44 protein-coding genes (1 of these 44 running past the window's edge) are annotated in these 57671 nt (G+C 46.3%); 35 read left to right on the top strand and 9 right to left on the bottom strand.

Annotated elements, in window-relative coordinates:
* The 5 genes from QLH52_RS19680 to QLH52_RS19660 form a co-directional block, all read left to right on the top strand.
* Nucleotides 1–1091, top strand: partial view of a circularly permuted type 2 ATP-grasp protein gene (locus tag QLH52_RS19680; protein ID WP_319962674.1) — the 3' portion only. It extends 343 nt beyond the left edge of the window; 1091 of the gene's 1434 nt are visible here — the last part of the coding sequence; its start codon lies off the left edge, out of view; the stop codon is at nucleotides 1089–1091.
* Nucleotides 1085–2029 carry an alpha-E domain-containing protein gene (locus QLH52_RS19675; RefSeq protein ID WP_033155700.1) on the top strand — a complete coding sequence of 315 codons (945 nt, stop codon included), beginning with the start codon at nucleotides 1085–1087 and terminating at the stop codon, nucleotides 2027–2029. The genes QLH52_RS19680 and QLH52_RS19675 overlap by 7 nt, the downstream gene beginning before the upstream one ends.
* A 100-nt stretch (nucleotides 2030–2129) precedes the next feature.
* Nucleotides 2130–3383: a hypothetical protein gene (locus QLH52_RS19670; RefSeq protein WP_319962673.1), complete on the top strand. Its 1254-nt coding sequence runs from the start codon at nucleotides 2130–2132 to the stop codon at nucleotides 3381–3383.
* Nucleotides 3380–6691: a transglutaminase family protein gene (locus QLH52_RS19665; RefSeq protein WP_319962672.1), complete on the top strand. Its 3312-nt coding sequence runs from the start codon at nucleotides 3380–3382 to the stop codon at nucleotides 6689–6691. The genes QLH52_RS19670 and QLH52_RS19665 overlap by 4 nt, the downstream gene beginning before the upstream one ends.
* A gap of 166 nt (nucleotides 6692–6857) precedes the next feature.
* Nucleotides 6858–7628 carry a PEP-CTERM/exosortase system-associated acyltransferase gene (locus QLH52_RS19660; protein ID WP_319962671.1) on the top strand — a complete coding sequence of 257 codons (771 nt, stop codon included), beginning with the start codon at nucleotides 6858–6860 and terminating at the stop codon, nucleotides 7626–7628.
* A gap of 74 nt (nucleotides 7629–7702) precedes the next feature.
* On the opposite strand, the gene prsR is transcribed toward QLH52_RS19660, so the two are convergent.
* Together prsR and prsK are read right to left on the bottom strand one after the other, a co-directional pair.
* On the bottom strand, nucleotides 7703–9079 hold the full coding sequence (prsR, locus tag QLH52_RS19655) for a PEP-CTERM-box response regulator transcription factor (RefSeq protein ID WP_171694500.1): 1377 nt from the start codon (nucleotides 9077–9079) through the stop codon (nucleotides 7703–7705).
* On the bottom strand, nucleotides 9066–11165 hold the full coding sequence (gene prsK / locus QLH52_RS19650) for an XrtA/PEP-CTERM system histidine kinase PrsK (RefSeq protein WP_319962670.1): 2100 nt from the start codon (nucleotides 11163–11165) through the stop codon (nucleotides 9066–9068). The genes prsR and prsK overlap by 14 nt, the downstream gene beginning before the upstream one ends.
* Before the next feature lie 96 nt (nucleotides 11166–11261).
* Here prsK and QLH52_RS19645 point away from each other — a divergent pair, with 96 nt between their 5' ends.
* From QLH52_RS19645 to QLH52_RS19530, 24 genes are all read left to right on the top strand, one after another.
* Nucleotides 11262–11735, top strand: coding sequence for a Crp/Fnr family transcriptional regulator (locus QLH52_RS19645; protein WP_033155694.1), 474 nt, complete (start codon nucleotides 11262–11264; stop codon nucleotides 11733–11735).
* A gap of 32 nt (nucleotides 11736–11767) precedes the next feature.
* The gene (locus QLH52_RS19640) at nucleotides 11768–12505 is read left to right on the top strand and encodes a PEP-CTERM/exosortase system-associated acyltransferase (protein WP_319962669.1); all 738 of its coding nucleotides are present in this window, start codon (nucleotides 11768–11770) and stop codon (nucleotides 12503–12505) included.
* An 80-nt stretch (nucleotides 12506–12585) separates the two neighbouring features.
* Nucleotides 12586–14985, top strand: a complete 2400-nt coding sequence (locus tag QLH52_RS19635) for a tetratricopeptide repeat protein (protein ID WP_319962668.1) — start codon at nucleotides 12586–12588, stop codon at nucleotides 14983–14985.
* 33 nt (nucleotides 14986–15018) lie between these two features.
* Nucleotides 15019–15684 (top strand): polysaccharide biosynthesis/export family protein, encoded by a 666-nt coding sequence (locus QLH52_RS19630; protein ID WP_319962667.1) that lies wholly within the window; start codon nucleotides 15019–15021, stop codon nucleotides 15682–15684.
* A 76-nt stretch (nucleotides 15685–15760) separates the two neighbouring features.
* Nucleotides 15761–17308, top strand: a complete 1548-nt coding sequence (locus QLH52_RS19625; protein WP_033155690.1) for an XrtA system polysaccharide chain length determinant — start codon at nucleotides 15761–15763, stop codon at nucleotides 17306–17308.
* A 23-nt stretch (nucleotides 17309–17331) separates the two neighbouring features.
* The gene (locus QLH52_RS19620; protein WP_205451157.1) at nucleotides 17332–18231 is read left to right on the top strand and encodes an XrtA-associated tyrosine autokinase; all 900 of its coding nucleotides are present in this window, start codon (nucleotides 17332–17334) and stop codon (nucleotides 18229–18231) included.
* Nucleotides 18218–19888, top strand: coding sequence for a TIGR03016 family PEP-CTERM system-associated outer membrane protein (locus tag QLH52_RS19615; RefSeq protein ID WP_319962666.1), 1671 nt, complete (start codon nucleotides 18218–18220; stop codon nucleotides 19886–19888). Before QLH52_RS19620 ends, QLH52_RS19615 begins: the two co-directional genes overlap by 14 nt.
* Before the next feature lie 11 nt (nucleotides 19889–19899).
* A complete protein-coding gene (locus tag QLH52_RS19610) occupies nucleotides 19900–20934 on the top strand; it encodes an XrtA/PEP-CTERM system-associated ATPase (protein WP_205451156.1) in 1035 nt (344 codons plus the stop codon).
* A 3-nt stretch (nucleotides 20935–20937) separates the two neighbouring features.
* Nucleotides 20938–22065, top strand: coding sequence for a non-hydrolyzing UDP-N-acetylglucosamine 2-epimerase (gene wecB / locus QLH52_RS19605; RefSeq protein ID WP_319962665.1), 1128 nt, complete (start codon nucleotides 20938–20940; stop codon nucleotides 22063–22065).
* A 6-nt stretch (nucleotides 22066–22071) separates the two neighbouring features.
* On the top strand, nucleotides 22072–22935 hold the full coding sequence (locus tag QLH52_RS19600; protein ID WP_319962664.1) for an XrtA system polysaccharide deacetylase: 864 nt from the start codon (nucleotides 22072–22074) through the stop codon (nucleotides 22933–22935).
* A gap of 6 nt (nucleotides 22936–22941) precedes the next feature.
* Nucleotides 22942–23961 carry a FemAB family XrtA/PEP-CTERM system-associated protein gene (locus QLH52_RS19595; protein ID WP_033155684.1) on the top strand — a complete coding sequence of 340 codons (1020 nt, stop codon included), beginning with the start codon at nucleotides 22942–22944 and terminating at the stop codon, nucleotides 23959–23961.
* Nucleotides 23961–25166 carry a TIGR03087 family PEP-CTERM/XrtA system glycosyltransferase gene (locus QLH52_RS19590; RefSeq protein ID WP_319962663.1) on the top strand — a complete coding sequence of 402 codons (1206 nt, stop codon included), beginning with the start codon at nucleotides 23961–23963 and terminating at the stop codon, nucleotides 25164–25166. The genes QLH52_RS19595 and QLH52_RS19590 overlap by 1 nt, the downstream gene beginning before the upstream one ends.
* Nucleotides 25167–26303, top strand: a complete 1137-nt coding sequence (locus QLH52_RS19585) for a TIGR03088 family PEP-CTERM/XrtA system glycosyltransferase (protein WP_319962662.1) — start codon at nucleotides 25167–25169, stop codon at nucleotides 26301–26303.
* A 20-nt stretch (nucleotides 26304–26323) separates the two neighbouring features.
* The gene (locus tag QLH52_RS19580) at nucleotides 26324–28207 is read left to right on the top strand and encodes an XrtA/PEP-CTERM system amidotransferase (RefSeq protein WP_319962661.1); all 1884 of its coding nucleotides are present in this window, start codon (nucleotides 26324–26326) and stop codon (nucleotides 28205–28207) included.
* A 106-nt stretch (nucleotides 28208–28313) separates the two neighbouring features.
* Nucleotides 28314–29078: a hypothetical protein gene (locus QLH52_RS19575; RefSeq protein WP_319962660.1), complete on the top strand. Its 765-nt coding sequence runs from the start codon at nucleotides 28314–28316 to the stop codon at nucleotides 29076–29078.
* Between the two features lie 283 nt (nucleotides 29079–29361).
* Nucleotides 29362–30267 (top strand): HprK-related kinase A, encoded by a 906-nt coding sequence (locus QLH52_RS19570; RefSeq protein WP_319962659.1) that lies wholly within the window; start codon nucleotides 29362–29364, stop codon nucleotides 30265–30267.
* A gap of 8 nt (nucleotides 30268–30275) precedes the next feature.
* Nucleotides 30276–31355 carry a nucleotidyltransferase domain-containing protein gene (locus tag QLH52_RS19565; protein ID WP_319962658.1) on the top strand — a complete coding sequence of 360 codons (1080 nt, stop codon included), beginning with the start codon at nucleotides 30276–30278 and terminating at the stop codon, nucleotides 31353–31355.
* A 64-nt stretch (nucleotides 31356–31419) separates the two neighbouring features.
* The gene (locus QLH52_RS19560; protein WP_319962657.1) at nucleotides 31420–32637 is read left to right on the top strand and encodes a TIGR04063 family PEP-CTERM/XrtA system glycosyltransferase; all 1218 of its coding nucleotides are present in this window, start codon (nucleotides 31420–31422) and stop codon (nucleotides 32635–32637) included.
* 79 nt (nucleotides 32638–32716) lie between these two features.
* Complete coding sequence (locus tag QLH52_RS19555) at nucleotides 32717–33832, top strand: glycosyltransferase (protein WP_319962656.1); 1116 nt, start codon at nucleotides 32717–32719, stop codon at nucleotides 33830–33832.
* Complete coding sequence (locus QLH52_RS19550; protein WP_319962655.1) at nucleotides 33829–35178, top strand: phenylacetate--CoA ligase family protein; 1350 nt, start codon at nucleotides 33829–33831, stop codon at nucleotides 35176–35178. Before QLH52_RS19555 ends, QLH52_RS19550 begins: the two co-directional genes overlap by 4 nt.
* A 155-nt stretch (nucleotides 35179–35333) precedes the next feature.
* Entirely contained in the window at nucleotides 35334–36977 is a 1644-nt protein-coding gene (locus tag QLH52_RS19545) for an asparagine synthetase B family protein (protein WP_225892891.1), read from the top strand.
* 259 nt (nucleotides 36978–37236) lie between these two features.
* On the top strand, nucleotides 37237–37710 hold the full coding sequence (locus QLH52_RS19540; RefSeq protein WP_051669704.1) for a pilin: 474 nt from the start codon (nucleotides 37237–37239) through the stop codon (nucleotides 37708–37710).
* Nucleotides 37711–37798: 88 nt separating this feature from the next.
* Nucleotides 37799–39847, top strand: coding sequence for a hypothetical protein (locus tag QLH52_RS19535; protein ID WP_051669742.1), 2049 nt, complete (start codon nucleotides 37799–37801; stop codon nucleotides 39845–39847).
* Nucleotides 39848–39958: 111 nt separating this feature from the next.
* Nucleotides 39959–43405 carry an AAA family ATPase gene (locus tag QLH52_RS19530; RefSeq protein ID WP_319962654.1) on the top strand — a complete coding sequence of 1149 codons (3447 nt, stop codon included), beginning with the start codon at nucleotides 39959–39961 and terminating at the stop codon, nucleotides 43403–43405.
* A gap of 44 nt (nucleotides 43406–43449) precedes the next feature.
* On the opposite strand, the gene QLH52_RS19525 is transcribed toward QLH52_RS19530, so the two are convergent.
* The 3 genes from QLH52_RS19525 to QLH52_RS19515 all read right to left on the bottom strand — a co-directional run bounded on the left by QLH52_RS19525 (nucleotide 43450) and on the right by QLH52_RS19515 (nucleotide 46560).
* Entirely contained in the window at nucleotides 43450–43830 is a 381-nt protein-coding gene (locus QLH52_RS19525; protein ID WP_033155672.1) for an exosortase system-associated protein, TIGR04073 family, read from the bottom strand.
* 103 nt (nucleotides 43831–43933) lie between these two features.
* Complete coding sequence (locus tag QLH52_RS19520; protein ID WP_319962653.1) at nucleotides 43934–46210, bottom strand: Tex family protein; 2277 nt, start codon at nucleotides 46208–46210, stop codon at nucleotides 43934–43936.
* 152 nt (nucleotides 46211–46362) lie between these two features.
* Nucleotides 46363–46560, bottom strand: coding sequence for a hypothetical protein (locus QLH52_RS19515; protein ID WP_033155670.1), 198 nt, complete (start codon nucleotides 46558–46560; stop codon nucleotides 46363–46365).
* 521 nt (nucleotides 46561–47081) lie between these two features.
* On the opposite strand from QLH52_RS19515, the gene QLH52_RS19510 reads away from it, so the two are divergent.
* Nucleotides 47082–47444: a SirB2 family protein gene (locus QLH52_RS19510; protein ID WP_033155669.1), complete on the top strand. Its 363-nt coding sequence runs from the start codon at nucleotides 47082–47084 to the stop codon at nucleotides 47442–47444.
* A 187-nt stretch (nucleotides 47445–47631) separates the two neighbouring features.
* Nucleotides 47632–48036, top strand: coding sequence for a septal ring lytic transglycosylase RlpA family protein (locus QLH52_RS19505; RefSeq protein ID WP_033155668.1), 405 nt, complete (start codon nucleotides 47632–47634; stop codon nucleotides 48034–48036).
* Between the two features lie 80 nt (nucleotides 48037–48116).
* On the opposite strand, the gene purD is transcribed toward QLH52_RS19505, so the two are convergent.
* The 4 genes from purD to dusB are packed head-to-tail and all read right to left on the bottom strand — an operon-like array spanning nucleotide 48117 to nucleotide 52279.
* Complete coding sequence (gene purD / locus QLH52_RS19500) at nucleotides 48117–49403, bottom strand: phosphoribosylamine--glycine ligase (protein WP_319962652.1); 1287 nt, start codon at nucleotides 49401–49403, stop codon at nucleotides 48117–48119.
* Between the two features lie 16 nt (nucleotides 49404–49419).
* Entirely contained in the window at nucleotides 49420–51000 is a 1581-nt protein-coding gene (gene purH, locus QLH52_RS19495; RefSeq protein ID WP_319962651.1) for a bifunctional phosphoribosylaminoimidazolecarboxamide formyltransferase/IMP cyclohydrolase, read from the bottom strand.
* A gap of 37 nt (nucleotides 51001–51037) precedes the next feature.
* A complete protein-coding gene (locus QLH52_RS19490) occupies nucleotides 51038–51301 on the bottom strand; it encodes a helix-turn-helix domain-containing protein (RefSeq protein WP_020485063.1) in 264 nt (87 codons plus the stop codon).
* Nucleotides 51302–52279: a tRNA dihydrouridine synthase DusB gene (dusB, locus tag QLH52_RS19485; RefSeq protein WP_319962650.1), complete on the bottom strand. Its 978-nt coding sequence runs from the start codon at nucleotides 52277–52279 to the stop codon at nucleotides 51302–51304.
* Nucleotides 52280–52561: 282 nt separating this feature from the next.
* On the opposite strand from dusB, the gene cysC reads away from it, so the two are divergent.
* From cysC to QLH52_RS19465, 4 genes are all read left to right on the top strand, one after another.
* Entirely contained in the window at nucleotides 52562–53185 is a 624-nt protein-coding gene (gene cysC / locus QLH52_RS19480) for an adenylyl-sulfate kinase (protein ID WP_319962649.1), read from the top strand.
* A gap of 1 nt (nucleotide 53186) precedes the next feature.
* Complete coding sequence (locus QLH52_RS19475) at nucleotides 53187–54140, top strand: DHHA1 domain-containing protein (RefSeq protein WP_171694528.1); 954 nt, start codon at nucleotides 53187–53189, stop codon at nucleotides 54138–54140.
* 12 nt (nucleotides 54141–54152) lie between these two features.
* Nucleotides 54153–56531: a VanZ family protein gene (locus QLH52_RS19470; protein ID WP_319962648.1), complete on the top strand. Its 2379-nt coding sequence runs from the start codon at nucleotides 54153–54155 to the stop codon at nucleotides 56529–56531.
* 97 nt (nucleotides 56532–56628) lie between these two features.
* Entirely contained in the window at nucleotides 56629–57507 is an 879-nt protein-coding gene (locus QLH52_RS19465) for a hypothetical protein (protein ID WP_319962647.1), read from the top strand.
* Nucleotides 57508–57671 lie beyond the last annotated feature (164 nt).

Below are 57671 nucleotides of genomic sequence, written 5' to 3'. Positions count from 1 at the left end.
TCGTCCCCGCCAGCATTCTGGAAAACGAGATGTATCGGCCGGAAATGCAGGGCGTGGACGTGCCCGGTGGGATTTATGCGCATATCGCCGGCGTCGACATAGTGCGTACCGCCGAGAACGAATTTTATGTGCTGGAAGACAATCTGCGCACACCGTCCGGGGTTTCCTATATGCTGGAAGACCGCAAGATGATGATGCGTCTGTTTCCGGAACTGTTCCGCCGTTATGCGGTAGCGCCGGTCGAGCATTATCCGCAGGTGCTATTGAACAATTTGCGGGCGGTGGCGCAGCCGGGTGTTTACGATCCGACTGTGGTGTTGTTGACTCCTGGCGCCTATAACAGTGCGTATTTCGAACATGCGTTTCTAGCGCAGCAAATGGGTATAGAACTGGTAGAGGGCCAGGACTTGTTTTGCAAGGACAACGGAGTGTTCATGCGCACCACGGAAGGCCCAAAGCGCATTGACGTGATTTATCGGCGCATAGACGACGATTTTCTCGATCCGCTGGCGTTTCGCGAAGATTCGATGCTCGGTGTGCCGGGCTTGGTCTCGGTGTATCGCAATGGGGGCGTCACGCTGGCTAACGCGATTGGCACGGGAGTGGCAGACGACAAAGCTACTTATACCTATGTGCCCGAGATGGTGCGTTTTTATCTGGGTGAGGAGCCTATTTTGTCCAATGTGCCCACGTATAAACTGGAAAATCCCGACGATTTGAAATATGTGTTAGAGCATCTGGAGGAACTGGTGGTCAAGGAAGTGCAGGGTTCCGGCGGTTATGGCATGCTGGTGGGGCCGACCTCATCCAAACAGCAGATCGAGGATTTTCGGGCGCGGATTTTGGCCGAACCTGACAATTACATCGCCCAACCGACTCTGGCTTTATCGACTTGTCCAACCTTGGTGGAACAAGGCGTGGCCCCAAGGCACGTCGATTTAAGGCCGTTTGTACTGTCCGGTAAAACCACCACGCTGGTGCCGGGAGGCTTATGCCGAGTAGCGATGCGGGAAGGTTCACTGGTGGTGAACTCCTCGCAGGGCGGCGGCACTAAGGACACTTGGGTATTGCACGGAGACTCAACATGCTAAGCCGCACCGCCGACCATCTTTACTGGATGGCCCGTTATATCGAGCGCGCCGAGAATATGGCGCGGGTGCTGGACGTCACTTATCGGATGTCACTGGTCGCCAATAGCGCCTACGACGAAGCCGCACGCTGGAAACCCCCGGTGCAGATTGCCGACGATATCGAGGCTTTCGAGAAAAACTACTCCGGCTACACTGCGGTCAATGTGATTCAGTTCATGGCTTTGGATGAGCGTAACCCGTCCAGCATCGTCAGTGCTCTTAACTCGGCGCGCGAAAATGCGCGTGCCGTGCGAGTGGCGATGTCTTCGGAAATGTGGGAGACCGTCAATGCCTTATGGTTGGAACTTAGGCAACGGATTCGACAAGGTTTACGAGAAGCAGAGATCAGCGAATTTTGCGATTGGGTGAAATCGCGTTCGCACCTGTTTCGCGGTGTTACCTTCGGCACCATGTTGCGCGATGACAGTTACAAGTTTGTGCGTTTGGGCAGCTTTGTCGAACGGGCTGACAATACCGCTCGACTCCTGGATGCCAAGTATCAATTGCTGTTGCCGGCCGTGGAAGCTCCCGAGGGCCAGGTCGATTATTACGAATGGAGTTCCTTGCTGCGTTCGGTGTCTGCATTCGAGGCCTATCAAAAAGTGTTTAGAGATACCATTGAGCCTTGGAAAGTGGCCGAGCTATTGGTGTTACGCGACGACATGCCGCGCTCCTTGCATGCCTGTTACGACGAACTAGCGCCTATCCTGGAGCAACTGTGTCGGCAGCGGGGCCGGGAGTGTCTGCGCTTGGCCGGCGAAAATCATGCGCGGCTGCATTACGGGCGGATGGCCGACATTTTTAAGACGGGCTTGCATCAGTTTTTGCAGGATTTCATTTTGCGCAACAACGCGCTCGGCGTTGAAATTCAGCGAGCCTTTCTTAATGGGCCGGAATAAGTCCTTGCGTAAACAGTGCTGTAAGTAATTGCTGCACCGACTGTTTAAGCAAAATTTTGGCGATTCAGCCTGGCGGACAAATAGAGTTAGAGGAAAACGGATGATAAATTCACTGATCCACCCCAAACAGGGCGACAAGGCCAATTCGCCCTGGTTTGACGAGTTTCTGGTCAAGTTGCTGGAAAACCGGGATCGAACCGGCCTGACCGAAATGATCCGCGAAATCGATGCGTTAATGTTGACGGTGGAGCCAGGCTGTTCGGCGGCCTATGTCAGCGAATTGGCCTTGATGACGCCTTACCACTATCTGGTTACCTTGGAGTCCGAAAGTCATTGGACCCATGTGTTACGGATCGATATGAATTCGCCGGACTTGTTGGTGCGGGAAGTGCGTGCACCCGGTCGGGCTGACATTTTCCGCAGTCTGAACGAGGTGTATCCGATTGGTGCCCACAAGCCTAACTCGCGCTATATGGGCGAAATTTTCCGGGTCAGCAATTTGCACGAAGTGGTCGAGCAGCAAAAAGCCAGGGAAATCCGCTTTTTTAACCAGGATCAAATTCGCAAACTGGAATTGCCGGGGAATATGGCCATCGTCAAACCCTCGCCGTATACTCACAACATCGTTGCTTACTGGGAAAGGCCGCCGGAGGACATCAGAGTATATGCCTTGGGAAACAGCATCATTCTCGACGAAGTGAATCGCGGCTATCTGCAAGCCAAGGAAATTCAGGAAGAATTAGGGCTGGATAAACTGATCCGCCCCATCGATCATTTAGCTACCCGGGTTTACAGCCAGAATCGGGAAGTGGCGATTTTGGAATATTTGACGCTCTCCAGTTATTACTATTGGGGGTCCTACGATATTGCCAATCAGAATTCTTCGACCAACGTGACCAAAAGCATTCATTATCCCGAGGAACGCATTAGTCCGGCCAAAGTATTTACTGCCGCAAACCACCCGTATTTTGTTAATCATTTGGTGGGCTTGCCTTCGCCGACCGAGAGTTTCGTGCGTAACTATGGCCCGCGCTTGCATCATGTGGCTTTGGAAGTCGCGGACGGCGAGATCAATGGTCTAGCCAATATCGATTATGTAGTGCAGGCTATCCGGGCCAGAGGTAAGGACTTTCTGCTGGATGTCATCGGATCGCGTGAGGAAGGTTTGAAACAGATTTTTTCCAGTGCTTCCGAGCATTCGTCGTTGATCGTGGAATACGTCCAGCGTTTCGGTAATTTCGACGGTTTTTTCACCAAGCAGAACGTTGCTGAATTAACGCATGCCGCTGGGGTAGAGGAAAATCTACGCTTGTTGCAGGCAGAGAGTGAAGCAGCCAGTCCGGTGTCAGCATGAGTATCAGAGTCGCGATTAACCACAAAACCAGTTACCACTACGATCATCCGGTCCAGTTGACGCCGCATGTGCTGCGGCTGAGGCCGGCTTCTCATTCGCGGACGGCGGTCAGTGCCTATTCACTGACCATCAAGCCGGATAAGCACTTCATCAACTGGCAGCAGGATCCGTTTGGCAATTATCTGGCGCGCTTGGTGTTTCCGGAAAAAACCACCGAATTTTCGATAGAAGTGGATTTGATCGCTGACATGACGGTAATCAATCCCTTTGATTTTTTTCTGGAGGAATACGCGGAATATTATCCGTTTGCTTATCCTGAGCAATTGGCCAAGGAGCTGGCGCCTTACCTGGAGGTTCGCGAGCAGGGGCCTTTGCTCAAAGGCTTTTTGGCCGGCTTGAAGCGGGATAAGCAAGGCATCGTCGATTTTCTTGTAGGCATCAATCAAGCCGTGAACCAGGTCGTCAACTATGCAATCCGCATGGAACCGGGCGTGCAAAGTTGCGAGGAAACCCTGGAAAAAAAGTTGGGTTCCTGTCGAGATTCCGGTTGGTTACTGGTGCAGGTATTGCGGCACATGGGTTTGGCCGCACGCTTTGTATCGGGGTATTTGGTGCAGCTGGTGGCGGATGTGAAATCGCTGGACGGGCCGTCGGGTACCGATCACGATTTCACCGATCTGCACGCCTGGGCCGAGGTATATATTCCCGGCGCCGGCTGGATAGGTATGGATCCGACGTCCGGACTGTTTGCCGGAGAGGGTCATATTCCCTTAGCCTGTACTGCCGATTATGTCAGTGCGGCGCCGGTCAGCGGCGGCTTTATCGGCAAGGCCGAGACTACCTTCGATTTTTCCAATCGTGTCAGCCGCATCCATGAAGATCCCAGGGTTACCAAACCTTATACCGATAGGCAATGGTCAGACATTGAACGTCTGGGCGAAAAGGTTGATGCCGAGCTGAAAGCGGGTGATGTGCGCTTAACCATGGGCGGCGAGCCGACTTTTGTGTCCATCGATAACATGGATGCGCCGGAATGGAATACCGATGCTGACGGCGAGGAAAAGCGTAAGTTGGCCGGAAAATTGGTCAGACGTTTGCGCGACAGCTTTGCGCCGGGCGGGCTATTGTATTTCGGCCAGGGCAAATGGTATCCCGGCGAGCCGTTGCCGCGCTGGCAGTTGGCGTGTTTCTGGCGCAAGGACGGCAAACCGATTTGGAAAAATCCGGCTTTATTGGCGGATGAGACCCGTGATTATGGATTCGATCTCAAGCATGCGGATGCATTTATCCGTGATTTGGTGAAACGGCTGGGCGTGGCCGGCGAGTTCATTCTGCCGGGTTTCGAAGATCCTCTTTACTACCTGTTACAGGAGGGATTGGTACCGAAAAACCTGGATCCTTTGCAAGTCGATTTGAAAGACGACTTAGAGCGTCAGCGCTTGGCCAAATTGCTCAGCGAGGATCTCGGCGCGCCGGTCGGCTATGTGTTGCCGCTGCATTGGAGCTATCAGGCCGGCTCTTGGAACAGCAGTGCTTGGGAATTCCGGCGTGGGGCGATGTTCCTGGTGCCTGGCGATTCGGCGATGGGTTTGCGTTTACCTCTGAACAGTTTGCCTTGGGTGCCGTTCGAAAAGCGCGATCACCCCCATGAACGTAGCTTGTACGAACCGGTGGAACCTCTGGGTGATATTGATTCGGAAGTTAGCCGTCGTTACAGTCAAATGGCCAAGCAGGGACTACATCCGACCGAAATGGACGCCGCCGACGATGAGAGGCCGCATGATCCGGAATGGGTGCCGCATACCGCTTTGTCGGTTCAGGCCCGTGAAGGTCGTTTATTTGTATTTGTGCCGCCCACGACCGAGTTGGAACACTACCTGGACATTATCGCGTCGGTGGAAGCTACGGCAGCGGCTTTGAAAATGCCGGTGGTAATAGAGGGGTATCAGCCGCCCCACGATTTGCGTCTGACCCGTTTGCCGGTGACGCCCGATCCTGGCGTGATAGAGGTGAATATTCATCCTGCCGCCAGTTGGAAAGAGCTGATGCACAACACCACTACTTTGTACGAGTTGGCCCGGTTGACCCGGCTCGGCACCGAGAAATTCATGCTGGATGGCCGGCATACCGGGACCGGTGGCGGTAATCATGTGACCTTGGGCGGCATTACACCCGCCGATAGTCCGATTTTGCGGCGACCGGATTTGTTGCGCAGCTTGGTCACGTATTGGCAGCATCACCCAGCCTTGTCCTATTTGTTTTCCGGCTTGTTTATTGGTCCAACCAGCCAGGCGCCGCGCGTCGATGAAGCGCGCAATGACAGCCTGTACGAGCTGGAAATTGCCTTTCAACAGATGCCGGAGGGCGAAGTGGCCGCGCCGTGGCTGGTCGATAGGCTGTTCCGCAATTTGTTGGTGGACATGACCGGCAATACACATCGCAGCGAGTTTTGTATCGACAAACTGTATGCGCCGGGTACCGATGCCGGACGGCTTGGGCTCCTGGAGTTGCGTGCGTTCGAAATGCCGCCGCACGCACGAATGAGTTTGATGCAAATGCTGTTGCTGCGAACCCTGGTAGCTTGGTTTTGGCGCGAGCCCTACAAGAAGCCTTTGGTGCGCTGGGGGACGCAATTGCATGACCGGTTTATGTTGCCGCATTTCATTGCCAGCGATATTTACGATGTGGCGCGCGATCTGCAAGCTGCGGGTTATGAATTCAAGACGGAATGGTTCGCGCCGTTTTTGGAATTCCGGTTTCCTAGAATCGGTAGTCTGCGGGTTAACGATCTGCAATTGGATCTGTATCAGGCTATTGAGCCTTGGCACGTGTTAGGCGAAGAAATCACCAGCAGCGGCACCGCCCGTTATGTCGATTCCTCGGTGGAACGCTTGCAGGTGTCGCTGAGTGGGGCGATGGGTGAACGCTATGCCTTAACCTGTAATGGTCGCAGGGTGCCGTTAAAGGCCACCGGCAAGCAAGGAGAGCTGGTGGCGGGTATCCGTTATCGGGCCTGGAACCCGCCGTCGGCCTTGCATCCCTCTATCGGCGTGCAGGCCCCACTGGTATTCGATTTGGTTGATACCTGGAACGGTCGGTCTATCGGTGGTTGCACATATCATGTCTCTCACCCCGGCGGCCGCAACTACGACACGCTGCCAGTCAACGCTTACGAGGCTGAAGGACGCAGGGTTAGTCGTTTTTGGCAGCACGGGCATACACCAACAGATACCGTGTTGGAATTACCGAGTGAGGAGTTCAATAAAGACTATCCGTTTACTCTGGATTTACGTTGGAATGCGAGCTAGATAGAACGAGGAAATTAAAAAACCTAATCAGCGAGTGTCGGTTTTTTTTACAATTTAGCTTGAAATTGACTCGATTTGCTATACCATCCTTACCTGCGGAACGAGACAAAGTGGCTATAGCTATTTGAACTTGTTATGAATATTTGTTTATAGGGTGGGGTGTATCTTGAATCGACAGAAGCAGTCTTTCGATCATTGTTTCGAGGTATTTTTAGCTGATACGCCGGAAAGTAAAAAAATTCATTATCAACTCAGATACCGGGTTTATTGCGATGAAATGGGCTTTGACGATACGGAGCAGTTTCCGGCGCAGCAAGAAATCGATGAATGGGATAAAAGCGCAGTTCATTTTTTAGTCAGGCATAAATATACTCAGCAGTGGTTGGGCGGGCTGAGGATGGTCATGCCCAAAGGTCACGTTTTTCCGTTTCAAGAAAGCAGTAGTTCACATCAACGGCTACCAAACGGCAGATACAAAAATTCCGTTGAAATTTCCAGGCTATGCGTTATTAAGGAAGCAAGGCGCTTTGCTTTTAGAAACTCGGCTGTAGAGGTAGCTGAAGAAAATCGCAAAATTAGTTTTCTGCACGATTACCGCAATATCAATAGAGACATAATGTGGGGGCTGTATCGAGCCGCGGCGGTTTATTCCGTCCAGCAGGGCATTAAACATTGGTATATGTTAGCCAATTCGGCACTGGCGTACAGTATTAAGAAACAAGGCTTAGATATACAGCAACTGGGCGATGCTAGTCGTCAAAGTGCACGTCTGCTGTATTATTTGAATACAAAGCAAGTGCTGGAAAACTCTTTATGGTTTGAGGGTTACCGACACGATTTTCGCTTATATTCGGATATTGCAACTGACGTTCCTGTCGATATGAGGGGGCGCCAGGTAAAGCAAATCGGCGTTATTTCTTATGTGTCGAGAATCTGATTTATCCGTTTAAATCCGCCGCGTAAAACCCTAGCCTGCAATTATCAACCGTTCTCGCTGGTAGGCCTTCTGTGTCAATCCTGGTGTTCATCAGTATGATTACGCAGCAAAGCTTGCAGTCCGTATTTTTCAAATAAACCGTACAAGGTTGGCCTGGTAACACCTAATAATTTAGCTGCTTCGGATATGTTATTGTCTGCGTAGGTCAGTGCGCGTTTGATGGCGATCGTTTCTGCCGCTTCTCGTACCGATTTGAGATTCAGCGGCATAGACTTGTCGCTATCGGTACCAATTTCCAGCTCTTCGGCGGTGACGAAATTGTTGTCGGATAAAATGACCGCACGTTTGATTTTGTTCTCCATCTCCCGAATGTTGCCAGGCCAGTTATAAGCTTCAAGAGCACGAGCGGCGTCGTGGGAAAAATGTTTTTCTTTGGAGTTGTTTTCGCGGCAATAGCGCTGTAGCAAAGCATTAGCTATCGTAATAATGTCGCCTTCGCGTTCGCGTAGTGGGGGAATGTCAACGACGATCTCACTGAGCCTGTAATATAAGTCGCCCCGGAAATTACCTTGCGCAATGAGGTCGGGTAAATGGCGATGTGTTGCACATATAATGCGCACATCCACGGCAATTTCCTTTCTACCCCCTAACCGTTCTATGACCCGTTCCTGGATAAATCGCAGCAATTTTGCTTGCAAGGCAAAAGGGAGGTCGCCGATTTCGTCTAAAAAGAATGTGCCGCCCTGCGCATATTCGATTTTGCCTTTGGTTTGCGCGACTGCGCCGGTGAATGCACCTTTCTCGTAGCCAAATAATTCACTCTCTAACAATGTTTCTGGTATGGCCGCGCAGTTTACCGCTACAAACGGTTGTGAGGCGCGTGTGCTCAGGCGATGTAAGGCTTTTGCCAATAGCTCTTTACCGGTGCCGCTTTCGCCGATTAGTAAAACGGTTGCTTGAGTCGGTGCAATTTTTTCAATCATCCGCATGACCGCCTGCATTTGCGGACTGGTGGCGATCACGCCGGTCAGGGGCTTTTGTTGCTGCAATATTTGGTAGTCGCGCTCCAATGCGTCGAGTTGAAACGCTCTTTCTATAATCAGGCCCAAGACGTCCGGGTCTACCGGCTTTTGATAAAAGTCATAAGCACCTAAGGCTACTGCATGAATCGCATTTGCGCGATCATCATTGCCGGTTACCACGATTATCTTGGTGGCCGGTGCTAATGCGAGAATTTCCTTGAGAGTGGCGAGTCCTTCAGTGGCGTTGGTGGGGTCGGGCGGTAAACCAAGATCCAAGGTAACGACGCTTGGCGTATATCGTCTAAGTGCAGCTATTGCTTCGTCTCTATTACTTGCTATTACTACTTCGTATTGCTCGAAGGCCCATTTCAGTTGTTTTTGTAAGCCTAGGTCGTCCTCGATAACTAACAGTACTTTAGAAGTGATCATTATTTCCTTGATTTGCGGAAACTCGCTGAGCTAGTGGTAATTGAATGGTGAAAGCAGTGCCTTGGCCTAGATTGCTATCGACCCGGATATTTCCAGACTGCTTTAGAATGTAATCGCGGGCTTCGTAGGCGCCGATGCCCATTCCGGCATTGCCTTTTGTCGTATCGAACGGCTTGAATAGGCGTTCCGCAATGAACTGTTGGTCCATACCTATACCGTTATCGATAATTCTGATGACAGCATAGTCTTGGTTTTTTGTTAATTCAAGCTTAACCCATCCATCGCTTGTCGCTATGGCGTCTTGGGCGTTTTGAACTAAATTCGTCAAGATATTGGTCAGTTTGATTTTGTCGGCCGTCACGAAGCACTCGCTGAGTGTTGTGTCCATCTGCAACGCCGGAGTGCCGAGATGTTGTTGCGCGATGTTTTTAACCAATTCCACCAAATTGATGAAGGTATTGGCTGTGGTTGTGTTGGTCTCGCCTTGTTTTAACTGTTCGACAATATGGTGCATTTTTTTGACCACATTATTTAGTGTGTCTATGGTATCGTCGAAGAAGTCCGGGTTATGTTTATGCTTTTCCGCATTTTTTACGATCAGGGAGATCTGGGCCACCAGATTTTTGAGGTCATGTACCAAATATGCTGAAAGGCGGTGATAAGTTTCAAATTGACGATTATTGGCGAGTTCTTCACTTGTCCGGTTGAGAGCGAGGGCGTTGGCAAGTTGCATTCCCACAGTTTTTAAAAGATCGTGGTCTTCCCAGTCAAGCTTTCGTGGCGCGCGCGCCTGCGTTAACACGACAAAAGCTTCAAGTTTGTTTAGGTGAAATAGCGGCACTATCAGCCATACTTGGCTATCTTCGTAGCACCACGGCGATAGATCTATGTCGTCGTATACTTCCGGAGCATGAGCCAGTTCGAAAAAATCGATGACCCATTGCTTGTTCGCTAAATATTGAGGCAGGTCGCCGATGTTGTGGAGATATTCAATTTCTTGCGGAGTGAGTTTGAGGTTTTGTTCTGCAGCTAGAAAAAAATGGCCTTGATCGTTTTTTAACCACAAACCGCCTCCTGCGCTTTCTACTAGGTCCGTTAAAGTAGTTATGATGAATCCTTTCAGTTCCTCAAGCGACTCAAGTTTTGCCAATGATTTGCTGATTTTGAGCCACTCTTCGCGGTAATCGTAGCTGTAGTGGAAAAAGTGCTTACTAAAATACACCTTGGAGATCGCTCGTATTTTTCCAGATGTAAACGGGATAATCAGCAGGAGAATGGCGAGAAAAATAAACAGAGTTTGTGCAGCCTCACCCCATTCGGTATTTGCGCGTTTGATATAAAAACCGGCAAACGACATAAGGATTAAATAGATGCCGCAACCGAGGAGAATCGTTGAGTAAAAAATAGTTTTGCGAGGTGTTGTCAGTTCCGTACTTTGGCTGTTAAGCTTTAGTCGGGTCAATGTGACTGCTAAAAGTGGTGTCATGAGTGCGTTAATTGCACCTCGTGACTGCCAGAGCTCGAAGTCCAGGCTGTTGAATAGCAGTGATTTGCTGTAAACGAGCAAATCGAATGCGAATAGCGAGCCAAGGCTTATACACAGAAATTTGAGATTCCACCTTTGCTTCAGGGGGGTGCTGCGATAAAGCTGCTCAACCAGGATGAGGCCAAATACAGCGGATACAACGTGCGATGTGAAACGAGGATCGACGTTTAGATGTTCTCGGATTAGGGTTAGGCTGCCAGGGAAGATCTCGATACCTAAAACCAGCATTAGAATCAGGGTAACGACTACGCTAACGTTCGACTTAAATATTTGCTTGTGATCGTTGTATATTTGTTTGGACAGCAGCGTTCCAAGTTGAAGAAACCAAGATGCATTCCGGAGAGTTTCGTACGGTAGCGTGTCAGCGAAGAAGAAATGGCTATTTTTTGTGGCGATTATCACGCTTGTGCACCATGCTAACGAGCACAAAACTGCTATTATGAAAGGCAGATGCCAGTTTTTCCTAAAGCAAGCGTATAAAAGTAAAAAACCATAAGCGATGGTTGCGCTTAAGTAGCTGTAATAAATGTAGCTTTGCATTTAGCGTCGATGTTTAAGTGTTTTTTCAATACGTATAATCATTATACGACCTTATAAGCAGTAGGCAGGATCATTACTTTGCAGATTCAGGCTGACATGAAAGAATTATTTAGTGACGTACTAGCTAATGCGCAATTCTCTGACGGTTCCGGCTGGAAACGATATCGCCTAAATGCGGGTGAGACCATCGTAAAAAAAGGCCAGCAAGGAAATACATTATTTCTCATAGAAGAAGGTGTTGTTAGAGTGTTGGGCGGTGCAGAGCTGGATGGGAATCGTAGAATAAGTCCAGGTCTCTGTGATTTAGATGCTGGGGCGGTATTTGGGGATGTCTGTTTGTACGAGCCCAGGGAGAGAACGGCCTCTGTTGTTTCATTGACTGATGTGTGTCTACTTGAAGTTCGTAGTGATATGTTGAGCGTTTATTTGGACGATCATCCGGTGCAGGGTTATTTATTTTTGAAGGGCTTGTTTCAAGCTATGTCTAATCGTTTGGGATTGGCAAATGATCGAATAGAGCATTTACTGGCGTGGGGAATTAAAGCGCATGACATCGATAAATATTTGTAGCTGGATGATGCTTGTGAAAATGAGAGGGCAAGATGGATGTGGGGCCTAAGTTATCACTGGCAGAAAGTTTTAGCCGTTATTTCAAGGTGGGGCTCGCTGAAAGCGATGCTCAGAAGGAATTTGTTTTTCAAGTAAGGTACCGTGTTTATTGTGAAGAGTTTAAATATGAACCTGTTGAACGTTTTGCTAATCGCCTTGAAGTAGACGAATACGATCAATATTCCCGCCACTGTTTGATTACGCATTTGCAAACTGGTATCCCTGCTGGTTGTGTAAGAATGGTTCCTGCTATCGGGGAACGACAGAATAAGCCATTGCCGTTAGAAAAATACTGTGGAGCTAGTTTAGACAGCAAGCTTATAGATGATTTAAAGCTACAAAGAAATACAGTATGCGAAATATCAAGATTAGCTGTGGATGGGGCGTTTCGTAGACGTACCGGCGAGACTCTAACCCGCTTCGGTGAAATTAACGGCTTACAGTTTTCGCCTCAAGAGCAGAGGACTTTTTCGTCAATAGCAGTTGCTTGTTTTTTTGCCGCCACAGTCCTAACAGAGGTTGATGGACGTACAAATGTGTTTGCGATGATGGAGCCGTTCTTGCCGCGGCTGATGCATCGGTCAGGTATAGATTTTCAACGAGTTGGTAAGGATATTGACTATCATGGTATACGAGCACCTTATTTCATTACTACTCAGGCTGTTTTAGAAAATATGCATCCCGATTTGCTAGAGTTATATTCCTGGATAAAAGAAAATATTGTTAATTAATATGGCGGGATCGAATGTAATTATATATTTCTAGGCGATTAGTAAGTAGTCAAATAAAATATTGGGGTTTTGGTAATAGGATGAAAAGAAAAATAATCAGTTCCGTAGTTCTCGCATGTACGTTTTTATTGCAAACAGCGGCATGTTCCTCGCCGGAGGAATCTGCTCGGAGTCATTTGCAAAAAGGTAAGGAGCTTTTTGAAAAAGGGGAATTTGATAAGGCCTTGCTTGAGTTGAAGACAGCCAGTCAAAGCAGCGATAAGTTTGGTGAGACCTATTTGTATATGGCCCTATTGGACGAAAAAAATAATAATTTCAAGTCGATGCGGCAAAACCTGATTAGGGCCTTAGAATTAGAGCCAAGTTTGACTTCCGCAAAAATAAAACTAGGTAAGCTCGATATTGTTTTTGGAGATTTGGAGAAAGCATTGGAGCAAGCGGAGTCAGTTTTGACAAGTGACTCAAGCAATATTGATGCAAAAATGATCAAGGCATCGGTTTATATTAAGCAGTTGAAAAAAGATCAAGCAGCAGAAATAGTTGATTTTGTTTTAAAAGATAGCCCGGATAATGTTGAGGCTTTGTCATTGCAAGCTGCTCTATTTGCTGAAAAAAATGAAATAGATCAAGCTTTGGGGGCAGTAAATAAGGCATTGGGAGTACAGCCCGCAAACCTTTCTTTGCGCTTATTTAAGATAAAACTGGATGCAGGGCTGAATAACATAGATAGCGTAATAAAAGGTTATCAGGAGCTTATTCAGTTATACCCAGATGCCGGTAACTTTAAGCTGAGCTTGGCTTCCATTTACTCGATGACTGATAAGCTTGAGGAGGCGGAGAGACTATTGAGGGAAATGGTCGAAAAATCAAATGATAAAGTCGAGCCTGAAATAGTTTTGTTCGAATTTTTAAATGCTCGTGCTAAAGATCGAGTGATTCCTGAGTACAAGGCTATGCTTAACCGCCATCAAGGGCAACCTAAGGTGTTGTTAGAGCTCTCGAAATGGATGGTTGCGTCAGGATATGCTGAAACTGGTAAGGAAGGGTTAGAACAAGTTGTTCAGCTAGAAAAGAACAACGAAGCAGGCTTGTCAGCCCAAGTCATTCTTGCGGAAATTGCGCTAACGGAAAAGCAGTTTAGTGCTGTAGAGAGCTCTTTAAAAGATATTCTTAGTATTAATTCGGAATTGATTCAGGCAAATTTGCTTAAAGGTCGTTTTTTGCTGGCTCAAAATAAAACGGATGAAGCTATTGAGTTCCTTAATAAACTTGTATGGAACAAAACTAATGTAGACGACGTTTATTCTTTGTTAGGTGATGCTTATTTAATAAAACAAGATCGGAAACAGGCTGAGAAAAGTTTTAAACAGGCGTTAGAAGTTAATCCAGCAAATTTGGCTGCCTTTTCTCGTGTATATAGTAACTACGTACAGGCCGGGCAAAATGAAAATGCTAGGCAATATCTTGAAAAGGCGTTATCGCTAAAGCAAAACGACATTTTATTACTTACTAGTAAGGCTGAGTTGGATATTTTAGAGAAAAAGTGGGATGGCGCCCAAGAGTCTATTCAACGGCTAGCACTTTTTTCTAAAGATAAGGCGATGCCTATATATCTTCAAGCCAATGTTTTACAGGGTAAAGGTAAGTATGCTGAGGCAATTAGCTTGTATGACAAGTTGATACAACAGTATCCTAATCATTTAAATTCTTTGATTAATTTAGTCAAATCTTACGAGGCTCTTGGGCAAAGAGAGAATGCTGTTGCGTATTTGGAAAAGCTGCATGTAAAGTATCCTGATCAATTAAATACTGTCGGCGTACTGAGTGATATATACATTGCAAATAATGATTTTGTAAAAACCAAAAAAGTGCTGACGGATCAGCTTAAACATACTCCAAAAGCAGCATCGATTTATCTCGCTCTAGCAAGGGTTGAGGCAATGATGAATAAAAATATTTCTTCAGCCAAAGATGTGTACTTGCGAGGATTGGAAGTCAATCCAAATGATCCTCAGTTAGCTATGGCTCTAGCTGCTTTGTATGAACAATTAAACGAAAAGGAAAATGCAATCAGGGTGTATAAAGCCGTACTCGATAAGAATCCCGATAATAACTTAGCTATTAACAATTTGGCCTCGTTATTGATAGAGTCAAACAGTCACGATGAGATTAGTAAAGGAATGGAGTTGGCAAAAGTATTTAAAGATTCCGAGAATTCTTATTTTCAAGACACATACGCTTGGGCATTAATTAAAGCTGGTAGTAATGAGGAGGGGCTTAAGTTATTACAGTCTTTGATTCTAAAAGAGCCTAAACTGCCTGAGTTTAGATATCACTTAGGAGTTGCGCACATGAATGCTGGTAATAAAGCGACTGCGATAAGTGAGCTTAAACAATCTATTAGTTTGTCTGAAAAACAGAAGCGAAATTTTTACGGTAAAGATAACGCAAAAAAGATCCTTGAAGAAATAGAGAATTGAGCAGGTAATTGGGTAACTACTTAGATTATGATTATGCCGATATTTAAAAAAAAATTGTTGTATTTTTTGATAGCTTCTGCCCTTGTTTCTAGTATTGTTGGGTGTTCCCAGCCTTTACTTGAGGATATGCAACAGACTGCTGACTATACTTATCAGATAGGGCCTGGCGATAGTGTCAATATTTTTGTTTGGGGCAACCCAGAGTTATCTACATCAGCGCCAGTGCGTCCGGATGGAAAGATAACTGTTCCTTTAGTAGAAGAATTGTTGGCTAGTGGTAAAACGCCATTTGAACTTGCTCGGGACATTGAGAAGGTGCTTTCGACTTATATAAAAAGTCCACAGGTGGTTGTTATGGTTAGCGGATTCAAAGGGATTAGCACTCAGCAAATCAGGGTCATTGGGAGAATTGGCGGTGGCGGTGGTGGAGCCAGTGGTGGAGCTGGTGGTGGTGGCGTAGGACGTTACCAGGGTAAATCTATTCCATACGAGAGGGGAATGACGCTATTGGATGTTATTATTCAAATTGGTCTGAACCAATATGCTGATGGTAATAGAGCCAGTGTTATCAGGGATGTGAATGGAGAATTGAAGCCGTTTGGCGTAAGGATTGACGACCTCATTGATGATACAGATTTGTCAGCTAATGTCTTGATGATGCCTGGGGACATTTTAATTATTCCCGATGCGTATTTTTAAGTGTTTGTAAGACGGTAGACTTTTTCTGTAGGTAGTATGTCCATTAATTTTAGATTGAAAACAACGGCTAGTTAATATGCAGCAAGATCTTTCCGAAGTTTATTTTTATTTGAAAGGTACTTTAAAGTACAAGCGCCTTGCCATCGTTTTCGCTTTGGTTGTTTGTTCAGCTGCTTGGGCGTACATTTTTATGATGCCTGATAAATTTGAATCGAAAGCCAAAGTTCATATTGATTCAGCTACAGTGATTAGGCCTCTCATGAGAGGTATGGTTATAGAGCCTGATATATCTGCGCTGATCAGAATAATCCAGCAGCTAATGTTTACGAGACCTAATCTTGAAAAAATTATTTCGCTATCTCAGCTAAGTAGATCGCAGGATAGCTCAGGATCTGCTACGGAATTGATTGAGAAACTTAAGAAGGACATAACAATTGCAGGAGGCAGAGGAGATATATTCGATATTGCTTATACCTCACAAGATCCTGAAGTTGCGAAGAGTGTGGTCCAGGCTGTTCTTACAGTGTTTTCTGAACAAACAGAGGGCAAAGCATTGGCTGACGCGAGTGATGCGCAACGTTTCATCGAACAGCAGATACGAGAATACGAGATTAGGCTGCAAGATGCTGAAAAAGCGAAAGAAGAATTTAAACGCGCAAACATTGATTTACTTAACGGCTCAGATCAATTTCAGAGTTTGCAGAAAATGAAGGAGCAGTATCTAGATGCCAACACGGCTCTAGAGCAAGCTATTTCTCGACGAAATGTTTTAGCGGAGCAGGTTGCTGAAATCCAAGAGTCTGAGGAAGACTGGGGTCTACCGACATCCACTCAGGAAGTATCTGCGGATAATGCAAGGATAGAATCTCTGAAAGATAAGCGCACTGAATTGTTGCTTAAATATACCGAACGCCATCCGGAAATAATTGAAATCGATAAGTTGATTGACACGCTGAAAACTCAAGAGAACCAAGCTAAGACGAGTCAGTCGCAAGTCAATGGAGATATACAGGCAGGGCTTTCCGAAAGTATTGGTGCAGAGAAAATGGCGAATCCCTATGTTCAGGCGTTAAAAATGGGGTTTGACAATGCTCAGGCTGAAGTTGCTTCTAGTCAAACTTTGGTTGAGTCAATTCGAAACAGGATAGCAAAACTTGAAGAAGGTTTGAATGAAAGATTGACCATAGAAACGGAAATGAAAAATCTTAACCGGGACTATGAAACGATAAGCGGCAAGTACGCCGAGTTGCTGGATCGGCGTGAACAGGCTCATATTACCGAACGCGTTGATGACCAGACATCTCGTTTGAAATTTAAAATTGCTGATCCCCCTAGTAAGCCCAACAAGCCTAGCTCACCTAATAGAAAATTATTTTATTCTTTCGCGCTTTTGGTTGGGGTTATTTTAGGATTTGGTGTCGCGTTTTTGGTTTATTTTATACGGCCAGTGTTCATGTCAACGAGACAAGTAAGGATTGTGACCGGCCTACCATCCTTAGGTAGTGTGTCTCTTACCTCACAAGGCATAAGTCAAACTAATAATATTGACTGGTTACTTATTTCGACTTTTGCAATATTGCTAAGTGGTTATATCGGTATCATGATATTTGAGATACTCAAGTAAAGTCGTATTAAACAGGTAAACATATGAGCATTATAGAGAATGCGCTGAAAAAGGCAGGGAGCCAGGGGTTAGTTGTGGAAAATAATAGTCAAGAGTCGGCTACCACAGCTAAACCTGATAGGGGTTTCAGTGAAACCAATTTAGAATCGACTGGGTTGCGAGAATCTTCCGGCGCATTTTCGCCCGAACAGCAGGTTGTTGTTGATTGGGCTAGTTTAGCGGAAAACGGTTTTATAGATAATAATAACGCAAAATCTCAGCTAGCTGAAGAATTTAGAGTTATTAAGAGGCCTTTGGTAAACAATATACAGGGCGCAGAAAATAATGGTATTAATCGTTCTAATTTAATTCTTATTTGCAGTAGTTTGCCTGGGGAAGGTAAGACATTTGTTTCAATTAATTTGGCTTTGAGTATTGCTAACGAAAGAGATAAAAAAGTTTTGCTTATAGATGCTGACGTGGAAAAGCCAAGTATATCAAAACAATTGGGGATTAATAGCCCTCGAGGCTTAATAGAGTATTTAGAAGATGATAAAGTAACTTTTTCAGATATTTTGTTAAAAACAGATCTTCCAAATCTTAGTTTAATTACAGCGGGTAAAAGACATAAATACTCAACAGAGTTGTTATCAAGTCAACGGATGTATTTGTTCGCGGAAGAAGTGAGTCGGCGATACAAAGATCGAATTGTGATTTTTGATTCACCTCCCTTGTTAGTTGCTACTCAAGCCCAAATACTTGCGGAACTTGTAGGGCAAGTAGTGCTGGTGATTGCGGCGGAAGTAACCCCTCAGAGCGTGGTTAATGAGTCGGTTGCGAAGCTTAGTAATTGCGATGTTGTTATGACTCTTCTGAACAAAACAAGAAAAGAGATAGATATATACGGTCACAATTATAGTTATGGGAAATATGGACATTTGTGACAGTAATCGTCTTTCCGGTTTATCTCTAGCTACCTTGCTTTCTGGTTTAAGTGTTGGCATGGTTTTACATTCTAGCGTCGCAATGGCGCTAGATTGGAGATTTAGTCCGAGTTTGTCGGCGAGTGAAATATTTTCTGATAATTTGGCGCTTTCTGAAAATAACAAAAAGAGCGGTTTTGTCACCGAGATTAGTCCTGGAGTTTCGTTGTATGGGAATTCTCCGTGGAGTAATTTCAATTTAAATTATCGTATGCAAGGTCTCTATAATGCGGGTGGTAGAGATGCTATAGATGTAAATCATCAGCTTAATATGAATTCTTTGTATCAAGCTGTTCGTAATACTCTTTTTCTGGAAACTGCAAGCTCAATTAGTCAGCAAAATATTAGTAATTCCTTTGTTACGACTGATAATATTTCTGGGAACGGAGGGCGGACTGAAGTAAAGACATTTAGTATTTCACCCTATTGGACGCCTCGTTTTGGCCAGTTTGCAACGGGTTTAGCTAAAGTCGGTTATAGTAAGTCTTCCTTTGAGAATTTAAATGGATCTGCGGTCACTCCGCAGTTGTCGAGTTTAGTGTCTGATTCAGATACTATTACGCGCCAGGCTAGATTGTCCAGCGGCAGTTATTTTAATAGAATTAATTGGGGATTAAATTATTCGTCGCAAGAACAGAGTAGGGTTGTCGGTCAAGATGTTCGATTTGAACAATATCAAGGTAATGCCCGGTATTATATCAATAACAAATTCAACCTTTTCGGGCAAGCGGGGTTTGAAAATAACGATTTTCAGACCTCGGCCAACAGCATAAGTAATGGTTTTTTTTATACTGTAGGTGGCCAATGGACGCCAAGCAAGTGGTATTCGCTTGAGGTCGGTATTGGTAATAACAAGCATGCTACGTTGCAATTTAATCCATCGGAAAATCTCAGTTCGACTATTACGTATCGTAATAAAGATGTTGGGTTAAATACTGGCGATTCCTGGGATGCAAACTTTAATTATCGAGCTAAGCAGGCCACTATTGCATTCAATTATTCCCAGGAGACAACTACACAGCAGCAATTGTTTGCTGAGCAGGGTTTTTTTCTTCGGGATGCATCGGGTAGTTTGACTCAGGTGGTTAATACTCAAGATTTAATTGCTCAGGGATTTCTCACGCCGGGCCCTACTGATCCAGTGACTGGAAGATCATCTTTAATTCGAGGCCCCAATTTTAACAATACTCAATTAGTTTTCAATCCGTTTGATTTGGTCAACGACGTGATTATTAGAAAACGTGGAAATCTTTCTTTCTCGTACCAAACGGGCAAGAGCAGTTATACCGCTTCGGTATTTAACGAACGTAGAACATATGAGGTTCGTTCTGGAGAAGACATGTCATATGGTGTTACGGGTAGTTGGCAATGGCAATTTGCTTCTAGAATGGATCTTTATTTGCGGCCGTCTTGGCAGCACACCGACGGAGAGTTGACCAGCAATTCTCGATATGATGTTGCTTTGGGGGTTAGTAGGGGGATTCCGATTAATCTTGGGAGGCCCTTATTAATGGATACTCGGCTCGAGTTTCGACATATAAATCAAATATCTGATTCGTCTCAATTTAACGGTTATGTTGAAAACAGGGCGACAGCCAATTTTAACGTACGATTCTAAATAGAAACTACATGTACGACGGATTTTATAATCTCACCCAAAAGCCTTTTCAGTTAAGCGCCGACCCAGATTTCTTTTTCCAGAGCTCCGTGCATAAGCGTGCTTTAGCTTATATGCATTACGGCTTGACGCAAGGTGAAGGCTTTGTGCTTGTTATCGGCTCACCTGGCACAGGTAAAACTATGCTGGTAAAGAGTTTGATAAAAAATTTGAATAAGGAGAAATTGTTAATTGGTGTGATGATGACTTCTCAAGTAGGTCCCGAAGACACCTTGCGGATGGCTGCATCGACATTTGGTTTTTCATTTTCCCTAACGGATAAAGCTAGTTTATTATCGGGATTCGAAAAATTTATCGCTGAAAAAGCCAGAGAGGGAAGGCGATTATTGTTAATCGTAGATGAAGCACAAAATTTGCCTAAACAGTCCTTGGAAGAGTTGCGCATGCTTACCAATTTGGATGTTAACGGCAATCCCGTTTTTCAGGTGTTTCTGGTTGGGCAAACCGAATTGAAACGTACTATATACTCCGCGGATATGGAGCAGCTGAAACAACGGATTGTATCCACATTTCAACTTGATCCGTTGGATTTGGAAGAGACTAAAGAATATATACTTTTTAGGTTGCAAACTGCCGGTTGGACGGGAACTCCCGAGTTTACGCCCAGTGTTTTCGAGGTGATTCATGAGTTTAGCGGGGGTATTCCTAGGCGCATTAATTCCTTGTGTGATCGTCTGCTATTGTTCGGTTATTTGGAGGAGTTGAAGCTGCTGGATGAGCAGGCGGTCACCAAAGTGATTGTCGAGGTTAAGGAAGAAATGTTACTCGAAGCCGCTGACGAGGAGTATGAGAATTCCATGCCACCTTTACATCGTTTCAGTGGTGTTGACTCAGAATCTCTTGAGCATCGGATTGCCAGGCTAGAAGACGTTGTCACTAATCTTCGAAACAGTCTGAATAAAGAAAAAGCGTTGCTTAGAAAAGCTATTCTGCTGCAATTGGATATGGATGCCGTATACAGCGATACAACAACCTCCCTGGATTAAAAAATGTTCCCTAAAGTCTTGGTTTGCGTGGTTGGCGCGCGACCTAATTTCATGAAAATGGCGCCCATTATTAGACAGTTGCAAGCTGTTAGCCATTTGATCACTCCTTATTTGGTGCATACCGGGCAGCATTACGACCAGGCCATGAAAGATACTTTTTTTCAACAGCTCGGTATTCCGGAGCCGGACAAAGATTTGGGGGTCGGATCTGGCAGTCACGCCGTGCAGACTGCAAATGTCATGTTGCGCTTTGAGCCGGTTTTGGATGATGTTAAGCCTTTTGCGGTATTGGTTGTCGGCGACGTCAATTCCACCATCGCCTGCGGGTTGGTCGCAGTGAAAAAGAACATTCCACTGATTCATGTTGAAGCCGGTTTAAGAAGTTATGATCGGCAAATGCCGGAAGAGATTAACCGGATTTTGACCGACCAGCTATCCGACTTGCTATTCACTACGGAACGTGCGGCGGCGGATAATTTGACAAGGGAGGGGATTGCAGAACAGCGGATATGCTTTACTGGGAACGTGATGATCGACACGCTTTTGGCTAACTGCCAGCAAGCCTCTTCTTTGGCGGAAACATTGCAGCGATACGGTTCTAAGCAGGTTGTTTCGGAAAAAGCTTACGCCTTATTAACATTACACCGACCTTCTAATGTTGACGACCCCGAAACACTGGAGCGCTTGGTTCGGGTAGTGGGTGATATTAGTGAAAAACTCCCTGTAATATTCCCGGTTCACCCACGCACACAGCAAAAAATTGCGGAAGCGGGTTTGCTGCAATTATTGCCGCAACAGCGAGTGATTATGCTGCCGCCGGTGGCATATCTGGAAATGCTTGGTTTGATGCAAGCAGCCCAATTGGTTTTGACTGATTCCGGCGGCTTGCAGGAAGAAACCACCGCATTGGGTGTACCTTGTGTGACTTTGCGGGAAAATACCGAAAGGCCGATCACGATCACCGAGGGAACGAATACTATTGTGGGAACCGATCCGGCCAAAATCATGCAATGTGTTGATGATATTTTGCACACTGGCGGTAAGAGTGGTCGAGTCCCGGAATATTGGGACGGTAAAGCGGCTGATCGCATCGTCGATGAAATTCTGCGTCGTTATGAGTTGGCAAGGTAAAACTGTATGAATTTGCCTGTGCGGGTTAATGCCATGACGGTCGATGTCGAGGATTATTTTCAGGTCTCGGCTTTTGAGGCGAATATTCAGCGTAATCAGTGGGATGCTTTACCTCACCGGGTAGAGCGGAACACCCAGAAAATTTTGGATTTGTTTGCTCAACATCAAGTAAAAGCAACGTTTTTTACCTTGGGCTGGGTGGCTGAGCGTTACCCGCAGTTGGTTAAGCGGATTGTCGATGAAGGGCATGAACTCGCGTCGCACGGTTATCAGCACACCCGGGTAACTGAACAAACACCGGAGCAGTTCCGGGAAGACATTAGAATTAGCCGGCAGATTCTTGAAGATATTGGTGATCAGCCAATTGTGGGTTATCGGGCGGCTAGTTATTCAATTGGCGCCAAAAATCTTTGGGCCTTAGAAGTCCTTGAGGATGAAGGCTTTCAGTACAGTTCCAGTATTTACCCGGTCAAGCATGATTTATACGGTATGCCGGGAGCTCCTCGCTTCGCCTATCGGCCGGGCAACGCGCCGAAACTGTTGGAAATTCCGATTACTACATTAAAAATTCTGAATCGTAATGTTCCCTGTGGCGGCGGCGGATTTTTTAGATTGTATCCGTACCAATTTTCGAAATGGGCTTATCGCCACCTCAACAAATGCGAAAACCAGTCTGGCATTTTTTATTTTCACCCTTGGGAAATAGATCCAGAGCAACCGCGGCAGCATGATCTGTCATTTAAAACCCGCTTTAGACATTATCTGAATCTGGGTCGAATGGAAAATCGCCTTAACAGCTTACTTGCTGATTTTGCTTGGGATACCATGCAGAGCGTGTTTCTAAGCAAACAAACAGACACATCATCATAGTCAGTCATGATCAAATTACTTGAGCCTTCCCAAAGAGAGCGTTGGGATCACTATGTCATGGCTTCGGCCGATGGCAGCTTTTTTCATTTATCGGCCTGGCAGCAAGTGATAAAGCAGGCTTTCGGACATAACACCTATTATTACTACACAGAGCAAGATGGCGAAATTACCGGTATTTTGCCCTTGACTCATGTCAATAGCTTGTTGTTTGGTAATTCTTTGGTTTCAAACGCATTTTGTGTTTATGGTGGAATTGTCGCAAGCAATGATGAAGCCTTCGCAGGCTTACAAAGCAAAGCGCAACAACTGGCTAGGGAATTGGGCGTGGATAGTCTGGAGATGAGAAGTCGACAACAGCATCACCCGGATTGGCCGCACAAAGAACTCTATGTCACGTTTAGAAAAGAACTCGATCCAGATGTCGAAAAAAATCTGAATGCGATTCCGCGTAAACAGCGGGCAATGGTGCGGGCCGGCATTAAAGCCGGTCTTACCAGTGTCATAGACGATAATGTCGAACGTTTGTATCGTGCCTATTCCGAAAGTGTCCGGAATTTAGGCACCCCGGTTTTTCCGAAAAGATATTTTCAAATTTTGCAGGATGTATTTGGTGAGAGTTGCGAGGTGCTCACGATAGAGCACGAAGGTCAATTAGTGGCTAGCGTAATGAGTTTTTATTTCAAGGACGAGGTTTTGCCGTATTACGGCGGCGGCACCGACGCAGCCCGTGATTTGAAAGGCAACGATTTCATGTATTGGGAAGTGATGCGGCGTGCGGTGGAAAAGGGCTGCAAGATTTTCGATTATGGTCGCAGTAAAGTTGGCACGGGCTCTTATCGCTTTAAAAAGCACTGGGGTTTTGAACCGGAACCGCTCTATTACGAGGTTGATCTGGTTAAAGCCAAACAAATACCCGAAATCAATCCGCTAAATCCTAAATACCGCTTGTTTATTGCGGCTTGGAAGCGTTTGCCTTTGCCGCTTAGTCAGCTAATTGGCCCTTGGCTTGCCAAGGACTTAGGCTAATGGAAAAGCCTAAATTACTTTACTTGGTCCATCGTATTCCTTATCCGCCCAACAAGGGTGATAAGATTCGTTCATTTCATTTTTTGCAGGCGTTAGCCGCCGAATACCGGATATTTCTCGGGACCTTTATCGATGATCCTGATGACAGGCGGCATCTCGACGCCTTAAAGTCTTTCTGTGCGGATACTTGCTGTATCGAATTAAATCCCAAGATCGGTAAAATTAAAAGTTTGGCAGGCTTGTTGAGTGGAGAAGCCTTGAGTTTGCCGTATTACCGAAACCGTGGGTTGCAAGAGTGGGTGGATAAGACTATTAACGAACAGGGTATTGAACGGGCGATGATTTTTTCATCGCCGATGGCGCAATACGTCGAGAAATATACCAACTTGTATTGTGTAGCCGATTTTGTCGATGTCGATTCCGACAAATGGCAGCAATATGCCTTCAGCAAGCGCTGGCCAGCCAATTGGATTTACCGGCGTGAAGCCGAAAAGCTTTTGGCCTATGAGCGACGTATCGCAGCATGGGCTGATGCGACAATATTCGTATCCGAACAAGAAGCAGGTTTGTTTAAAACTTTGGCACCAGAATCAGTTCGCAAAATTGGTTTTGTGAACAACGGAGTGGATACGGAAAGATTCAATCCGGAGTTGTCATGGCAGTCGCCGTTCCCGGCTGAGCAGAATACTATTGTTTTCACCGGCGCCATGGACTATTGGGCCAATGTTGATGCGGTCAAATGGTTTGCCGAGCAGGTATTGCCAGTTATTAAAAGCCGCCTGCCTAAAGTACATTTTTATATAGTGGGTTCCAAGCCTGCCAAAGAGGTGTTGCAACTGGCGGATAAAGACTCAGGCGTCATTGTGACCGGTCGGGTTGACGATGTCAGGCCCTATGTAGCTTATGCTGACGTTGTCGTCGCACCCCTGCGAATTGCCAGAGGGATTCAAAACAAGGTGTTGGAAGCAATGGCGATGGCTAAGCCGATAGTGGCTACTACGGCGGCTATGGAAGGTATACCAGGTGGAGCGGATTTGCAGGTGGCGATAACCGACGCTCCCGAAGACTTCGCCTGCCAAGTTTTACGGTTTTTGAGTCAGCCGGTCGAATCAGCTGACATCAATCGCCGCTATGTGGAAAGCGATTTCAGTTGGGAGCAAAACGGCCAACGCTTGTGCCGATTGATAGCGGGCGAGTCTGCATAAATGTCCAAGCCGTTACCGCCCTTAATCGTGCACATCATTTATCGGCTAGGTATCGGCGGTCTGGAGAACGGTCTGGTCAATATCATCAACAATCTACCGGAAGACAGTTACCGGCATGCCATTATCTGTTTGGCGGATAGTACCGAATTCAGCCAACGTATCAAGCGGCAAGATGTGGTTGTTCATCAGTTGCATAAGCGCCCAGGGCAGGATTGGGCGTCGTTTTATACAGTCTATCGCTTGTTGAAGCAATGGCGGCCCGCTATCGTGCATACCCGTAATTTAGCGGCTATCGAATATCAGATTTGCGCATTGTTATCCGGCGTGCCTTATCGGGTGCATGGCGAGCATGGTTGGGATGTCTTCGATCCGGATGGCAGTAATGTCAAATATCAATGGCTAAGGCGGGGTTTAGGTTCAATCATCCATCGCTTCATTCCTTTATCGCAGCATTTGCAGGACTATTTGCTGAATAGAGTTGGTATTCCTTCGGCTAAAATTACGCGCATCTGTAACGGCGTCGACACCAAAACATTTTATCCTCGTGCCGGAATTAGACAAATACCGGACGGTTGCTTGCTGAGTTTGGATGAAAAGCTGGTGATCGGTACGGTCGGGCGCATGCACGGCGTGAAAGATCAATTGACGCTGGTTAGGGCGTTTATCGATGCTTGTCAAAAATCCCCAGAATTTGCCCAAATAACCCGATTGTTTTTGATTGGTGACGGGCCTTTGCGAGCCGAAGCGTTTGATTTATTGAGTGTCGCCGGTCTTGCCGATAAAGTCTGGTTGCCCGGCGAACGTAACGACATCGCCAAAATCCTGCGTAGTCTGGATATTTTTGTATTGCCGTCAAAAGCCGAAGGTATTTCCAATACCATATTGGAAGCGATGGCTAGCGGTTTGCCGGTTATAGCGACTCGTGTCGGCGGTAACCCCGAGTTGGTTCTGGATGGAAAGACCGGATGTCTGGTAGAAAAAGAGGATGTAGCGGGATTGTCATTCGCGATGCGTGATTTGGCGTTGGATGATAGCAAACGGCAGCAACTGGGCGCAGCTTCGCTTAGGCGGATTCAGGCGGAATTTTCAATCGATAGCATGGTGGATCGCTATCGGCAAGTTTATGACAAGCAGTAAATGATTCAGAGAGAACTCATATGTGCGGCATAGTCGGTATTTTCGATATTACAGGTGCTAGTGAAATAGACCGCAACTTGTTGTCGCGGATGAACGAATCCCAGTTTCACCGGGGGCCCGACGAAGGCGGTTTGCATACCGAGCCTGGTTTGGGTTTTGGGCACCGCAGACTGTCTATTATTGACTTGTCCAGCGGTCAACAACCCATGCATAGTCAGGATGGCAATGTAGTGTTGACTTATAACGGCGAGGTCTACAATTTTCCGGAATTGCGAGAAGAATTGGAGGCATTGGGCTTTAGTTTCAGGACGCATTGCGATACAGAAGTCATTCTCTATGCCTGGCAGGCTTGGGGTGAGTCGTGCGTGGAACGCTTGCGCGGCATGTTTGCATTTGGAATTTGGGATAGGCCGCGGCAGACCTTATTTTTGGCTAGAGATCGTCTCGGCGTAAAACCGCTGTTTTATGCTGAATTAAGTAACGGTCAGTTCATTTTCGGTTCCGAACTGAAAGCATTAAAACAACACCCTTTACTGCCTAAAAATGTTGACCCTACTGCGGTAGAGGACTATTTCGGCTTTGGCTATATTCCCGATCCAAAAACCATATATAAAGGTGTTTACAAGCTTGAGCCTGGATATTGTTTAACGATTAAACGAGGACAGAACGGCTTTCGGCCTAAACAATATTGGGATGTTAAATTTCAGACGGCCTCTGCGGGCAACGCAGTAGAAGCCGGTGAAGAGTTAATCGAGCGCTTGCGCGAGGCTGTGAAAATTAGAATGGTCGCTGACGTGCCATTGGGGGCATTTCTGTCTGGCGGCGTCGATTCCAGTGGTGTCGTGGCATTGATGGCAGGACTATCCAAAGACCCGGTCAATACTTGTTCGATTTCCTTTGGCGATCCTAAATTTAACGAAGCGCAATTCGCCGCTCAGGTTGCGGACCGCTATCACACTGCACATAGAGTCGAACAAGTCGATCCCGAAGACTTTAGTTTGATTGATCAGTTGTCCGGTTTATATGACGAGCCCTATGCCGACAGTTCTGCGTTACCTACTTACCGGGTTTGCGAATTGGCCAAGAAGCAGGTGACCGTGGTGTTATCTGGCGACGGCGGCGACGAGAATCTGGCTGGTTACAGGCGCTATCGTTGGCACACCTATGAAGAGAGGATGAGGGCATTATTGCCTGATGCATTGCGGATGCCTTTGTTCTCTGCTTTGGGCAAGGTATATCCAAAGCTGGATTGGGCGCCCAAGGTTTTACGGGCAAAAACAACATTCGAGTCTATTGGTAGAGATTCGATGGCAGGTTATTTTCACAGTGTCTCGGTACTCTCCAACGGCATGCGCAGCCAATTATTTAGCGATAGTCTAAAGAGCGAGTTGCAGGGTTATCAAGCTATTGAAGTATTCCGGCGGTATAAACAACAAGCTCCTGATCATCCATTGTCAATGGTGCAATATTTGGATTTGAAAACTTATTTGGCTGGAGATATTCTGACTAAGGTTGATCGGGCTAGTATGGCCCATGCCTTGGAGGTTCGGGTGCCGTTGCTAGATCACAAGTTAGTGGAATGGATGGCAACCTTGCCACCTAATTTAAAACTGCATGGGCGAGAAGGTAAATATCTATTCAAGAAGGCATTGGAACCTTATCTACCTAATGATATTCTTTATCGTCCCAAAATGGGGTTTGCGGTGCCATTAAGTAACTGGTTTAGAGGTCCGTTAAAGGGGCGAGTGCAGCAGGCCTTGTTGGGGGAAACTCTGAAAAGCACAGGGTGGTTCGATGACGCTTATTTGCATCATTTGGTTACTCAGCATCAGTCCGGGCTGCGGGATTACAGCGCGTCAATTTGGTCATTGCTGATGTTTGAAGCGTTTATTCGAAATAGTTAAATGATCGACTTTCAAATTCTGGATCTGTACCTGTGTGCAATAGACAGATACAAGGTATTTTGCTAGAGTGCGAACCAATTCAAAGTTTAATTTAAGAGGGTTCCAGATGAACAGAATAGATGAACAGAAACGTACTGCAGAAGAATCCCAGCACGTTGGTAGCTCACTTGATAAATCCAGAAGATCTTTCGCGAAAGCCGGTGTGATCACGCCGGTTTTAATGACCCTCACAAGCAAGACCGCTTTAGGCAGCGTGTATCAATGTACTATCTCAGGAGTGCAATCAGGCAATGTGTCGAGTCATTCCGAGGATATGTCGGTTTGTAGGGCAGGAACGTCTCCTAGCGTCTGGCTAAGCAATGTAGATACTGCTACGGACCCAAATTACTTGAAGTGGATTGCGGCGCGCGTCTGTCCTTTCAGGGTGGAGAGAAAATCCAACGGGGCGCTATATTATAAAAAAGGTGCAAATACGCCCATAAATCCCGTCCCACCTAGTCCGGCCGCTTCGATGTGTACTGCCATTTTAGCTGAAAGTAGTTTTTCAGGTGGGACATCAAGCACTGGTAGCCAATGTGGAATCTCCGGCAGCTATACTTACAAGAATGCAACTACTTTTGCGTCGATATTTGATCCAACTAGCCTATCAGATACGACTACCTTTTGGGATGCCCTATCCGGAACTGGAGTCAAGCGGGATGCATGCGTAGCCTATTTGAATGCCAGTGCTGGGTCCATTCAGGATGTTAGTCCTGCAGAGGTGATAAAGCTTTATCGGTTATGCGCTTTTCATGAGCCCTTCTATGACGGTAGCTTAGCGGTAACGAATGAAGTCGGTGCTGCTGAATTATTAGCTAATCTTCATCAATAGCCATTAATGTTGTGAAGTGGAAAATTTATCGAAGCTTCCCTATTCAGTTCGTATCTTTTGGTTATGAATCTGTTGCTTTCCATCATGGTAGCGGTGAAACTCATTATTTGGATAAAGATACAAGTTTGGTTTTATCGATAATCAGCGGTTCCGAATTCGCAATTAGTGAGCCGGAATTACTGAGTATTGTTATCGATTCTGAGGGTAATTTGGATAAGCAATCGTTGAATAGCGTACTTGACCAGTTGTGCAAGCTTAAGATTATTGAAAGTATATAGTTATTTTGCGCGAACCTAATTCCACTTCATCTTTGATAGCGTCTGGGCAGTTTGTTATCAGGATTGGCCCTTTTTCAATTAGAATTCATTCTGGTATGCCGTCAGTTCAGCAGGGTATCATTGAGCTTTACTCTGCCTATCCGATATTACCCCCAGATACTTTTTGCGACTTTTATGTCCGCTTAATTCAGCCTGCGGGCGTAAGACGTTTCTTTCGCAAACAGGTGCTATTTGCCTTTGATCAATTTATTCCTTTCAAGCCTTTGCCTTATGTGCAGGCATTTCCATTCTTTGAATGGGGGTTGAACTGGTGTATATCCGGCTACTCACACCGGTTTCTAATTATTCACGCCGCCGTGGTGGAACGAAACGGTAAAGCGTTAATTTTACCTGGTGCGCCGGGGTCAGGTAAGAGCACATTGTGCGCAGCATTAATCAACAACGGTTGGCGACTATTATCTGATGAATTAACCTTGGTGGATCGAGCAACCGGGTATGTTGTTCCGGTACCGCGTCCAGTTAGTTTGAAAAACGAATCAATATCGGTGATCGCTGATACTTTTCCATTTTGCCAATTCAGTCCTGTTGTTCACGATACTTTGAAAGGATCGGTTTGTCTGATGAAGCCGCCCTCCGAATCGGTGTCAAAAGCTGACCAAACCGCCGTGCCATGCTTGGTTGTATTTCCGAAGTATCGAGCTGAATCATCCTTGAGTTTATCTGCGGTGCCAAAGGCTGAGGCGTTCATGCGGCTGGCGGACCTTTCATTCAATTACAGTGTACTAGGTGCGCAGGGTTTTCAGACCATGTTGGGTCTGGTAAACAGCTGTCAGGCGTATGATTTCATTTACGATGGCGATTTTAACCATGCGTCTGATTTATTTGTGCAATTATTGGATGATGTACGCTAGAGAGTCGCATGATGCCTGATTTGTTGAATGAATACTTGATGCTCAAGGCGAAAGATAGTATTGACTCGAATTCCGATTGGGAGCTGTTGTTAAGGCAAGCAAGGAGCGCCGGAGTATTGGCCAGACTGGCATTTTTCCAGAAAAAATTTCTACTATTCAGCCCGCCACAGCATTTTGCATATCACCTCGATTCAGCCGAGACTTATTGGTTGTCTCAAAAGCGCATCGTCAATTGGGAGCTGCATAACCTGTTGCAGGTCTTTAAGCTTTTGAATATTCGGTTAATTTTGTTGAAAGGCACCGCTTATTCGGCATCCGGATTGAATGCTGGTTTGGGGCGCGTATTCAGCGATATTGATATACTGGTGCCGAAGACTCAGTTGAAACAGGTCAAAGATGCGTTGAAATGGCATGGATGGCTTCCTGAACCGATGGATAATTACGATCAGCGCTATTACGAGCAGTGGATGCATGAATTGCCGCCGCTTAGGCATATCAAGCGTGGGACTTCGCTGGATATTCACCACAATATACTTCCGCAAACCTGTAATTTATACCCTGATGCCGAGTTGTTGCTAAAAGCCGCTGTCAAGATAACCGATACCGATTATTGGGTTTTGGCCCCCGAGGATATGGTTCTCCATAGTGCCAGCCATTTGTTCTGGGGAGGAGAGTTTGAAAATGGTTTGCGCGATTTGAGCGACATCGATTTGCTCCTACGCGAATTTAGTGGCAATGATCTGCGTTTTTGGGAAAACCTGCATCATCGAGCGGAAATGTTGGGATTGGGTAAGCCCTTGTTTTACGCCCTCCGTTATACCACCAAAATATTGGCAACGCCGGTTCCTGATAGTGTCATTGAAGCTTCTATCATCTACGCGGGAGGCGGAAAAAACCGAGTTATGGACTATCTTTTCTCGCAAGCCCTAAAACCACACCATTCTAGCTGCATGGATAGCCTGACCGGCTTTGCTCGTTGGCTGTTGTTTCTTCGCTCGCATTGGTTAAAAATGCCCTTGCATATACTAGTGCCGCATTTAATCAGAAAGGCTTGGTTTCGGCTGGCTGACAATACAAAAACCACATAAATCATGGCAATCATGTCGAACCCGGCAAGTTGCCAATAGGAATATTCCTTAACCCGTTCTTGACATGAAGATATTACACATATTGGATCACTCCATTCCGTTGCACAGCGGATACACCTTCCGTACTCGTGCGATTCTCGAGCAACAACGCAAACTGGGTTGGGAGACGTTTCATGTCACATCCGCCAAACATCAAGTCGCGGAAGCCCCCATTGAAACCGTTGACGGGCTGACCTTTTATCGATCTGTTATCCCACAAGGTTTAGCGGCGAAATTGCCGGTTTTAAATCAATGGGCCATCGTACAGTCGTTGGCGGAACGGCTGGATGAAATTATTCCGCAGATCAAACCGGACATTCTGCACGCCCATTCGCCCGCGTTGAACGGGCTTGCGGCCTTAAAAGTAGCAAAAAAATACGGATTGCCGTTGGTCTACGAATGCCGGGCATTTTGGGAAGATGCGGCCGTCGATCACGGCACCACCCATGAAGGTAGTTTACGTTACCGATTGACTAAGGCATTGGAAACACATGTTTTTAAGCGTGCCGATGCGGTGACGACTATTTGCGAAGGTCTGCGCCGGGATATCATAGGCCGCGGAGTCGCGGCGGAAAAAATTACCGTGATTCCCAACGCCGTCGATATCGATAAATTTACCTACGGCGAGGCCGCCGAGCCAAACTTGCAAGCAGAGCTGGGATTGAGCGGCAAAATTGTGCTCGGTTTTATCGGGTCTTTTTATGCTTATGAGGGGTTGTTGCTATTGCTGGATGCATTGCCGGCGATTATCCAGCAGCAGCCTGATGTGCGTTTGTTGTTAGTGGGCGGTGGGCCGCAACAGCAACAAATCCTGCAGAAAATTGAGGCGCTGAGCTTACAGGATTGGGTGATTCTGCCCGGACGTGTCGCTCACGATCAAGTGCAGCGCTACTACAATTTGGTCGATATCTTTGTTTATCCGCGCTTGGCGATGCGCTTAACCGATTTGGTGACACCTTTAAAACCGCTGGAAGCCATGGCGCAAGGCCGCTTGTTGGTGGCTTCGGATGTCGGTGGGCATCATGAGTTAATTCGAGACAGGGAAACTGGCTATCTCTTCAAAGCGGGGGATAAGACAGCGTTGGCGCAAACGGTGTTGACGGTCCTCGATCAGCAAGATCAATGGGAGCAAGTGCGGCGAGCCGGTAGGTGCTATGTCGAAGAAGAGCGTAATTGGCAGCGCAGTGTCAGTCATTATCAGCCTGTTTACGGCAGGATAATGGCGGGTAACGATGGCCGATAACTCGCCAAGGCTGATTGTTTTCAGTTCTTTGTATCCCAGTCGTGTCAGACCTAACGCTGGCGTTTTTATTCGTGAGCGTATGTCCAAAGTGGCCGGTCATTGTTCTTTAGTTGTCATTTCCCCGGTGCCTTGGTTCCCACTGCAAAGCCTGATTCAATGGTTTAAACCAAATTACCGGCCGCAACCGGATAAATACGAAAATCAAGACGGTATTTCTGTCTATTTCCCGCGCTTTTTATCGATACCCGGAATCGGACGTTCTTGGGACGGCTTTTTTATGGCAATCTGTAGTTTTTTGATTTGTCGTCAATTAAAAAAGAGCTTCGTATTTAATGTGATCGATGCGCACTTCGCATACCCTGACGGTTATGCGGCCACGTTACTCGGGAAATGGTTTAAGGTGCCGGTCACCATCACTTTACGCGGCACAGAAGTGCCGTTGTCTAAAATTCCCAGTCGCCGCCAACGATTATTAAAGGCTCTTAATGATGCCTCCCGAGTATTTTCGGTATCGGATTCTTTAAGGCGGCACGTAGTGGATTTAGGCGCCGACGCGAAAAAAATCCAGGTGGTCGGCAACGGCATCGATACCGCGAAATTTTTTCCTATTGATAAAAAGCAGGCAAGGCAGCATTGGCAAATTCCTGAAGGCGCCCAAGTACTGATTTCGGTCGGCGGATTGGTCGATAGAAAAGGCTTTCACCGGGTGATCGAGGTTTTGCCGGCATTAATCGAAAAATACCCGCGATTGCTATACTTGATCGTTGGAGGCGCTAGTCCGGAAGGCGATATTCGCAGTCGCTTGGAGCAACAAGTTGAAACGCTGAATATTGGCCAACATGTTCGTTTTCTTGGGGCTTTGCCCGCTGAACAATTGCACGGCCCATTATCGGCAGCCGATTTGTTTGTGCTGGCTACTGCCAACGAGGGCTGGGCCAACGTATTTTTGGAGGCTATGGCTTGCGGTTTGCCGGTGATTAGCACCGATGTTGGCGGCAATAGCGAGGTGGTTGCTGATGAAACATTGGGTACTATTGTGCCGTTTGGGGACGCTGAAGCATTGTTAATGGCGCTTGATCATGCTTTGCAACGGCAGTGGGACCGGCAAGCGCTTGTAAATTATGCGGCTGATAACTCTTGGGATAAGCGGGTGGATATTTTGTTGGCGGAATTTAAAAAACTGGTGAGGTCATGAGCTTTTATACGTCTTTTTGTTCAACGGTAATCTTTCCGCTTCACGAAGCCTTAAAAAAGCATACTACCGTCAAAGTTAGGCGCGGCATGGAGCGCAGTCAGTGGCTAAAACCCGACGAGATTAGGCAGTTGCAATTGCAACATTTACGCGCGTTTCTGCAAGACGTACAAATTCATGTGCCTTACTACAGACGGTTGTTCGCTAACTTGGGGTTTGATCCGGCGAACCTTGATAGTGTGAAAAAATTAGCCGAGCTACCGTTGTTAAGTAAGCCGGAAATCAGGCAGCATCTTGATGAAATGAAAGCGGATGATGCCCAAAGACTCGCACGTTTCAACACTGGCGGTTCCAGTGGAGAACCATTGATTTTTTACATCGGTAGCCGCCGAGTTAGTCATGATGTCGCGGCAAAGTGGCGAGCTACCCGTTGGTGGGGTGTGGATATAGGTGATCCGGAAGCAGTAATTTGGGGATCTCCAATCGAACTAGGGGCGCAAGATAAAATTCGCTTGTTACGCGATAAATTGTTGCGTACACATTTGATTCCGGCGTTCGAAATGTCGTCGGAAAAGTTGGATGGCTTTGTTCGACAAATCCAGCAGATTCGCCCGAAAATGTTATTTGGTTATCCTTCTGCGTTGGCCCACATTGCCAGTCATGCTGAGAAGCGGGGCGTAGCATTGCATAATTTGGGGATTAAAGTGGCTTTCGTGACATCGGAACGGCTTTACGATCACCAGCGGACAAAAATAGAAAACGTGTTTGCTTGTCCGGTTGCGAATGGTTACGGCGGGCGTGATGCCGGTTTTATCGCGCATCAGTGTCCCGAAGGCAGTATGCATATTACCGCTGAGGACATTGTCGTCGAGATTGTAGACAAACAAGGCCAGCCTTTACCTAACGGAGAGCTCGGTGAAATTGTGGTTACGCATATGGCAACCAGAGATTTTCCGTTTATTCGGTATCGTACCGGCGATATGGGAATATTGTCGGATAAAGTCTGTGCCTGCGGGCGAGGATTACCCGTGCTGGAGGAGATTCAAGGTCGAACCACCGATTTTGTAGTTGCTCAGGATGGAACAGTATTGCATGGCTTGGCATTGATTTATGTCTTGCGAGATTTAGAAGGCGTTGATTCCTTTAAAATTACCCAAGACAGTTTGGATAAAACCACTGTGCAAATTGTTAAAACCCTAAAATATCAAGCGGCTTACGAACAAAAAATCGTCGACGAATTTAAAAAACGTTTAGGACAAGCCGTTACTATCAATATCGAATACACCGATTACATTCCCAAGGAGCGTTCAGGAAAGTTCCGTTATGTGATTAGTCACGTCAAGGCATAACTATATCGATCACTATGACAAAATTTGCAGGATGGATGGGGAGCGGTCTCCAGAAAGATGAATCTATCGCTTTGCTGGGGCAAATGACGGCGGCAGATTCAATATTTAATGTTCGGCATGGTCAGAACTTCGCTTTTTCAACCGCTGCGACCGATATGACGGACAGTAATGGGGTGTTGTTGCTCGTCCCGCAGTCCGGTTCGCGATCAGGTCGCTCACAGAGTTTGTGGGATGCCTATTTAAGTCGCGGTGTCGATTTTTTAGTCGGTTTGCCGGAAGCTGATACCTTGCTGCTTATCGATACCAATCAGCAGCTGCTGATGTTGGCTACCGATCCGATTGGTCTCAGTAACATCTATTACGCAGAAGTTGCCGGTGGCCTAATATTCGGTTCAAGTGCCGATTTTATAGTGCGCCATCCTCAGGTCAGTAACGGCATTGCGCCGCAAGCGGTATTTGATTACATCTATCTCAACCATTGTCCCAGCCCTACAACGATTTATCGGCAAGTTAAAAAGCTGGAAGGTGGGCAGTGCTTGGTTTATCACAACGGACGAATCAGCTTAAAACGCTATTGGCTACCGGTATTTCGTGAGCAATCCTGCGATCTGCAGCAAGCCGGCTTGGAATTGCAGCAACAGTTGATCGAAGCGGTCAGAAGTATGGCCGATACCGAAGATAATACCGGCGCGTTTCTGAGCGGTGGGCTGGATAGTTCCAGTGTGGCGGGAGCCTTAGCTAGGGTATTTCCAGGTAAGGCGAAAACCTTTTCGATGGGTTTTGACGCTGACGGCTATGATGAAATCGAGTACGCCAATATTGCAGTGCAACGTTTCAATACGCGGCAACACCAGTATTACGTCACTCCCGAGGATACTGTTAATGCCGTGCCGGCAATAGCGGCTTACTACGATGAGCCGTTTGGGAATGCGTCGGCCTTGGCAGCGTATTATTGCGCCAAGTTGGCTAAGGATCATGGTGTTGACCGTTTGCTCGCGGGAGATGGGGGGGACGAGATTTTTGCGGGTAACGAGCGCTATGCCAAGCAAATGTTATTCGAGAGTTATCATCGCCTGCCAAAATTCCTAAGCGCTGGCCTCGAAGCAACATTAAATAACTTGCCGGATGTAATAGCCAAACAGAAACTACCGTTTAAGGCAAAACGCTATATCGATCAAGCGAACGCAGCGATGCCAGACCGCCTCCAGGATTACAATTTTTTGCATAGGCATGCTGCGGCAGACATTTTTCAAGCTGATTTTTTAGTGGAAATTGATGCTTCTGCGCCCTTACGCCAGTTTAGGGAAGACTATTGGCGGCCGGAGTCTGCTAGTACCTTGAACCGTATGTTGTATCTGGATTGGAAAAATACGCTCCACGATAACGATTTGGTCAAAGTCAATAGAATGTGCGAAATGGCAGGCGTTGAAGTCAGCTACCCCTTGTTGGATAGACGCATTCTCGACTTGTCTTGCCGAATTCCTTCGAATGACAAGTTGCGAGGGCAAAAGCTGCGCTGGTTTTACAAGCAGGCTATGACGGATTTCCTTCCGGAGCGGATTATCAACAAGCCCAAGCATGGCTTTGGGTTGCCTTTCGGCGTTTGGCTGAAGGACCATCAGCCGCTTAAGCAACTGGCTTATGGAGCAATAAATGATTTGAAGCGGCGCGAGTTTTTTAAACCGGATTTTTTGGATCATGCTATCGAGATGCATCAAAGTGTGCATGCCGCCTATTACGGTGATTTAGTGTGGATGTTGATGATGCTGGAGCTTTGGTTTGTCGGTAAGAGTTTGTAGTCAACCATCCCTGAATTATTTAGCGATTTATAGGGGTGACAAAAAACGTCAGTTATGAACAAAAACTACTTTTTTGATAAGGTTGTGGCTACAGGAATATTGCCTAATTTTATTTGTAAGAGCGTTGTGTAAGGCTTTGAAATGTATGTGGAACAAGCTTAATTTTATCGTTTTATTTTGTTCGAAAGATAATTGGCATTCTAATTGCTAATAAGCCTGAGAGTTTTAAGTTCCGTTCATCATAAAAAAGAAGGTGGTTATGAATAAGCAAATGCAAAAAGTACAACAAGGTTTTACCTTGATCGAGTTAATGATTGTGGTAGCCATTATCGGTATCTTGGCTGCCATCGCGATTCCGGCATATCAAGATTACACCGTTAAATCCAAAGTATCGGAAGGTCCAAGTTTGGCCTCTCCTGCTATGACCGCTGGTGGCGTATCTTGCAGTGAGCAGAGTTTGTGGGTCAGTGGGGCAACACTAACGAATGGGTATTTTGGCATCCTCCCAAAAGCTCAAATCGTCGGTAACTATGTTAAGTCCGTTGAGATTACCTCAGCTAGTCCCTCAACTGCCAGGGTGACCATTGCCTATAAAACCATTGGTACATCGGTTAATGCTGATCAAACCATGACGTTTCAGGGTACCTGCACCGTTGGTGTGGGTATGAAGTGGGCTGTATTGGCTAGTGGCGCAGGAAGCTCATTACCCCAAAAATATCTGCCTAAACAGTAGAAACTTTATTCAAATGGATTGCAAAAGGGGCTTAGGCCCCTTTTGTTTTTAAGCGTCTTTATGTGTCTTAACTACTCCTATGATTTTGATGAGAAGCCCGAAGGAAACATCTTGGCATTTGTACCTTTCTATAGGACTTCTAGCGATAGCAATATTTATTGTTTATTTCCCTGGGAGCCACGGGCCTTTCTTAGCTGACGATTACCCTAACATCGTTGACAACGCTGGTGTTTCGCTTAACACACTCTCTGTCCAGGAGCTGGCGGCGGCTTGGAGTGCCAATACAAGCGGTCCAGCCAAGCGACCTCTTGCCAGTCTAAGTTTTGCGCTAAATTATTTTTACGCGGGACAGCAATTTGACCCAGTCCCATTCAAGTTGGCCAATATTGGGATCCACGTCATCAATAGCTTTTTAGTTTTCTTGCTAAGTTGCCAACTGTTTCAGATTGCCTCACCTAATTCTCCTGTTCGAAAACTAGCTTTTCTTTCCGCGCTAATTTGGGCGGTACACCCGTTACAACTGACTTCTGTGCTGTATGTCGTCCAGCGTATGAACAGCATGGCCTGCATGTTTATGTTGAGCGGATTTTTAGTGTTTTTAAAAGGTAGGTTACAGCTAGAAAAGCCTGCTGGCCTGCTGTTTATGGTGCTGGGCTGTGTGCTTGGTACAGGCTTAGGGGTTTTATCCAAGGAAAATGCGTTGCTTTTGCCGCTATTGATTTTTGTCAGTGAAGTAACCTTGTTACCGCCGATCCCAATAGCGTCCCGCTTTAAAGTGTACAGCTATTACCTTGTCACCGTCATATTGCCGGTATTGTTTGGCTTGGCGTACTTGCTGACTCATCCGGAATATGTGCTGGGCGGTTATTTGACGCGCGAATTTACGCTGGCAGAGCGTTTAATGTCCGAAGCCAGAATACTGTTTTACTATCTGGGATTGCTGTTCTATCCGGATAATACCCAGCTCAGTTTGGCGCACGATGATTTTGTTTTGAGCAAGGGCCCGTTTCAGCCTTTTGGTACAGTGCTGTCGATTGCCGGTATTGTAGTGTTGATAGTGGTAGCAATCTATAGCACTTGTCAAAACAAAACTCGTTTTTTGAATTTTGCGGTTCTTTGGTTTTTTGTCGGACACGCTATGGAGTCCACTATATTTCCTTTGGAATTGATATACGAGCATCGCAATTATCTGCCCAGTATCGGGATTGTTTTAGCGCTAGTGGCTTTGTTGTACGAGCTACTAACGAAGCAAATCAGCAGTAGGCTACTCAATGGATTGTATGTCTGTATCATTGGCAGTCTGGCTTTGGCTACGCATACCCGTGCCGCAATCTGGTCAAATCTCGACAGTTTTAGTTACTTTGAGGTGCGTAATCATCCCGGCTCCGTGCGGGCCAATAGCGCTTATGCCAACAATCTCGAACTCAAACGCGGTCCCAACGCAGAAACCTATCAGTATTATCTGACAGCCTCCAAACTAAACATTTTTGAAGTGTCAACCTTGATTGAGATGTTTATGGAACTCAACAGATTGATAAATTTTCAAGGTGTAGCTAAAGATCAAAAATACGCTGCGTTACCTGTGCGATACGATGAACCCTTGGTTCTTGATGTTAAGTATATGGAAACGTTGAGAGATTTGGTGCACAAGGAAGTCCTGCATAGAATATCGGATAAGTCTCATCCGTTGCGTACCATGGATTCGATACGGACTGCTGCTACTTGTTTGATCAATGGGGATTATGAATGCAAAACGATTGCAGCAAATGTTTTGGAATGGTCAGACGCTGCGTTGATGCAGCCAAACTTCACCGATAAACCGATGATGCATCTTATCAAAGCAAAGGTCTATTTCACTCAGGGGCAAACAGAAAGCACATTTGAGGAAATGGATAGAGCTATTGCGCTGGATCCAAATAGAATGTATTTCCGTGCCGAAAAAGCCTACTTGTTTATCGAGTTAAAGGAATACGACAAGGCGGAGGATGTAATCCGTGAAGCTGAATTGCTGGGTGTGGCAAATGGTTTTGATGCGAAGGAATTTCAAAAACTCAGAGATGCGATTGTTTATAAAAAAGCTATCGCTCAGACTCCAAAAGCCATAATTTCGCCCTCCGATATTATTCAGCATCCCTAGGTCAAATTCACTAAAATACACGCATAGATTTTCAATCTGATTTGCTTGCATTAGCTTAATGCTATTCGAGTTTGAGCAAATTGCCACCAACAGCCCTCAAAGCCTGGGATTATGCGGATACTCAATATAGTCTTCAAAAATATCAATTCACTGGAAGGCGAAGGCCGAGTCGATTTCGAGCAAGGACCTATCGCCGACAGCGGTGTGTTTGCTATCACTGGTCCCAACGGTTCCGGCAAGACCAGTATCCTTGATGTCATCACGCTAGGCCTATACGGTGAGACTTTTCGTTTCGACAAGCCTGCCGAGCATGTAATCACCAAGCAGGCAAACGATAGCTTCGCACAGGTTGAATTTGCTTTAGATGGCGAGAGGTTTCGTTCCTCATGGCAGGTAAAACGGCCTGCTGACGCAAATCAAGATCAGGTTTTACAGCCGGAAATGAGCTTGACTAAGTTAAACGATGATTCGGAGTTACTCGCCAGGACACCAAATACAGTACGGACCAAAATTGCCGAGTTGACGGGCATGGACTTTCATAAATTCAGCAAATCCATGGTTTTGCCGCAGGGCGACTTTGCGGCTTTTCTAAATGCGCTGGATAGCGAGCGCATGGACATTCTGGAAAAAATCAGCGGTACCCAGATCTATGTTGAGTATCGGCAGCGGACTGAAGGTAACTTTCATACATCGCTCAGTCGTTTAACGCAACTACAACAGGATATTGATCTGATTCCTTTACTCAGTCCGGAAGCCTTGCAAGCCGGTGAGCAAGACTTACAGGATTTCAAGGATCAAGTTGCTGAGTTAAAAAACCAACAAAAACAGTTGCAACAGCAACTATTTACAATCGAAAACATTCACTCACTAGAAGGACGCCAAAGACAACTTCTCGAACAGTCAAAGAAAGTTGATGCGCAAATTAAGCTGTTACAAGACGATTTACAGAAAATTGCCGATTGTCGGCAAGCGACGCAGTTTCGCGAAGAAGTAATTTTATTGGACGGTAAGCAGGGACAGATTGTCCAGAGTCAGGCGACCTTGGATGCTTATCGTCAGGAGCTGAATGCGCTACAGCGCCAACTTGGCGAAGACGTCAGTAACGCAATCGTCCCAAGCCTGAATGGTAAAAGCGTAGAGGAGCAAAAACAGGCTATTGACGCGCTGAAATTGAAAGTGGGGGATCTGAAGCTTGAGTTGCCGCGTGAAGCCGAACTGGTGCAGACGCTGCAACAACAATTGGACGAAAGAAAGGCCAGTCTTGCGGAAATAGACGGCTGGTTGCAAGATCATCAGGTGGACGCTAGTTTGCAGTCTGACTTTCCCGACGTGGTGCAGTTACGTAATCTCCGGACAGAATTGGCGGAGCTGGCCGGTAAGCAGAAGACACAAGCAAATTGGACTAAAAACACGACTGCGGCGCTGAAAAAAAACCAGACTGCTTTGCGCGATACTAAAACGGCGGTTGCCGATTTGAATGAGCGTATTGAAGCTGCACGTAAAACCCTACTGGAGTTGGCGCAAGGTAAAAGTTTCGAGGAGTTGAAGGAGTTACTGGTAGAGCAGCAAGCACGAGTCAATGATTTTCAGGAGCTGCACTCGCTGGCTGCGGTTAACGCCAAATTTACCAAAAAAAGTTTTTTTAGTTGGTTCTCTCGTAATAAAGTGCCGGAACTGCCCGATGAGACCCGCTTGCAAGCCAGGCAGGATGCGCTGCGAGACGAGATGGATCGTGAAGAAAATATCGGCAAAGCCTTGGAGCAAGCTGTGCTTAATGAGGCATTGCTGAAAAAATTTAGCGGTGATCGCGGCAAGTTAGTTGATGGTAAACCGTGTTTTTTATGTGGCTCCTTAGATCATCCCTATGTTTCTAAACCGCCAATCCAAACCAACTCTAAAAAAGCCTTAGTCGATCAGCGCGGCAAGATGCAGGCCTTAAAAGCGGCTATCGATAGTGTCTCCGGGCAGTTGGCAGTGGCAAAAAAGCAAGGTAGTCAATTGTCAGCTCGGCAGCAAAGATTGCAGCAAATGCGCTCGCAATGGTTGGTTTTGAGCAACCGTTTAAATGCCGTCAGTGCAGAGTTGGACATCAACAATTTGTCTTTGCAAAAACGCTTGTGGGACGCAGAAGCCCAGGAGTTGGAGAAAATCAAAAACCTGGTCAATGATCACGCGCAGTTACAGCGTAATGTGGCTAAGTGGACGGCCGAGCTAGAAGCCAAGCAGGCATTGGTAGAAAAATTAACGGCGTCGGTGGAGCAACTTGATGCCACTTGGCGTAACCGGCCGCAGGAATACATCGAATCGGAACAGCTTTTCGCTAGTCGTACGGCGGAACAAAAGGTGCTTGTTGATAAACTGGAAAAGCAGTTGGCTTTATTGGGTGAGAAGCTACCTGGAAAAGGCAAAGAAAATATAGTCTTCGATAAGCTCAATACCCGGCGCCAGGATTACCAAATCCGCGAGTTACGTCAGAAGGGCTTGCTGGAGGAAGTTGCTAGCTTGCAAGATAGACTGCACGCTAGTCAGGCAAAAATAGCCAGTTATCAGGAGCAGATGGCAGACGCTTTGACTAGCTTGCAAACGGAAGAATCGCTGGGTTTGCATCTAGTTATCCTGGAGAAGCAAAAACTCATCGTCGAATTGGAGCGGCAAATAGCCACCCAGCAACTTGAACTAGATGCAATGCGGCGAGTATTAGCTAATAAAATTGCGGGTGGCGTTTTTACTGATGTCGATAGTTTGCGGTCGGCTTTAGAGCTGATCGATAGGCGGGCTGAAATTGAGCAAAAGCTGGAACAGCAAAATACGCAATTGGCAGCAATCGACGAAGAACTGGCTAAACTGTCAGCCGATTTACAAAAGGAATTGGCGGTTATGCCGTCCGATTTAAACGAAGCCGATCTTTTGGCAATCCAACGCCAGCTATCCCAGAAAATCGATATTGCCGAACAAGAAGTGGCTACGTTGGAAACTAAGCTGGATAAACAGTCAGCTTATCAAGAAAAATATCAGAGCCTTCAGGCGCTTTTGGTTGAGCAAAGGGTGATACATGCACAAGCCGAAGCGGAAATGAAGTTGATTAACGACGAGCAGGGTGGTTTCCGGCGGCGTATTCAACAGTTGTTGGTGGATAATTTGTTGTCGCAAGCCAACCGGATTTTGGAAAAACTAAGCGGACGTTACTATATTCGCAGTTTGGCCAGTGATAATGGCTTGGCGCTAGAGGTTGAAGATACCAAACAAAAAAATCTACGGCGATTGCCGAAAACCTTGTCTGGTGGCGAGAGCTTTGTGGTGAGTTTGGCCTTGGCTTTGGCGCTAGCCGAGATTGCCAACAACGGTAAGGCGATCGATTCACTGTTTCTGGATGAGGGCTTTGGTAATTTAGATGCGGAAGCCCTGTATTTGGCAATGAGTGCCTTAGAAGGCTTGAAGACTCAAGGGAAAACGGTCGGTGTAATTTCCCACGTCGAAGGGGTAAAAAAGCGCATTAAAACGCAGATTGAATTGGTAAAAAAAGCCAACGGTATGAGCGAGTTGAAGATGGTTGCTTGATCTGACGGTGGAGTAGGTGAACGCTCCACCACAAAATTAAGTAATTAATTGCTGGGGCGGAAGGCTTTGCCGTAGGTGGTTTCCGCGTTGAAATTGTCCCAAACATATAAAGGATAGACGATGGGCTGCGTAGGGATTGGCGAGGAAACCAAATCCAGCACGCCGACGCCGATTCTTCCTCCCATATTCAATAACCCTTTAAAAGTACCGCCGATAAAGCCGTAAATAACATTGCTTTGATTATTGATTAAAATAATGTTTTTTGGTATTTCCAGGGAAGATGTGGTGATGTTGGCGAGGCCGGTAGTCAGTTTTCGCCCGAAGGTTTCGCCATAGGTTTCGGCCTCTTCCGCTAGGCTTGGCAAGCTGGTCATTAGAAAAGCTGCGAATAAAACAGTGGTCAGGGCGCGAGTATTTCGATTCATAACTGATCCTGTATATGAGAATGGATTTGAGAATCTGTTGGTCGAGTCGGATTTACCGCTTCGACCGACAATCGCTCGAAAGTATAGCAGAGCCCTGAACTGTTTACTTTTTCAACGCCTTGGCAAATGCACTGCTCATGCTGTTCTGTAGCGCGGGTTGTTGTTTGGGTTTATGAGCAGTTTTTTGCGGTTTTTCTTTTGGAATAATCTCACCGGCATCCACGTTTTTTCGCATGCTTAGAGAAATACGCTGGCGTGCTACATCCACTTCCAGTACACGTACTTTTACCATATCGCCGGTTTTTACGACGCTACGCGGATCTTTAACAAAGTCGTCCGCTAGGTGAGAAATATGCACCAAACCGTCTTGATGTACGCCAATATCAACAAAAGCACCGAAATTGGCGACGTTGGTCACGACGCCGTCTAAAGTCATACCGGGTTCAAGATCAGTAATTTTCTCCACGCCATCCTTGAATTGCACGCTTTTAAACTCCGGACGCGGGTCGCGGCCGGGTTTTTCCAGTTCCTGCAATATATCCGAGACGGTGGGAACGCCAAAATTGGCGTTGGCATAGTTTGCCGGATTCAGGCCGCGTAAAAACTGGCTTTGGCCGATCAAGTCGCGGATTGATTTGCCCGTATCCTCAAGAATTGCATTGACTACCGGGTAGGCTTCAGGATGTACGGCAGATGCGTCTAGCGGGTTGTCGCCGTTCATGACTCTGAGAAAGCCGGCGGCTTGTTCGAACGCTTTATCGCCTAGGCGCGGCACTTTTTTCAGCTGATTGCGGTTCGCAAACGGGCCATTCGCATCGCGAAACGCAACGATGTTTTCGCTGATGCTGCTGCTAAGTCCAGATACTTGTTTCAGCAAAGCTACCGAAGCTGTGTTTACGTCTACGCCGACCGCGTTCACGCAATCCTCTACCACGGTATCGAGCATTCGAGCCAATTGCACTTGGTTAACATCATGTTGATATTGACCAACGCCTATCGATTTTGGATCGATTTTCACCAGTTCCGCCAGTGGGTCTTGTAGCCGGCGGGCTATCGATACTGCGCCGCGTAATGAGACGTCGAGGTCTGGAAACTCCTTAGCAGCCAGTTCCGATGCCGAATATACCGACGCGCCGGCTTCGGAAACTGTGATTTTTTGAAAATTAAGGTCTTTATGTTGCTTCATCAAGTCTGCAACCAATTGATCAGTTTCCCGAGAAGCGGTGCCGTTACCGATACTCACCAGTTGTACTTGGTGCTGCTTGATCAATTTAGCCAGAACTGCTATCGATTGATCCCACTGGTTCTTAGGTTGATGTGGGTAAATGGTTTCTGTGGTCAACAGCTTGCCGGTTGCGTCAACCACAGCAACTTTGACACCTGTGCGAATGCCGGGGTCCAGGCCCATGGTCGCTTTGGGACCTGCTGGCGCCGCCAGCATCAAGTCGCGCAAATTGCTGGCAAACACTCTAATGGCTTCTTGCTCGGCGGCTTCGCGCAGTCTCAGCTTTAGATCCATATCGATACGGGTAAATAATTTGATTTTCCAGGCAAAGCGGGCGGTTTCGGCCAACCAGGCATCGGCGGGTTTTTCTGTGTCTTTAACTTGCAGGCGTTGACTAACGAATTGTGAACATAACTGATGTTCTTCTTGATCCAGTTCCGCCGGTTTTAGGGTTAAGGACAGTAAATCCTCGTTACGACCGCGGAACAAGGCCAAGGCACGGTGCGACGGAATCTTATTGATCGCTTCGCTATAGTCGAAATAATCCTTGAATTTGGCTGCCTCTGCTTCCTTGCTGGTCACGACGCTAGCGTGCAGAATGCCCTTGTTCCAAACACGTTCGCGCAATTCAGCAAGTAGTTCGGCATCTTCGGAAATACGCTCCATGATGATCTGACGGGCGCCCTCCAGGGCCGCCGCGACATCCGCGATACCTTTTTCAGCATCGATATAGCTAGCTGCGATTTGTTCGGGGATTAGGTCGCGATTATCCAGGATGGCGTCGGCTAATGGTTCAAGACCGGCTTCGCGAGCAATTTGCGCTTTGGTGCGGCGTTTAGGCTTGTAGGGCAGGTATAGGTCTTCCAGAAGCGTTTTGGTGTCGGCGTCGAGTATTGCTAGTTCCAGTTCCGGGGTGAGCTTTCCTTGCGAGCGAATGGTGTCGAGAATTGAGTCGCGGCGGCTGTTAAGTTCCCGCAAATAAATCAATCTTTCCTCAAGATTTCGCAGTTGCGTATCGTCCAGGCCACCGGTTACTTCTTTGCGATAGCGGGCTATGAAGGGCACCGTGGCGCCATCGTCCAATAGGGCGGCTGCGGCGGCGACTTGTTGCGGCTTAACTGAAAGTTCTTCGGCAATGCGTTGGATAACGTCCATCTGTAGCTAAAATGAAATTGGTATAAAGGCCCAATTCTACATTAGCGTGGGTTCTTGAAAAAGCGAACTATCAGAAATGGAGTGAGAAACTTGCGGGCACAAAAAAGGCGCCAGCTGAATTTTCAGCTGGCGCCTAAATTGCTAAGCAAAAATTATTTTGCTTGGCTTAAAACGTCGTTATTAAAATCTTTATGCTTTGCCAAAACTTGGGCTTCAGCTTGGGCAGAAGTTTCGCCGCTGTATTTGAGATGTTTGGTTTCATCCGCTTTCAGCAAAACGACGCCAGCAATAGCAATTGCAGTAACAACAGCAACTACAGTAAAGGTATTGTCTTTTTCTTGTTCAGCCATTTTTATAATCCTCATCTTGTTGTTGTAATAATTAGCCCTAAACGGGGCAACTCGAGTTGTATGTCGAAATTAGTATTATTGTTGGTCGACGGTGCATTTTTTACACTCAAAACTGTTTTGTGTCAAAACAATATTTTTGCGATTATTCGTTTTGACTGATAGGTATTTTATTTTTCTAATAAAATCAACTTATTATGGGCTTTTCTTTGGGCTGAAAAGTACCCGGTTTTGATGCGATGCTGTTGCTGCGTATCTGTTTCGGCGTGGTTTGCTATGCATTTATGCCGTAGCCCGAAGCCTGCATTACGGCGGCAAGTCGAGAAATATTGCGGGAAATTCCTATCGTTTGTCGAGTGTTCTACGGGGCGATGAAGGGAAAGGAGGTATGGTTAACCTCGGTCATCGTGCAGGTTGCATGATAGGATTGGAATTTGAATCTGGCAGTCTGTTTGTTCTTACGGCGTTGTGTTGTTCGAATGGAGGCGGCTCGAAAATAATCTTTAGCTAAATTTGGGGTACTCATGCTTAAACACATACATCTTCTTTTCGTGGTAGTTTTGGTGGTCAGCTTTATTGGGCGAGTGGTGCTTGCCGAGCTAAAGCCAGCCCTGTTGGAGCAGAAATGGCTAAAAATTGGTCCGCATGTTATTGCGAGTTTGGTCTTGTTGACCGGATTTGTCTTGGTTTTTCAAGGAGGTTGGTTATCAGCAGAATTTGCTTGGATCGTAGCCAAGCTATTGATGTTGTTAGTTTACATTGGCTTGGGGATTGTGGCGATTCGCCAATCGGGACGTTCGCGATGGTTGGCTTTTGGTGGCGCATTGATTTGTTTGTATTACATCTCCAAGGTTGCTGTGACTAAGCAGGTTTTTTTCTTTTTTTAAGTGTTGTTCTATGCGTTGGAGTTTGCCCGCGAGGCCTTGTGTTTCTTAGAGAGTAGATAAATTTGGCTTGCGAAAAATAGTTATTGACAGATGGTGAAATTTGTATACTAACGAAAAAAGCTTGTCAAAGCGTTTTTATTCGGATAACCTCAAACCTCCTGTCAATACTCAACGTAAGGAGGGTAGGATGCGAAAAACGAAATTGACGGCAATATTATTGCTTTCAGCGAGTCTAGCGTCTTTTAGCTCTGTAGGTTTAGCGAAAACAGAAAGGAACGGTTTTCTTTCCCTTGAACAAAGCGGCGTCGCATCGTATTACAGCGACAAATTGCATGGTCAGCGGACAGCAAACGGTGAATTTTATGATAAAAACGCATTAACTGCGGCTCACGCGAGCTTGCCGTTTGGTTCTTTGGTGCGTGTCGTTAATCTTAGTAATAATCGTAGTGTCGAGTTGCGGATAAATAGCCGCGCTCATAAAGCCAATAAGCGGCTGCTTGATGTGTCCAAAAGGGCTGCCAGCGAGCTTGGTTTTATCCAAGCAGGCTTGGCGAAAGTCAAACTTGAAGTTCTGCGTGTAGGCGACGCCTAAGTTGCCTGTAGTGATGTAATTCGGTCTACGGGCTGGATTACATCGTCCTCGCTTATTCTGAAATCTCTCAAACTTACTTGTTAAGCGGTTTCTTTAATCGCTTTAAAGCCGATGTCTGTTCGGAAATACACGTCCTGCCAGTTGATTTGTCGGCATAGCTCGTAGGCTTTTTCTTGGGCTTGGGCGATGCTGTCGCCCAATGCGCACGCGCATAATACTCGGCCTCCAGCTGTGACTACTTGGCCTGCAACTTGTTTGGTGCCGGCGTGAAACACCTTAAAATCTTCACCAATATTGCTGCCCGGTAATCCGCTGATTGGATGGCCTTTGGCATAGTCGTCGGGATAGCCGCCGGCTGCGAGTACGACACCCAATGAAGGGCGTTCGTCCCACTCCGTAGTCGTATGATCAAGTTGTTTATCTATGGCCGCCAGACAAAGTTCAACCAAATCGCTTTTTAAACGCATCATGATCGGTTGGGTTTCCGGATCGCCAAAGCGGCAATTGTATTCCAACACTTTGATACTACCGTTTTTGCCTATCATTAATCCGGCATAGAGAAAGCCGGTATATTCGTTACCGTCTTCACGCATACCTTGCAGCGTGGGCAAAATTACCTCATTCATGACACGTTGGTGAATCTCCGGCGTCACCACAGGTGCGGGAGAATAGGCCCCCATGCCGCCGGTGTTGGGGCCTTGATCGCCGTTGTCGCGGGCCTTGTGATCTTGAGAGGTGGCCATGGCTAAGGCATGCAAGCCGTCGGCGATAACGATAAAACTGGCTTCTTCGCCATCCAAAAATTCTTCAATCACCACCCGGTGTCCGGCTGTGCCAAACGTATTGCCGGCTAACATGTCTTGAACCGCGGCAATTGCCTCTTGTTCGGATTGGGCGACGACTACGCCTTTACCGGCTGCCAAACCATCGGCTTTGACAACGATGGGTGCGCCATTTTCGCGAATATAAGCGATTGCCGGTTCAACTTCTGTAAAACTTTCGTATGCGGCTGTGGGGATGCCGTGGCGGATCATAAAATCCTTACAGAAGGATTTGGAGCCTTCCAATTGCGCGGCTTGAGCAGTCGGCCCGAAGCACTTCAAACCAGCGGCGGAAAATCGGTCAACGATGCCTTTGACTAAGGGTACCTCCGGTCCAATTATGGTGAGCTCTATGTCTCGGGCTTGAGCGAAACTCAATAAACCTTCGATATCGTCGGCCTGAATATCTACATTGTTTATGCCGTGTTCCAGGGCAGTGCCAGCGTTACCAGGCGCAACGTAGACGTTGCCGGCTTTTGCGGATTGCCTGACTTTCCAGGCCAAGGCGTGTTCTCGGCCGCCACTACCTACGATCAAAATGTTCATATTAGCTTGTCCCGTATTAATGTCTGAAATGCCGCATGCCGGTCAACACCATCGCGATATTGTGTTCGTCGGCGGCGGCAATCACTTCTGCATCGCGCATCGAGCCACCTGGATGAATAACTGCGGTTATGCCGGCCGCCGCGGCCGCGTCGATGCCGTCGCGGAACGGAAAAAAGGCGTCGGATGCCATGACCGAGCCCGGCACGGTTAAACTTTCGTCGGTGGCCTTGATGCCGGCGATTTTTGCCGAATAAACTCGACTCATTTGTCCGGCGCCAATGCCGATGGTCTGGCCGTTTTTGCCGTAAACGATGGCATTGGATTTAACAAATTTAGCGACTTTCCAGACGAATAATAGGTCCGCCAATTCTTGTTCAGTTGGTGCGCGTTTGCTGACTACTTTCAAATCGGCAGCGCTGATCTTGCCGGTATCCTTGTCCTGAACTAATAAGCCGCCTGTGATGCGTTTAAAATCTAAAGCTGATTCATGGGTATTTGTCCAATAGCCGGTTTCCAGCACCCGGACGTTCTGTTTTTTAGCCAACGCCGCTTGCGCACCCGCTGATATGGCCGGCGCGATGATCACTTCGACGAACTGGCGTCCTGCGATTTCCGCCGCAGTCTTTTCGTCCAATTCGCGGTTGAAAGCGATAATGCCGCCAAATGCGGAAGTCGGGTCGGTCGCGTACGCCAGATTGTAGGCGTCGAAAATGTCACCGCTTACCGCAACGCCGCAAGGATTGGCGTGTTTGACGATCACGCAGGCCGGTTGGTCGTTAAACGCTTTGACACATTCCAATGCCGCATCGGCGTCGGCAATATTGTTGTAAGACAATTCCTTGCCTTGTAACTGTTTGGCAGCGGCTATGCTGCCGGCGGGTGGATTTTTTTCACCATAAAATGCCGCGTTTTGATGGGGATTTTCACCGTAACGCATGCTCTGCAGGCGGTGGAATTGCAGATTTAGGGTTTCTGGGAAATCGTCGCTATCGACGACTTTGCTCAGGTAAGCGGCAATCATCGTGTCGTAACGCGCAGTATGCTCGAAGCTTTTTAGCGCCAATTTAAAACGGGTGTCGTGGCTTAGGGTGCCGGCATTAGCTTGTAACTCGGCCAAAATTTTCGGGTAATCGACCGGATCGACAACGATAGCCACGTCGTTATGGTTCTTGGCTGCGCCCCGGATCATGCTGGGGCCACCAATGTCAATGTTTTCTATCGCGGTTTCCAAGTCGCAATCGGGTTTTGCGACGGTTTGTTCGAAGGGATACAAGTTGACCACCACCATATCGATAGCTTTGATGCCGTTTTCGGCCATCACAGCATCATCAATGCCGCGCCGACCTAGAATGCCGCCGTGAACTTTGGGATGCAAGGTTTTAACGCGGCCGTCCATCATTTCCGGGAAGCCGGTGTAGTCGGAGACTTCGGTAACGGCAATATTATTGTCGGCCAGCAGTTTGGCCGTGCCGCCGGTAGATAGTAGCTCGATGCCCAGGTGGCTGAGTTCTCGGCAAAATTCCAGAATACCGGCTTTGTCGGAAACGCTGACCAATGCGCGGGTCACTTTTTTATTTATGCCCAAAGTGGGATTCATGCAAACCTCAAGAAAGGGTAAAAAGAAGGGTTGGAAATTAACCTATGCCGTAATGTTCAAGCTTTTTGCGTAAGGTGCTGCGGCTGAGACCGAGGATAATCGCGGCTTTGCTTTGATTGTAATCGCAGTGTTTCAGCGTGGTTTCCAGTAGGGGTCTTTCCACTTCTGCTAAAACCAAATGGTATAAACCGCTGGAATCGTGCCCGTTTAGGTGGGCGAAATAGTCTTCGACGCAATGACGGACATGGTCAGACAGCGTTTGCTCGCTGCCGGTGACTTTATGTGTAAGATGTTTTCCCATCTAAGCGGCTCGTGGTGTCAGCAGATTGAAAGAGGCGTTGACGAGCGCGAGTTGCCGCGCAGCGTGTTGGGCTTGGTTAATCGCAGTCTTTTGGTCGGCCGGCAGAGTGCCGAGATGATCGAAATACCAGCCGATGTGCTTGCGGGCGATTCTAACACCACTGTCGTTGCCATAAAAACTGTATAAATTTTCCAGGTGCCGGTTGATAACGGCTTTGATGTCGGTCAAGCAAAGTGGTGAATATGTCGTGTTGCCGAGATGGGCGACTAGGTCGTTAAATATCCAGGGTTTGCCTTGCGCCGCTCGCCCTATCATCACCGCGTCGGCTCCCGTATATGCCAATACCTCACTGGCTTTAGCGGGGCTATCGATATCGCCGTTTGCGATAATCGGAATACTGATACTTTGTTTGACCTGTTTGATGGTGTCGTACTCAGCATGTCCGGAAAATTTACAGGCTCGGCTGCGCCCATGGATGGTGAGCGCTTGAATGCCGCAGCTCTCAGCAATTTTGGCGATGCTTGGCGCGTTTCTATTGGCTAAGTCCCAGCCCGTACGAATCTTGAGGGTTACCGGGATTTCCACGGCATTGATTACCGCGTCTAAAATTTTAGCCACTAATGACTCATTTTTCATTAGCGCTGAACCCGCCGCCACCGAGCACACTTTTTTTGCCGGGCAGCCCATATTAATGTCGATAATATGGGCGCCTCGGTCCTGATTCAATTTGGCCGCTTCAGCCATTTGCCGAGGGTCGGTACCCAGAATTTGCACCGAGCGCAGGCTAATGTCGCCGTTGTAATCGAGCTTTTTCAGGGTGCGCGGGTGGTGCTGCAAGCTGCGATTTGAAATTACCATTTCCGACACCGTGAGGCCCGCTCCAAATTCGCTGCAGATTTGCCGAAACGGCGCGTCTGTAATGCCCGCCATAGGCGCTAGTAATACTGGGTTGGGAAGTTCGTAAGGGCCAATTCGCATGAAAAGCCAAGCTAGTCGAAAAAGGCGGCAAATGATACCCGAAAACGCGCGGATTAACGATGGCTGAAAGAAAGTTCTTGAAAATCGTTGTTGGCGTTGATTTGGGAACAAGTCTTGAATATTAGTTTGGCGTTTAAATCTCCTGTGACCATTATCGCCGCGAAATCCACGGATGAAGTAGAAGCGTAAGCAATCGGCGAGATTTACGGATTTGTTGAAGAGGATTGCATCGTTTGCCCGCGATGAAGTAGTCTTGGCCGAACAATTATGGAGTTAGATTCAATGGATAAACAAAACTCAAATACTGTTTGGCATCATGCCACCGTAACACGTAGCCGCCGAGAGATTTTAAACGGGCACAAATCGGCCATTCTGTGGTTTACAGGTTTATCCGGGGCAGGCAAGTCAACTTTGGCTCATGCCGTCGAGGAGCGGTTGTACCAATTAAAGTGTCGAACGTTTGTGTTGGATGGCGATAACGTTCGCCAAGGCTTATGTGGCGATCTGGGGTTTAGTGATCAAGACCGGCAGGAGAATATCCGTAGAATTGCCGAAGTCGCCAAATTAATGCTGGAGGCCGGTACGATAGCGTTAACTGCCTTTATTTCGCCCTTCCGGGCTGAACGGCAATATGCGCGAAATTTGGTACCGCACGGCGATTTTATTGAAATTTACTGCAACTGCGATTTGTCCGTGTGTGAACAGCGGGATGTAAAAGGTCTATATAAAAAAGCGCGGCAAGGCGATATTAAGCTATTCACCGGCATATCTTCTCCTTATGAAGTGCCGGAAAACCCCGAGATGATAGTAGGTACCGGAACGTATGAGTTGGAAGCCTGTGTCGACCAAGTCATGAGCATGCTCGAGCAGCGCGGTGTTATCGCCTCTACTAAAGGCGAAATGTAAAGTGAATATCGACGTATTTAATGGCGATGCAGATGGTATTTGTGCGTTGCTACAGTTGCGATTGGCTTTTCCCAAGGAGTCTGTGCTTGTTACTGGGGTCAAGCGCGACATTGGTTTATTAAGTCGAGTTTGCGCTGAGGCAGGCGATCAAGCAGTTGTGCTCGACATCTCTCTGGATAAGAATCGCGTACCGCTATGCGAGCTTCTTAATAAAGGTGTCAGTATTTTTTACATGGATCACCATTATTCAGGTGAAATTCCAGTTCACCAAGGTCTGACCCCTTTAATAAGCACTGATGCCAACGTTTGCACAAGTTTATTGATGAATATTTATTTGAAGCAACGCTTTGCCGAATGGGCTGTGACAGGGGCTTTTGGCGATAATTTGGATGCTTCGGCAAGAGAAGCCGCTAAGTTACTTAATTTAACGGCCCAAGAATTGCTTAAGCTACAGCAACTGGGAATCGCTATCAATTACAACGCTTACGGTGCGAGTATCGATGATCTATATTTTGCTCCGGATGAGCTCTATAGGCAGCTGGAAGGTTTTATATCGCCGTTTGACTTTATCCGGGATAAGGCGGAAATTTGTCAGCAATTATTTAATGGTTATAACGAGGATATGAGTCTAGCGGCGCAAGTTGATGCTGAATATCAGACCGACAGTATCTCGGTAGTTATTTTGCCTGATGAAAAGTGGGCAAGGCGGGTATCTGGTGTATGGGGAAATCAACTGGCTAATCAATATCCGAATAGGGCTCATGCAATCGTTAGCAACAATCAAAGAGGAGGCTATCAAATTAGCGTTAGAGCCCCGATAAATAATAAAGTTGGTGCCGATGTGTTATGTGCCTTATTTTCGGGTGGCGGTCGTAAGGCTGCGGCAGGTATTAATCATATTCCATACCAGCAGTTGACCAATTTTGTAGCGGCTTTTCAAAGCCAATATCAATGAGCCAAGTTTTTTGTGAAAAATAGCTTATTAATTGCTTGTGTTGTTTATACGATTTTTGTCGTTTACGGCAGTTTGGTGCCATGGCAATTTAATAGTATTTCGTTAAGCGATGCTTGGTTTCGTTTTCAGAATATTGAATATTTGACCCTGGGTATTGCGTCAAGAGCAGATTGGGTTGCCAATATTCTGCTATTTATACCGCTTGCCTTTCTTTGGCTGGGTACGCTTTCCCTAAAGCAACAATTTGTTGGTAGGTGTGTGTCGTCAGTTTTTGTATTGATAGTCAGTTTTTTGCTTTGTTCGACTATCGAATTTACTCAGTTATTTTTTCCTCCCAGAACGGTGTCGTTAAACGACATAATAGCCGAAACTTTGGGAGCCGCCATTGGTGTTTTTGCGTGGTGGGTTTTTGGTGGAAGATTTGTCAATTGGTTTGAAAATTGGCAAATAAATAAAAACAATTCAGTTCCCTATTTGCAAATCTATTTGGGGTGTATGTTTTTTTACAGCGTCATGCCGCTGGATTTAACCCTAAGTCCTGTTGAGTTTTATCATAAATGGCATGAAGGACGGGTTATTCTACTGCCATTTTATGGGTTAAAGGGAGAAGCTTTTCGAGATATATATGACTGCTTGTCTGACGTCATATTATGGATGCCAATTCCTTGGCTATGGTATAAGCTGAAACCTTTGAGTAAAGTTGATCTATTAAAAAGAGTTTTTTTCTCGGCAACTATAATTGAGTTTTTTCAGCTGTTTGTATATAGCAGGGTTACCGATGTTACGGATATTTTGCTTGCGTTGGTGGGCGGTTTTATTGGCGTGCAATTAATAACGTTAGGTTCAAATAGGCTTGCTTTGGTCGGAAGTGCTAGTGAGTTGAAAAGTTATCATAGGTTCACTGTTTTGTATGTGTGTTTAGCGTATTTTTTATGGGTATTAGTTGTAGGATTTGTATTTTTGTACCCTTATGATTTTGAGTGGAGTTATATAAGACTTTCAACTTGGAGTGATAAGTTTCTTAGAGTGCCTTTTTATGCATATTATTATGGTACCGAATATAGGGCTATTACAGAGGTTTTTCATAAAATTTTATTTTTTATGCCTTTTGGTTTGATAGGGTATTCTTTTCAGTATTTTAATAGCCGTAATCAAGCAAGTATCATTATTTTGGCTGTAATAGTGATGACGGCTCTGAGTATTGAATTTGCACAATTGTTTTTGCCAAATAAAAATGTTGATATAACAGATGTTATTTTAGAATCTTTTGGAGGGTATCTCGGTTATTCGGTGGTCAAGCTGCTGCAACTTAATAGACCTGCTTTGCCGGAGCCTAAAAACAAGCTGGGAAATGAGGTTTTGTTTGCGATTTCAAGGGGGCAGGCTAATTTTGCTGAAGGCTCGGCTTCCGTGAGTCGTCCAAGAAATATTACGAGCTATACAAGTGGGATTCCACTATTTCTGCTGGCAGTGGGGTCTGTATTTGTGACTTTGGGTGTGCTGATATTTGTCAGTGGCTCTGAGGCTATGCCTTACAATGTGAGGGAGTTATTTTCGAAAGAATACCGAATCATCAGTGCTTTAGGCATAGCTGTATTGATTTATTGGTGCTTTGCATATCCGCTATTCTCTTTGATGAATATTTTGAAAAACGGTAGGGGAGAAGTTTTTTTTTATGCTCGTTTTTTAGCGGTACATACTCTGATAGCGTGGATGTTGGTAAGGGTTATTGTTCCCCTTGAAAGTATACATGATGTGTTGGGCTCTCCAATTTTGAGTATCCCCGCAGAGCTAGAGCTAGCGTTTCGGTTTTTAGGTTTGTTTGGTGTATATTCATTAATCGCATTGACAGCCACTCATGCGGCGCTTTTTTGGGTGGTTTCAACTCGGCAGTTGGTGCGGCTTTTCGTTTTAGGCTTCTTTTGGATATTATCGTTACTGCCGTTTGGGTATTGGATCGTGGTTATTGAAGCTGCGACGGACAATCTAACAGAGTTAATGATCAATAGTGGCTATTCTTTCGCGGTCATCTGTATTGGTATTTATTTTTTTCTGGTCGGTTGGCTAGGTTCGTCCATTTTATTTTTAACAGTTTTTAATAACCGGCGCATTATTGTTGTCGGATTTTTATTTATAATTTCTTTTCCATTAGGCTATCAGTTGTTAAGTTGGGGAACGGAGCAGTTTATTCTAAAGTATGATGCTGTTTTTTCGGCTATGCAATTTTTGTTAAGTACTGATAGAAGTCATTTAATTTCAGGCGATATATTAATGGCGCGTTTTTTTGTGGCGCACTTTGGACTGGTTTTATTGGTTTTTATGGCTCAAACCCCACTGTGTATGATTTTTCGTAAAGTGGTTGCGTCAAAATATTCAGCGAAGCCCATGTAACGAAGTGCTTAGTGGTGTTTTAGTTTTTCAGATGGCTATTTTAGTTTTTATTATGTTTTTTAAATTGATACGTATTTATGCGCTTGGGTAGTCTTGCATGATATTTAGAGCTTTTCCATTCGCAATTGTGCTGACGGCATTATTGAGTATGTTCTTTACTAATGTGGTTGCGATGGGTGTCCAGGCTGAGCTTGTCGTAGATGACGTTAACGTGAAAGACGACAAAGAGAAGACTCAAACAGCTTCAGATGGAGTTAAAGATATACTAAGTTCGGTTGATCTTAAAAAAGATATTGCTAAAATTCATAATCATGAAATAGCGGTGCAAAATATCAGAGCCAAGGTTTCTCTGGACGAATTCGCTGTTGATGATTCTTCGGTCTCACGACCTATATTTCGACAGCAGGAAAACATTAATAAACCTGCGCAATTTTCCTTCTTTGTTCCAGATTTTTCTGATGCCGATTTGGTTAGGGGGAGGGGTGGCTATAATTACTCCGATGATGTATTTTTCTCTAAAAAACTCCTGGACGAACTACGGGATAGTCTTGGGGAAGGAATATATAGCAAATTAGTTTGGACCTATTACGATCTTAAAGATCTTGACGGCAGAATATATGCGAGCATGGTCGGGTATGATTTAAGTGGCAGTAATTTGTTGGGAAAATTACAACAATTCATTGGGGTGGATGAGAATCTGAATGCTATGATAGTTTTCAAGAGCAGTATTGGGATAACTGCTAAACCTGAGAGTGCTGATGATAGGAAAAATCAAGATTCTGGCAGAAATTCTAAGGTTATACTTGACTTCTCTCAACGTAATTTCGCCAGAAAAGAAGATGTCGATACTGGACGATTTCAATATATTTTAAGGTACTTGACTATAAAAAATATTATATACGGTTTATTGGGGGTGATGGGGTTTGGTTCGGTTTGGAGGATGTTCAGATTTTTTGTTAAGCAAGATCTAAATTGATTGCTAGTGCGTTCTTGCCCATAAAGAAAGTATTGTCACTCATTAGGGGCTGTTGCCATTTTGAAACGATAGCCTTGAAATCGAACGGCTCTGCCTCATTGATTGATTTTTCAATCAGAAGACAAGTGAGCTATGCCGCGACAAATGTTTACGGATGCATACTG

Origin of the sequence: Methylomonas defluvii (assembly GCF_033949435.1) — a bacterium.
Classification (GTDB): Bacteria; Pseudomonadota; Gammaproteobacteria; order Methylococcales; family Methylomonadaceae; genus Methylomonas; species Methylomonas defluvii.
Note: the sequence above shows the minus strand (reverse complement) of the source record. Positions and strands in the feature narration are given on the sequence as shown.

Bases quoted from the DNA above. Each gene is read 5' to 3' on its own strand.
- QLH52_RS19675 (WP_033155700.1), top strand. From the start codon at position 1,085: ATGCTAAGCCGCACCGCCGACCATCTTTACTGGATGGCCCGTTATATC.
- QLH52_RS19670 (WP_319962673.1), top strand. From the start codon at position 2,130: ATGATAAATTCACTGATCCACCCCAAACAGGGCGACAAGGCCAATTCG.
- QLH52_RS19665 (WP_319962672.1), top strand. From the start codon at position 3,380: ATGAGTATCAGAGTCGCGATTAACCACAAAACCAGTTACCACTACGAT.
- prsR (WP_171694500.1), bottom strand. From the start codon at position 9,079: ATGATCACTTCTAAAGTACTGTTAGTTATCGAGGACGACCTAGGCTTA.
- prsK (WP_319962670.1), bottom strand. From the start codon at position 11,165: ATGCAAAGCTACATTTATTACAGCTACTTAAGCGCAACCATCGCTTAT.
- QLH52_RS19645 (WP_033155694.1), top strand. From the start codon at position 11,262: ATGAAAGAATTATTTAGTGACGTACTAGCTAATGCGCAATTCTCTGAC.
- QLH52_RS19640 (WP_319962669.1), top strand. From the start codon at position 11,768: ATGGATGTGGGGCCTAAGTTATCACTGGCAGAAAGTTTTAGCCGTTAT.
- QLH52_RS19635 (WP_319962668.1), top strand. From the start codon at position 12,586: ATGAAAAGAAAAATAATCAGTTCCGTAGTTCTCGCATGTACGTTTTTA.
- QLH52_RS19630 (WP_319962667.1), top strand. From the start codon at position 15,019: ATGCCGATATTTAAAAAAAAATTGTTGTATTTTTTGATAGCTTCTGCC.
- QLH52_RS19625 (WP_033155690.1), top strand. From the start codon at position 15,761: ATGCAGCAAGATCTTTCCGAAGTTTATTTTTATTTGAAAGGTACTTTA.
- QLH52_RS19620 (WP_205451157.1), top strand. From the start codon at position 17,332: ATGAGCATTATAGAGAATGCGCTGAAAAAGGCAGGGAGCCAGGGGTTA.
- QLH52_RS19615 (WP_319962666.1), top strand. From the start codon at position 18,218: ATGGACATTTGTGACAGTAATCGTCTTTCCGGTTTATCTCTAGCTACC.
- QLH52_RS19610 (WP_205451156.1), top strand. From the start codon at position 19,900: ATGTACGACGGATTTTATAATCTCACCCAAAAGCCTTTTCAGTTAAGC.
- wecB (WP_319962665.1), top strand. From the start codon at position 20,938: ATGTTCCCTAAAGTCTTGGTTTGCGTGGTTGGCGCGCGACCTAATTTC.
- QLH52_RS19600 (WP_319962664.1), top strand. From the start codon at position 22,072: ATGAATTTGCCTGTGCGGGTTAATGCCATGACGGTCGATGTCGAGGAT.
- QLH52_RS19595 (WP_033155684.1), top strand. From the start codon at position 22,942: ATGATCAAATTACTTGAGCCTTCCCAAAGAGAGCGTTGGGATCACTAT.
- QLH52_RS19590 (WP_319962663.1), top strand. From the start codon at position 23,961: ATGGAAAAGCCTAAATTACTTTACTTGGTCCATCGTATTCCTTATCCG.
- QLH52_RS19585 (WP_319962662.1), top strand. From the start codon at position 25,167: ATGTCCAAGCCGTTACCGCCCTTAATCGTGCACATCATTTATCGGCTA.
- QLH52_RS19580 (WP_319962661.1), top strand. From the start codon at position 26,324: ATGTGCGGCATAGTCGGTATTTTCGATATTACAGGTGCTAGTGAAATA.
- QLH52_RS19575 (WP_319962660.1), top strand. From the start codon at position 28,314: ATGAACAGAATAGATGAACAGAAACGTACTGCAGAAGAATCCCAGCAC.
- QLH52_RS19565 (WP_319962658.1), top strand. From the start codon at position 30,276: ATGATGCCTGATTTGTTGAATGAATACTTGATGCTCAAGGCGAAAGAT.
- QLH52_RS19560 (WP_319962657.1), top strand. From the start codon at position 31,420: ATGAAGATATTACACATATTGGATCACTCCATTCCGTTGCACAGCGGA.
- QLH52_RS19555 (WP_319962656.1), top strand. From the start codon at position 32,717: ATGTCCAAAGTGGCCGGTCATTGTTCTTTAGTTGTCATTTCCCCGGTG.
- QLH52_RS19550 (WP_319962655.1), top strand. From the start codon at position 33,829: ATGAGCTTTTATACGTCTTTTTGTTCAACGGTAATCTTTCCGCTTCAC.
- QLH52_RS19545 (WP_225892891.1), top strand. From the start codon at position 35,334: ATGACGGACAGTAATGGGGTGTTGTTGCTCGTCCCGCAGTCCGGTTCG.
- QLH52_RS19540 (WP_051669704.1), top strand. From the start codon at position 37,237: ATGAATAAGCAAATGCAAAAAGTACAACAAGGTTTTACCTTGATCGAG.
- QLH52_RS19535 (WP_051669742.1), top strand. From the start codon at position 37,799: ATGAGAAGCCCGAAGGAAACATCTTGGCATTTGTACCTTTCTATAGGA.
- QLH52_RS19530 (WP_319962654.1), top strand. From the start codon at position 39,959: ATGCGGATACTCAATATAGTCTTCAAAAATATCAATTCACTGGAAGGC.
- QLH52_RS19525 (WP_033155672.1), bottom strand. From the start codon at position 43,830: ATGAATCGAAATACTCGCGCCCTGACCACTGTTTTATTCGCAGCTTTT.
- QLH52_RS19520 (WP_319962653.1), bottom strand. From the start codon at position 46,210: ATGGACGTTATCCAACGCATTGCCGAAGAACTTTCAGTTAAGCCGCAA.
- QLH52_RS19515 (WP_033155670.1), bottom strand. From the start codon at position 46,560: ATGGCTGAACAAGAAAAAGACAATACCTTTACTGTAGTTGCTGTTGTT.
- QLH52_RS19510 (WP_033155669.1), top strand. From the start codon at position 47,082: ATGCTTAAACACATACATCTTCTTTTCGTGGTAGTTTTGGTGGTCAGC.
- QLH52_RS19505 (WP_033155668.1), top strand. From the start codon at position 47,632: ATGCGAAAAACGAAATTGACGGCAATATTATTGCTTTCAGCGAGTCTA.
- purD (WP_319962652.1), bottom strand. From the start codon at position 49,403: ATGAACATTTTGATCGTAGGTAGTGGCGGCCGAGAACACGCCTTGGCC.
- purH (WP_319962651.1), bottom strand. From the start codon at position 51,000: ATGAATCCCACTTTGGGCATAAATAAAAAAGTGACCCGCGCATTGGTC.
- QLH52_RS19490 (WP_020485063.1), bottom strand. From the start codon at position 51,301: ATGGGAAAACATCTTACACATAAAGTCACCGGCAGCGAGCAAACGCTG.
- dusB (WP_319962650.1), bottom strand. From the start codon at position 52,279: ATGCGAATTGGCCCTTACGAACTTCCCAACCCAGTATTACTAGCGCCT.
- cysC (WP_319962649.1), top strand. From the start codon at position 52,562: ATGGATAAACAAAACTCAAATACTGTTTGGCATCATGCCACCGTAACA.
- QLH52_RS19465 (WP_319962647.1), top strand. From the start codon at position 56,629: ATGATATTTAGAGCTTTTCCATTCGCAATTGTGCTGACGGCATTATTG.